General features: G+C 38.7%; 46 protein-coding genes and 7 pseudogenes (2 of these 53 cut by a window edge). 13 read left to right on the top strand and 40 right to left on the bottom strand.

Features of this window, described 5'->3' with window-relative positions; genetic code table 11:
• Window positions 1–336 carry the 3' portion of a PaaI family thioesterase gene (locus tag AC3ISB_RS05260; protein WP_098372592.1) on the top strand. The gene continues 114 nt to the left of window position 1, outside the view, so 336 of the gene's 450 nt are visible here — the last part of the coding sequence; the start codon falls outside the window, past its left edge; the stop codon is at window positions 334–336.
• 164 nt (window positions 337–500) lie between these two features.
• Here AC3ISB_RS05260 and AC3ISB_RS05255 read toward each other — a convergent pair whose 3' ends face one another.
• The 4 genes from AC3ISB_RS05255 to AC3ISB_RS05240 form a co-directional block, all read right to left on the bottom strand.
• Complete coding sequence (locus tag AC3ISB_RS05255; protein WP_141993043.1) at window positions 501–1,880, bottom strand: allantoinase; 1,380 nt, start codon at window positions 1,878–1,880, stop codon at window positions 501–503.
• A gap of 30 nt (window positions 1,881–1,910) precedes the next feature.
• A complete protein-coding gene (locus tag AC3ISB_RS05250; protein ID WP_141993042.1) occupies window positions 1,911–3,173 on the bottom strand; it encodes a pyridoxal-phosphate-dependent aminotransferase family protein in 1,263 nt (420 codons plus the stop codon).
• A 15-nt stretch (window positions 3,174–3,188) separates the two neighbouring features.
• The gene (gene allC / locus AC3ISB_RS05245) at window positions 3,189–4,436 is read right to left on the bottom strand and encodes an allantoate deiminase (protein WP_480339918.1); all 1,248 of its coding nucleotides are present in this window, start codon (window positions 4,434–4,436) and stop codon (window positions 3,189–3,191) included.
• 206 nt (window positions 4,437–4,642) lie between these two features.
• Window positions 4,643–5,698, bottom strand: coding sequence for a Rieske 2Fe-2S domain-containing protein (locus AC3ISB_RS05240; RefSeq protein WP_480339917.1), 1,056 nt, complete (start codon window positions 5,696–5,698; stop codon window positions 4,643–4,645).
• Between the two features lie 288 nt (window positions 5,699–5,986).
• Between AC3ISB_RS05240 and AC3ISB_RS05235 the strand changes: the two genes are divergently transcribed.
• The 4 genes from AC3ISB_RS05235 to uraH all read left to right on the top strand — a co-directional run bounded on the left by AC3ISB_RS05235 (window position 5,987) and on the right by uraH (window position 10,969).
• Window positions 5,987–7,603, top strand: a complete 1,617-nt coding sequence (locus AC3ISB_RS05235) for a PucR family transcriptional regulator (RefSeq protein WP_489275746.1) — start codon at window positions 5,987–5,989, stop codon at window positions 7,601–7,603.
• A gap of 162 nt (window positions 7,604–7,765) precedes the next feature.
• Window positions 7,766–9,091, top strand: a complete 1,326-nt coding sequence (locus AC3ISB_RS05230) for a nucleobase:cation symporter-2 family protein (protein WP_141993038.1) — start codon at window positions 7,766–7,768, stop codon at window positions 9,089–9,091.
• A gap of 15 nt (window positions 9,092–9,106) precedes the next feature.
• Window positions 9,107–10,600, top strand: a complete 1,494-nt coding sequence (gene pucL / locus AC3ISB_RS05225; protein WP_489275745.1) for a factor-independent urate hydroxylase — start codon at window positions 9,107–9,109, stop codon at window positions 10,598–10,600.
• Between the two features lie 9 nt (window positions 10,601–10,609).
• On the top strand, window positions 10,610–10,969 hold the full coding sequence (gene uraH / locus AC3ISB_RS05220; RefSeq protein ID WP_141993036.1) for a hydroxyisourate hydrolase: 360 nt from the start codon (window positions 10,610–10,612) through the stop codon (window positions 10,967–10,969).
• A 170-nt stretch (window positions 10,970–11,139) separates the two neighbouring features.
• Here the strand turns inward: uraH and AC3ISB_RS05215 are convergent, their stop codons facing one another.
• The 17 genes and pseudogenes from AC3ISB_RS05215 to AC3ISB_RS05135 all read right to left on the bottom strand — a co-directional run bounded on the left by AC3ISB_RS05215 (window position 11,140) and on the right by AC3ISB_RS05135 (window position 29,196).
• Window positions 11,140–11,280: a hypothetical protein gene (locus AC3ISB_RS05215; protein WP_157831099.1), complete on the bottom strand. Its 141-nt coding sequence runs from the start codon at window positions 11,278–11,280 to the stop codon at window positions 11,140–11,142.
• Between the two features lie 523 nt (window positions 11,281–11,803).
• Window positions 11,804–12,592 (bottom strand): carbon-nitrogen hydrolase, encoded by a 789-nt coding sequence (locus AC3ISB_RS05210; RefSeq protein WP_489276868.1) that lies wholly within the window; start codon window positions 12,590–12,592, stop codon window positions 11,804–11,806.
• A gap of 141 nt (window positions 12,593–12,733) precedes the next feature.
• Window positions 12,734–14,359 (bottom strand): amidohydrolase, encoded by a 1,626-nt coding sequence (locus AC3ISB_RS05205; RefSeq protein WP_480339912.1) that lies wholly within the window; start codon window positions 14,357–14,359, stop codon window positions 12,734–12,736.
• 27 nt (window positions 14,360–14,386) lie between these two features.
• Complete coding sequence (locus AC3ISB_RS05200; protein WP_489275742.1) at window positions 14,387–15,742, bottom strand: APC family permease; 1,356 nt, start codon at window positions 15,740–15,742, stop codon at window positions 14,387–14,389.
• Window positions 15,743–16,054: 312 nt separating this feature from the next.
• Window positions 16,055–16,456, bottom strand: a complete 402-nt coding sequence (locus tag AC3ISB_RS05195; protein WP_489276866.1) for a nitrilase-related carbon-nitrogen hydrolase — start codon at window positions 16,454–16,456, stop codon at window positions 16,055–16,057.
• A 171-nt stretch (window positions 16,457–16,627) separates the two neighbouring features.
• A complete protein-coding gene (locus AC3ISB_RS05190; protein ID WP_489275739.1) occupies window positions 16,628–17,971 on the bottom strand; it encodes an MFS transporter in 1,344 nt (447 codons plus the stop codon).
• A 365-nt stretch (window positions 17,972–18,336) separates the two neighbouring features.
• Window positions 18,337–19,110 (bottom strand): IclR family transcriptional regulator, encoded by a 774-nt coding sequence (locus tag AC3ISB_RS05185; protein ID WP_480339910.1) that lies wholly within the window; start codon window positions 19,108–19,110, stop codon window positions 18,337–18,339.
• A gap of 179 nt (window positions 19,111–19,289) precedes the next feature.
• On the bottom strand, window positions 19,290–19,751 hold the full coding sequence (locus tag AC3ISB_RS05180) for a flavin reductase family protein (protein WP_489275737.1): 462 nt from the start codon (window positions 19,749–19,751) through the stop codon (window positions 19,290–19,292).
• Window positions 19,751–20,635 carry a hypothetical protein gene (locus AC3ISB_RS05175; RefSeq protein ID WP_480339908.1) on the bottom strand — a complete coding sequence of 295 codons (885 nt, stop codon included), beginning with the start codon at window positions 20,633–20,635 and terminating at the stop codon, window positions 19,751–19,753. The genes AC3ISB_RS05180 and AC3ISB_RS05175 overlap by 1 nt, the downstream gene beginning before the upstream one ends.
• Before the next feature lie 462 nt (window positions 20,636–21,097).
• The gene (locus AC3ISB_RS05170) at window positions 21,098–21,814 is read right to left on the bottom strand and encodes a cupin domain-containing protein (RefSeq protein WP_489275735.1); all 717 of its coding nucleotides are present in this window, start codon (window positions 21,812–21,814) and stop codon (window positions 21,098–21,100) included.
• 1 nt (window position 21,815) lies between these two features.
• Window positions 21,816–22,493, bottom strand: a complete 678-nt coding sequence (locus AC3ISB_RS05165) for a DUF2848 family protein (RefSeq protein ID WP_489275733.1) — start codon at window positions 22,491–22,493, stop codon at window positions 21,816–21,818.
• On the bottom strand, window positions 22,490–23,281 hold the full coding sequence (locus AC3ISB_RS05160; protein ID WP_144550616.1) for a carbon-nitrogen family hydrolase: 792 nt from the start codon (window positions 23,279–23,281) through the stop codon (window positions 22,490–22,492). Before AC3ISB_RS05160 ends, AC3ISB_RS05165 begins: the two co-directional genes overlap by 4 nt.
• Window positions 23,282–23,310: 29 nt before the next feature.
• Window positions 23,311–24,777, bottom strand: coding sequence for a 4-hydroxyphenylacetate 3-hydroxylase family protein (locus AC3ISB_RS05155; protein WP_144550614.1), 1,467 nt, complete (start codon window positions 24,775–24,777; stop codon window positions 23,311–23,313).
• A gap of 631 nt (window positions 24,778–25,408) precedes the next feature.
• Window positions 25,409–26,080 (bottom strand): GntR family transcriptional regulator, encoded by a 672-nt coding sequence (locus AC3ISB_RS05150; RefSeq protein ID WP_489275730.1) that lies wholly within the window; start codon window positions 26,078–26,080, stop codon window positions 25,409–25,411.
• Window positions 26,081–26,383: 303 nt separating this feature from the next.
• Window positions 26,384–27,196, bottom strand: a pseudogene (locus AC3ISB_RS05145) (cation:dicarboxylate symporter family transporter); the annotation flags it as partial.
• 379 nt (window positions 27,197–27,575) lie between these two features.
• A complete protein-coding gene (locus tag AC3ISB_RS05140) occupies window positions 27,576–28,055 on the bottom strand; it encodes a RidA family protein (RefSeq protein ID WP_489275728.1) in 480 nt (159 codons plus the stop codon).
• Between the two features lie 208 nt (window positions 28,056–28,263).
• Window positions 28,264–29,196: a PhzF family phenazine biosynthesis protein gene (locus AC3ISB_RS05135; protein WP_480339904.1), complete on the bottom strand. Its 933-nt coding sequence runs from the start codon at window positions 29,194–29,196 to the stop codon at window positions 28,264–28,266.
• Between the two features lie 134 nt (window positions 29,197–29,330).
• On the opposite strand from AC3ISB_RS05135, the gene AC3ISB_RS05130 reads away from it, so the two are divergent.
• From AC3ISB_RS05130 to AC3ISB_RS05120, 3 genes and pseudogenes are all read left to right on the top strand, one after another.
• Window positions 29,331–30,212, top strand: a complete 882-nt coding sequence (locus tag AC3ISB_RS05130) for a LysR family transcriptional regulator (protein ID WP_185150971.1) — start codon at window positions 29,331–29,333, stop codon at window positions 30,210–30,212.
• A 148-nt stretch (window positions 30,213–30,360) separates the two neighbouring features.
• A pseudogene (locus AC3ISB_RS05125) lies at window positions 30,361–30,624 on the top strand (Tn3 family transposase); the annotation flags it as partial.
• A gap of 407 nt (window positions 30,625–31,031) precedes the next feature.
• Window positions 31,032–31,448 carry a hypothetical protein gene (locus tag AC3ISB_RS05120; RefSeq protein ID WP_480339903.1) on the top strand — a complete coding sequence of 139 codons (417 nt, stop codon included), beginning with the start codon at window positions 31,032–31,034 and terminating at the stop codon, window positions 31,446–31,448.
• Window positions 31,449–31,697: 249 nt separating this feature from the next.
• On the opposite strand, the gene AC3ISB_RS05115 is transcribed toward AC3ISB_RS05120, so the two are convergent.
• The 4 genes and pseudogenes from AC3ISB_RS05115 to AC3ISB_RS05100 form a co-directional block, all read right to left on the bottom strand.
• Complete coding sequence (locus AC3ISB_RS05115) at window positions 31,698–31,967, bottom strand: hypothetical protein (RefSeq protein WP_489275725.1); 270 nt, start codon at window positions 31,965–31,967, stop codon at window positions 31,698–31,700.
• A 289-nt stretch (window positions 31,968–32,256) separates the two neighbouring features.
• Window positions 32,257–32,529 (bottom strand): DinB family protein, encoded by a 273-nt coding sequence (locus AC3ISB_RS05110; protein ID WP_489276864.1) that lies wholly within the window; start codon window positions 32,527–32,529, stop codon window positions 32,257–32,259.
• Between the two features lie 102 nt (window positions 32,530–32,631).
• Window positions 32,632–32,766, bottom strand: coding sequence for a hypothetical protein (locus tag AC3ISB_RS05105; RefSeq protein ID WP_489275724.1), 135 nt, complete (start codon window positions 32,764–32,766; stop codon window positions 32,632–32,634).
• 822 nt (window positions 32,767–33,588) lie between these two features.
• Window positions 33,589–33,997 (bottom strand): annotated as a pseudogene (locus AC3ISB_RS05100) (Lrp/AsnC family transcriptional regulator).
• 134 nt (window positions 33,998–34,131) lie between these two features.
• Between AC3ISB_RS05100 and AC3ISB_RS05095 the strand changes: the two are divergent.
• The 3 genes and pseudogenes from AC3ISB_RS05095 to AC3ISB_RS05085 all read left to right on the top strand — a co-directional run.
• Window positions 34,132–34,896 (top strand): MBL fold metallo-hydrolase, encoded by a 765-nt coding sequence (locus AC3ISB_RS05095; RefSeq protein ID WP_489275722.1) that lies wholly within the window; start codon window positions 34,132–34,134, stop codon window positions 34,894–34,896.
• A 177-nt stretch (window positions 34,897–35,073) separates the two neighbouring features.
• On the top strand, window positions 35,074–36,384 hold the full coding sequence (locus tag AC3ISB_RS05090) for an MFS transporter (RefSeq protein ID WP_489275721.1): 1,311 nt from the start codon (window positions 35,074–35,076) through the stop codon (window positions 36,382–36,384).
• A gap of 709 nt (window positions 36,385–37,093) precedes the next feature.
• Window positions 37,094–37,242 (top strand): annotated as a pseudogene (locus AC3ISB_RS05085) (IS110 family RNA-guided transposase); the annotation flags it as partial.
• A gap of 179 nt (window positions 37,243–37,421) precedes the next feature.
• Here AC3ISB_RS05085 and AC3ISB_RS05080 read toward each other — a convergent pair.
• The 7 genes and pseudogenes from AC3ISB_RS05080 to AC3ISB_RS05050 form a co-directional block, all read right to left on the bottom strand.
• Complete coding sequence (locus AC3ISB_RS05080; RefSeq protein ID WP_489275719.1) at window positions 37,422–38,387, bottom strand: carbohydrate kinase family protein; 966 nt, start codon at window positions 38,385–38,387, stop codon at window positions 37,422–37,424.
• Window positions 38,388–38,503: 116 nt separating this feature from the next.
• On the bottom strand, window positions 38,504–39,517 hold the full coding sequence (locus AC3ISB_RS05075; RefSeq protein ID WP_489276862.1) for a glycoside hydrolase family 32 protein: 1,014 nt from the start codon (window positions 39,515–39,517) through the stop codon (window positions 38,504–38,506).
• Window positions 39,518–40,516: 999 nt separating this feature from the next.
• Window positions 40,517–41,551 (bottom strand): annotated as a pseudogene (locus AC3ISB_RS05070) (glycoside hydrolase family 32 protein); the annotation flags it as partial.
• A gap of 55 nt (window positions 41,552–41,606) precedes the next feature.
• Window positions 41,607–42,509, bottom strand: coding sequence for an ABC transporter permease (locus AC3ISB_RS05065; RefSeq protein WP_225988884.1), 903 nt, complete (start codon window positions 42,507–42,509; stop codon window positions 41,607–41,609).
• Window positions 42,510–42,589: 80 nt separating this feature from the next.
• Window positions 42,590–44,155, bottom strand: a complete 1,566-nt coding sequence (locus AC3ISB_RS05060; protein WP_489275718.1) for a sugar ABC transporter ATP-binding protein — start codon at window positions 44,153–44,155, stop codon at window positions 42,590–42,592.
• 80 nt (window positions 44,156–44,235) lie between these two features.
• Window positions 44,236–45,216 (bottom strand): ABC transporter substrate-binding protein, encoded by a 981-nt coding sequence (locus AC3ISB_RS05055; protein ID WP_480340632.1) that lies wholly within the window; start codon window positions 45,214–45,216, stop codon window positions 44,236–44,238.
• 548 nt (window positions 45,217–45,764) lie between these two features.
• Window positions 45,765–46,517: a DeoR/GlpR family DNA-binding transcription regulator gene (locus tag AC3ISB_RS05050; protein ID WP_489275717.1), complete on the bottom strand. Its 753-nt coding sequence runs from the start codon at window positions 46,515–46,517 to the stop codon at window positions 45,765–45,767.
• A 533-nt stretch (window positions 46,518–47,050) separates the two neighbouring features.
• Here AC3ISB_RS05050 and AC3ISB_RS05045 point away from each other — a divergent pair.
• Window positions 47,051–47,478, top strand: a pseudogene (locus AC3ISB_RS05045) (GerAB/ArcD/ProY family transporter); the annotation flags it as partial.
• Window positions 47,479–47,776: 298 nt separating this feature from the next.
• Here the strand turns inward: AC3ISB_RS05045 and AC3ISB_RS05040 are convergent.
• From AC3ISB_RS05040 to AC3ISB_RS05010, 7 genes and pseudogenes are all read right to left on the bottom strand, one after another.
• Entirely contained in the window at window positions 47,777–47,920 is a 144-nt protein-coding gene (locus AC3ISB_RS05040) for a hypothetical protein (RefSeq protein ID WP_185151474.1), read from the bottom strand.
• Between the two features lie 374 nt (window positions 47,921–48,294).
• The gene (locus AC3ISB_RS05035; protein ID WP_480340641.1) at window positions 48,295–49,833 is read right to left on the bottom strand and encodes a glycoside hydrolase family 32 protein; all 1,539 of its coding nucleotides are present in this window, start codon (window positions 49,831–49,833) and stop codon (window positions 48,295–48,297) included.
• Window positions 49,834–49,937: 104 nt separating this feature from the next.
• Complete coding sequence (locus AC3ISB_RS05030; protein WP_480340634.1) at window positions 49,938–51,401, bottom strand: glycoside hydrolase family 68 protein; 1,464 nt, start codon at window positions 51,399–51,401, stop codon at window positions 49,938–49,940.
• 146 nt (window positions 51,402–51,547) lie between these two features.
• Window positions 51,548–52,825, bottom strand: a complete 1,278-nt coding sequence (locus AC3ISB_RS05025) for an ABC transporter substrate-binding protein (RefSeq protein WP_489275716.1) — start codon at window positions 52,823–52,825, stop codon at window positions 51,548–51,550.
• Window positions 52,822–53,988: a response regulator transcription factor gene (locus AC3ISB_RS05020; RefSeq protein ID WP_489275715.1), complete on the bottom strand. Its 1,167-nt coding sequence runs from the start codon at window positions 53,986–53,988 to the stop codon at window positions 52,822–52,824. The genes AC3ISB_RS05025 and AC3ISB_RS05020 overlap by 4 nt, the downstream gene beginning before the upstream one ends.
• Window positions 53,989–53,993: 5 nt before the next feature.
• The gene (locus tag AC3ISB_RS05015; protein WP_480340637.1) at window positions 53,994–55,796 is read right to left on the bottom strand and encodes a cache domain-containing sensor histidine kinase; all 1,803 of its coding nucleotides are present in this window, start codon (window positions 55,794–55,796) and stop codon (window positions 53,994–53,996) included.
• Between the two features lie 283 nt (window positions 55,797–56,079).
• A pseudogene (locus AC3ISB_RS05010) lies at window positions 56,080–56,792 on the bottom strand (FecCD family ABC transporter permease); the annotation flags it as partial.
• Window positions 56,793–56,846: 54 nt separating this feature from the next.
• Here AC3ISB_RS05010 and AC3ISB_RS05005 point away from each other — a divergent pair.
• Window positions 56,847–57,326 (top strand): hypothetical protein, encoded by a 480-nt coding sequence (locus AC3ISB_RS05005; protein WP_480340638.1) that lies wholly within the window; start codon window positions 56,847–56,849, stop codon window positions 57,324–57,326.
• A gap of 329 nt (window positions 57,327–57,655) precedes the next feature.
• Here AC3ISB_RS05005 and AC3ISB_RS05000 read toward each other — a convergent pair whose 3' ends face one another.
• Window positions 57,656–57,671: the final stretch of a tyrosine-type recombinase/integrase gene (locus tag AC3ISB_RS05000; protein ID WP_480340639.1), read on the bottom strand. 836 nt of this gene lie beyond the right edge of the window; only the last 16 of its 852 coding nucleotides appear in the window; its start codon lies off the right edge, out of view; its stop codon occupies window positions 57,656–57,658.

Genomic DNA, 57,671 nt, shown 5'->3' with positions numbered 1-57,671 from the left:
CCCGGCACAGCGGAAGCAGAATTGACTCCAAGTGACCATATGCTCAATGCACATGGAACGGTTCACGGTGCCATTATCTTTTCACTTGCTGATTATGTGTTCGCAGCAGCCAGCAATTCATATGGCAAAATAGCGGTTGGCGTTTCAAATAACATCAACTTCTTATCAGCTGGCAAACGTGGTGAGACTTTAACCGCTAGAGCGAAAGAGATAAAGAAAAACCATAAACTGGCATGGTATAAAATAGACGTGTTAAATGAAAGGGAATTGATCGCTACCATGGAAGCGATGGTATTCAGGAAAAATCAATATTTCGTCGACAAAGTTGAAAAGTAACGTTTGAAACCGGACAAGCAATCCACTTGTCCGGTTTCTTTTCCCCTTGATTTACATATGATACATACGCAGAGCTGATAAAAAGGGGGGATTCCCGATTCGGAATCCCCCTCCCTTATAATGAATTCAATTGCCCCGAACCTTTTTTTTGCAAAGCCTTCTCCCTAGTTATTGACCGTAATACTGGAATCTATCACTTTTAACCACTCCCCACGCTCCCCTTCACTTATTACATCAGTCTGATAAACTATTTTCCCTTTATTAATGGTACCCGTGATTTGGCAAGGAAAGATATGGCCCATATAAACGCTATGCTTATGTTTCGCAAAAAAATTCGATTCCGAAACTTCATGCGTCCCATTAAGGGAAACGATAGCAAGGTCCGCATCCATCCCCTCCTTAATTTGTCCTTTCCTAGAAGAGAGACCGAACCTTTTTGCCGGGGCTGAAGCTGTCCACTCAGCGACTTTATGAAGCGGGATACCGTGTAAAACTGCCAATTCTATCATCGACAGCAGCGAAAATTGCCCCCCGCTTATTCCGCCCCACGCTTCAAAAATATTATGTATGGCAGGATCTTTCAGCTCATAAGGGCATGGTGAATGGTCGGAAGAAATCATATCGAATTTCCCCTCCATTAAACAGGTAATCAATCTTTCTTGTTCTTCTCTTCCCCTTAGCGGGGGAGCACATTTTGCAACCGCACCTTTTTCTATTAAATCATCCTGATTGAATAATAAATAATGCGGACACGTCTCAACCGTCACATCCAGCCCCTTTTGTTTTGCCGATTGAATTTTTTCGATGGCCAAGGCACTGCTAATATGGACAAAGTGCAGCGGACAGCCTGTTAACTCTGCATATGTAATGGCACGCCCCACAGCCTCCGCTTCCGCTTGCACAGGTCTTGTAGCTGCATAATCATTCGCACTGAATAGTCCATTCTGCTCTTTTTCCTGCTTAAACCACTGAGTGATCGGATCACTTTCCGCATGAAGTGCCAAGACCTTGCCCAATTCTGCAATTTTCTTCATTCCATGTAAAAGGGTGAAATCATCCGCTCGCTCAAACTCTTCATTCCCCGTCGCTGAGAGAAAAGCTTTAAATCCAATGACTCCGGATTTGGCGAGATCCTCTAAATCATTGATATTTCCCGGGACCAATCCTCCCCATAATCCAAAGTCTATAACTGACTTCATCTCACCGATCTTGCCCTTTTCAAGGAGAGCCTTTCGATCTACGGTTGAAGGGATTCCATTCAACGGCATATCGAAATATGTGGTGCAGCCTCCCGCTGCCATCATTTGCGATCCTGTTTCAAAGCCTTCCCAATGTGCGCGGCCAGGTTCGCTAAAATGCACATGGACATCAATCATACCAGGAAAGATATGCTGGCCACCCGCCTCATATTCTACATCCGCTTTATCATCCAGACGATCCCCGACCTTAACAATCACCCCATCTTGGATGGCAAGATCAGCTTTCTTCACTTCATCAGGAAAAACTACATATCCATTGCGGATAATAAAATCATATATAGACACACGGACCACTCCTCCAATATATTTTTATAATCAAAGAGATTCCCTTGATGCAAGCACTTTCTCCGTCTTTCCCACATACACATCAAGTGCAGCCTGCAAAGCCTCTCCCCGGTTAACTTGGAACCCCTGGCGCAAAAGGACAGCTTCCAAGGAGGCCAATACAAAGAGGATGTTTTCTTTCCTACAACTGAATCCCATGGTCCCAATTCTCCAAATTTTTCCGTGAAGCGGACCAAATGAGGACGCGATCTCGATACTGAATTCATTCAACAGCATGGCTCTTACAGCTTCACCGTCGATTCCTTTTGGAATTTCGATGCAGGTTACACATGGAAGTTTGTTTTTCCCATCCCCAAATAACGTTAGCCCCATCGCCTTGATCCCTTCAACAAGAGCAGCTTCGTGAAGTTCATGGCGGGCAAAGCGCGTTTCCAGACCTTCTTCAAGCACAAGACGCAATCCTTCACGTAACGCATAAATCATGGAAGTCGCTTCTGTATGGTGATTCAAACGGCGCGGCCCCCAATAATCCTGCAGCATGCTTAAATCGAAATAATTACTGGTGATCGGACGGCGGACCGAAACCTTTTGGTTGTCTTCATCCGTCGCAATGCCACGTTCCACCTTTTTGCGGGACTGGATGATTTCTTCTATTCGCTCGTTATACGTAATCGGTGCCATACCCGAAGGAACGGACAAGCACTTTTGTGTCCCGCCTATCAATCCATCAATACACCATTCATCCACCTTTACATCGGTGCCCCCGATGGAGGCAACCGCATCCACCACAAGCAGGACACCCAATTCACGGCAGGCCAACCCGATTTCCTTCAAAGGCTGCATACAACCAGTGGAAGTTTCCCCATGGACGATCGCTGTAATTTTAGGGGAGACCTTCTTGATTTCCGCGATGACAGCTTGCGGTTCGAACACCTCTCCCCAAGGACATTCCATCGTATGGACTTCAGCTCCGTATCGCTCACAAATTTCCACCAACAAGTGACCGAATCTTCCGAATATAGGAACCAGAACCTTATCCCCTGGCTCAATGATGCTGCATAGAATCGCTTCATTACCCGATCTTGAGGTGCCATCTATCGGGAACGCCCATTTATTTTTCGTTTGAAAAACCAAACGAAGCATTTCCATCACTTCATTCATGATAGTAGTGAATGCAGGATCGAATTGCCCTAATATCGGTGTGCTCATCGCCCTTAAGACACGCGGGTCCACTTCGACCGGGCCTGGTGTCATGATCGTTCTCATCGGTGCATTCAATTCTGAATATGCCATTTTAACCAACTCCTTTTAATAGGCTAATTTATATAGTATTTCACTTAAAACGTCGATTCCCTTTTCCATATCCGCAACACTCGTAAACTCCTTAGGCGAATGGCTGATCCCCCCCTTACTTGGAACGAACAGCAAGCAAGTCGGACAATATGAACCAAACACCTGTGCATCATGCCCGGCTCCGCTGACCATATCTTGGTAAGGTATATTTTTATCTTCAGCTATCTTTCGGACAAGGCGATTCATTTCCCGATCCATTGCGACAGGTTTGACATCCATCCATTGTGAAACCTCCAGCTTCATTTCACCTTCTTTTGCCAAGGAATCGAAAGTCGAAAAGATTTCCTGACAAAACCTTTCAAGAACCACTTCCTCGTAGTGCCTGATATCGAGACTGAACTCCACCTCACCAGCAATGACATTCGGGACATTAGGTTTAACATCCATTCTGCCAACCGTCGCAACTAAACCCGGGTCCATGTCCCTCGCTTTTTTCGTTAAAAAAGAAATGAATTCAGAAGCAAAACCGACTGCATCCTTCCTGTATGACATGGGAGTGGTGCCCGCATGATCACTCTCACCAATGATTTTCACCGTATAACGGCGCTGCCCGACAATATGGCTGACGACCCCAATCGTATTCCCGTTCTTTTCAAGCACCATCCCCTGTTCTATATGAATTTCGACAAACCGTTCAATGTCATCGCGGACCGGGGTTATATAGGCTTCAGGTTCAAACCCTGATTTTTTCATGGCTTCCAAAAAAGGAATTCCTTCAGTATCCTTTAAATCCCTGACATGCTCAAGACCATAGACTCCTTTAATATTCCTCGATCCCCAAAACGTTAAAGGAAATCTGCTTCCTTCCTCCTCACAAAAGGAAACGACTTCAATCGTCTTCCGCGGCTGCCCATAGGCTTTATACAACCTCTTAACTGCCAGGAAACTAGCGACGACCCCATATGCACCGTCATATTTCCCTCCATCCTTGACCGTGTCTATATGAGAGCCGGTCAGAATGGTTTCACCGGAGGGGCCCGTTCCCTCAAGCCTGCCAAACAAGTTGCCTACACTATCAAAATATGTAATAAGGTTTTCTTTTTCCATTTCAGCTTTCATTGCCTGCTGAGCGCTCATCCATTCCTTGGAATATAATAACCGGGTCACCCCATCACTCTCCGTTGCCCCGAAAGATGCTAACCATTCAATCATCGAAGCAACTTCGTCCTTTTCGTTTATGGACTTTTCGATTTGAATGCCCATCCCATAGCCTCCCTTCCAATATCCATTCATGTTATGAATATTCACAAATTTATGTTATCTATTATTTTACTTGCTTTCACCTATAACTTCATTGACATTTTTGTTAGTATTTTGGTGTTATTTTGTGCAAAATAACCAAAGAAAACCTAACCAATTATGCATGCAAAAAAAGAGGGTGCCCTTTTAACAGGGGCACCCTCTTTTCCTCAACTTGTATAATTCGCACCTAAGCCCAATTCCCTCAAAAGCTGACGATAAGCGATCGACGTCTTATCTGCCGCGATATGCGCTTCCGCTTGCAAATCGAGTGGCAGCTCCTCTGGCTTTTGATTTTCCACCATTTCCTTATCTTCATTGAAAATCTGCAAATTGAATGCATAGGTATCTTCAATCGGGACATCTAAATCAAAGTTACGGGCCATCGGCGAAAACATTCTTGTCTTTCGTGCCGAAACCGGACTGGCACAGTTCAGGATATGAAGTTTTCCATCCCGCGGGAAATGGACGGTAAGCCTGGCCGCCAGCGGTGGATAGATATCAAAAACTCGCAGCCATTCAAAGTCGGCAGGTTCTAAATGCTGCATGCCTTTTCCGTAATTACTGACGGAACTTAAGTATTCCACATGCAGGCCATATTCCGTTTTTTCCACCTTATAGCTAGGAACGATAGGATTATTGCGATCAGCGAAGCTTTCCGAATGAACCCAAGCAAAGTGGGACACATCCAAAAATCCTTCCATCTGCCGGCCGGCTGACCCTGCAATGTCTATGGATGGCGGCAGGATGTTCAAATATTCCTCATCATCCCAGGCAGGCAACTTCGGAATATCCTCTTTATCGCTCGCAATCGATGTCCAAACCAAACCGTAGCGTTCTGCCGTGGGATAAATATTAATGCAAAGACGCGGGGATATTTTAGCATTGGGATGCGCAGGTATCCCCGTACAATTTCCTTCCGGGCCATATCTGAATCCGTGGTAAGGGCATACGATTTCATCACCTTCCACCCACCCCATGCTTAATGGCACACCGCGATGCAGACAAAGGTCCCTTGCAACGATAATCTTCCCATTGGCCCGATAAAGGACGAGGTGCACATCCAGAAGTTTAATGCCTATCGGTTTTTCCGACACCTCTTCCACTGCAGCTACAGGAAACCAAAATTGCGATAATACATCCCAGTCCTCTTTGCTGAATGTGCATTCTTTCGGAAACGGCGTCACTCTTTTTTTCTTACTGGAAGTAACTGTGCCTTCACTCATTTTATCGTCTCCCTTATCCTCACGTTAATTTTTATAAACATTAACAAAATTCAGATAACTTGTCACTAATCATGTAATGAAATCTAACACACAAATACTTTTTATTTTTCCTAACAACACAAACAAAGTAATTTGTAGGATATGCCAAAGGATTTGTATGATATGATAATGAAAATCCGCAAAGCATGGTAGTAACATCAGTAACCGCACTAAATAATTCCCTGGATTCATACACAGCTTTATAAAATCACACTCAATACTCTAATTTTCCAAAATGAGGTGTTTCAGATGAAAGTTACTGAACTTTTAACATTGCCCGCATTAACCGGCATGCATTTAATAGCCGGAGGAACAGGAATCGAACGGGAAGTCCAAACAGTCAATATGATGGACGCTCCGGATATCATCAACTTTTTAAAACCAAATGAATTCCTTGTAACAACGGCTTATCACGTAAAGGACAAGCCACACCACTTGTCATCACTCGTCGAAGCGATGGCAAACCAAGGCTGCGCCGCCCTAGGGATAAAGACAAGAAGATACCTAAAAGAAATACCCGAGGACGTACTGGTTCTAGCCAATGATTTATCCTTTCCAATCATTGAACTCCCTGCAGAATTGTCACTCGGGGAAATCATCAACCATACATTACGGGGGATTTTGGATCAACGTGCAGCGGAATTGACATTTGCCATGGAAACACATAAACAATTCACAAACTTAATCATGCGGGGAAAAGGGATTCAAAAGCTGCTTGATCATTTATCGGATATGATCGGATACCCCATCTTATTAGTTGATCAGTACCTAAAACCGATTTTCCATCCAATCTCACAATCCGGAATTATTCCAATAATCAAAAAAATGAGTGAAGAGGGATTCCGATTCCATAAAACCAAAACTTCATTCTTTTCATTTTCATCCCTTTCAAATAAACAACCCTATACCGTATTCCCCATTTATATGAATGAAGAAAAATTTGGTTATTTGACGATATCAGGAGAAATCAAGACTAGCGATAACCTCATAACATTGACGATAGAACAGGCAACTAATGTCATTTCTTTTGCCTTGTTGAAAGAACATGCCCTTAAACAGCATGATCGGAATATCCGAAATGATTTCTTCCTTCATTTTCTGGATGGCAGTTTCACCTCCCAAGAGGAAATCATAAATCGAGCAAAAGAGTTTTCCTTACACAATGAACAAACCTATATATGTGCAGTCGGAAGGATCGATGAACCCGAATCGGACATAAGTTACACACAGCTGCAACGAAGGGCTGATTCGATATACGAGTTTTTGGACGATGAACTTTACCTATCACCTAATCCCATTCACCTTTTTACAAAAGGCAAGAAATGCATTCTTTTATATGAAGTGAATGAAGTCTCTTCTGATGTTCTCCAAACTGTCGAAACCTCGCTAAAATCATTGCAAAGGATAACAACCAGCCAGTTCGGCTGCACGATTTCTTTCGGAGTGAGCCATATGAGCCAGAGTTTTTTACAGACCAAGAACGCTTACAAAGAAGCGAACGACTCCCTTCTCGAAGGAGGTCTTTCGAAAAGGACCGAATACATCCAAATATTCCGGACGAAGGATATTATGGAATTATTGAGAATCATTCCAGAAGAAGACCTCATGAATTTTTACCATTTTGCACTACAGGGATTTTCAAAGATTTTCACCGAGGAGGAGCAATCCTTATTACAGACATTATCTGTCTATCTCGAAACACATTGCCAAATATCCGAAACTGCCAAAAGACTATTCGTACATCGGAACACCGTTGTATACAGACTCGAGAAATGCGAAGAGCTACTAGGCAAGAGCCTAAAAGATTCAGAGGCCACACTCCAGATTCGACTTGCCCTTCGCATTAAATCCTTACTTAATTTATAAAACCACAAACCTCCCTTCACTTTATGCAAGTTGTCTATATCCACATCCTAAAATTGTCTAATCTAACTAATGACAATTTTCTGATTTTTCATTATGATGATATTAATCATAACAAAGTTACGTGATATAAAATGACATTATATTAGAGAAGGGAGTTTTTTTATGAATGACAGAATTAACAAGTCCAAAGTCTTCTCGTTAGGTCTTCAGCACGTTCTAGCCATGTATGCCGGTGCCATCTTGGTGCCGATCATCGTCGGAGGGGCATTGGGATTCAATTCCCAACAGCTCGCCTACCTTATTGCCATTGATCTATTGACCTGCGGGATCGCTACATTATTGCAATCTTGGAAAAATAAATACTTTGGCATTGGCCTCCCGATAGTTTTGGGAACTTCTTTCGTTGCAGTCACCCCCATGATATCCATCGGCAGCAATTATGGCATTTCCGCTATCTATGGATCAATCATCGCCGCTGGATTATTCATCATTTTTTTCTCCAACATATTTGGTAAACTGCTTAAATTATTCCCGCCTGTCGTGACCGGTACCGTCGTCATCATCATTGGATTATCCTTAGTGCCCACCGGCATAAAGAATATGGCTGGCGGTTCCGGCAGCAAAGACTTTGGCTCAGCCGAGAACTTGATGCTTTCTTTAGGTGTCCTCGCCGTTATTCTGTTAATCAATCGCTGCTTCACTGGATTCATTCGCTCCATTTCCGTTCTGATTGGCATCATAGCAGGAACGATCGCTTCAACGTTTTTTGGGAAGATGGACTTTTCCACTGTTGCCGAGGCTTCTTGGTTCCATATCCCTGCTCCCTTGTACTTTGGTACACCCACATTTGAAATAGCCCCCATACTTACGATGATGTTGGTTGGCACAGTCATCCTTGTCGAATCCACTGGCGCATTCCTTGCTCTCGGAAAAATAACCGGCAGGGAATTGAGTGAAAAAGATATTGTCAAGGGCTATCGGGCAGAAGGCCTGGCATTCACTTTAGGCGGGATCTTCAATGCCTTTCCTTATAGTACATTCGCCCAGAATGTAGGCCTCGTTCAATTATCCGGTGTGAAAAAAAGAACAATCACCATTGCAGCCGGCTTTATTTTAATCGGGCTTGGACTTGTACCGAAAATTGCGGCACTCGCTACACTCATTCCTACTGCCGTCCTCGGGGGTGCTACAGTCGTCATGTTCGGAATGGTCGTTTCATCAGGAATTAAAATGCTGAATGACGTTGATTTCTCGGATAATGCTAATTTATTGGTCATAGCTTGTTCAGTCTCACTCGGACTTGGAGCCACCGTCGTTCCCGAGTTATTCTCAAGCCTGCCGGAAGCAATCCGTATCGTTGTCGGCGATGGAATCATCACCGGAAGCCTGACAGCCATCATCCTGAATGTGATCTTGACTCCGAGAAGGAAAAAGGCGGCAGATAGTACCATCCCTGATACAGATCAGTTCATGGCAAAAAGTATATAAGAAGGAGCCTTTAAAATGATTACTCTTAAGTCACTAAATGCACTAAGCGAAAAGGAGTTCACGAAGTTCCTTGGTGATACTTTCGAACATTCACCTTGGATTGCAGAAAAGTCGGCAGCCAATAGGCCCTTTTCATCCATAATCAACCTGCATCGATGCATGGTTGAGATTGTAAGCAATTCGTCAAAGGAAGAAAAGTTAACGTTGATCAGGAAGCATCCGAACCTTGGGGACAAAGTTGAAATGAGTGAAGATTCGATTAAGGAACAGCATGGCGCCGGTTTAAAAGACCTTACTGCCGATGAATATGAAAGTTTCATATCATTGAACCGGCAATATCTGAATAAATTCGGCTTTCCATTTATTCTAGCTGTACGCGGCAAAGATAAAAATGACATATATCAATCGATGAAAACAAGGATTCACCATTCTGAAACGGCCGAGTTCGATAAGGCTCTATCTGAAATTCATCAAATTGCCCTATTTCGTTTACAGGATAAAATCAAAATTGGAGGAGAGAATTCAATGGAAAATAAATCAGCCGCACAAACACTTAGCTATGGAAAAGGGAATGTTTTTGCCTATAGAACCTATTCAACTCCTTTAACCGGAATCAAACAAATACCAGAATCCACTTTTTTAGGCAGGGATCATATCATTTTCGGCACCAATGTAAAAGTTTCCGTTGGCGGCTCCTCTTTTCTTCCCTCCTTCACGGAAGGGGACAATTCCATGGTCGTCGCGACAGATTCGATGAAAAACTTCATCCAAAGGCATTTAGCGACATTCGAAGGGGCAACATTAGAAGGATTTGCTTCATATGTGTCAGAGGCCTTCCTGAACAAATATCCACAAATCGATACTGTTAAATTGATTGCCGAAGATATCCCTTTCGAAGCTGTGACTGAAGCAACGAACCCCGTTTTGAAACCGAGTGACCTGGTATTCAAAAAGTCCCGCAACGAACGGGCCAAGGCTGCCGTCGAAATCATCCGCGGGGAAAATGGCAACGAAATCGTTCAGCAAAGCAGTTCCATCCTCGACCTCCAATTAATCAAAGTAAGCGGGAACTCTTTTGTCGGTTTTGTCCGTGATGAATATACGACGCTTCCCGAAGATGGAAATCGTCCGCTTTTCATCTATTTGAATCTCCATTGGGTCTATGAGGATCAAAAGGATGCATTCGGCTTGAATCCTTCTAAATACGTAGCTGCTGAACAGGTAATCGATATTGCTACATCCGTTTTCCATGAAATGGAAACTCCTTCCATCCAAAATCTGATTTATGAAATCGGCTGCCGTATTTTAACTAGATTCCCTCAGCTTCTTGAAGTTACATTCGAATCCCAAAACCACACATGGGATACAGTCGTTTCCGAAATCCCGGAATCCTATGGAAAAGTATATACAGAGCCGCGCCCACCATACGGTTTTCAGGTCTTCACCGTTAATAAAGAAAATCTCGAAAATAACAAAATCCTGGCTGTTGCTGAAGAAAACATCGGTTAAGGAGTATTTATGCCTGGTATAACAACACATATATTGGATTTAATGCATGGCCAGCCGGCCGAAAACGTGACGATTGAATTATACTTTTCCGAATCATCCACAGCTGACTGGCAGCTGCTCAAGACAGCTGTCACAAATACAGACGGGAGGCTCGATGCCCCGCTGCTGAATGCAGAAAACACTAAAATGGGAAACTACGAAATCGTTTTTCATATCGGGGATTACTTCCGGAATAAGTCCATCGAACTTACTGATCCGCCCTTCTTGGACCAGGTACCCGTCCGTTTCGGATTATCTTCCCCATCCTCTCATTATCATGTGCCACTGCTCGTTTCCCCATGGGGCTATCAAGTATATCGGGGAAGTTAAAGAAACTGCCGGAGAAGACCTTCTCCGGCAGTTTCTTGTTTGATTGATTACAGGCTCTTAAACCACATGACAAAACCCCACCTGTTCCCATAGCAACTGGTGGGGTTTCTAACTTGCTTCTACATCTACATCAACCGGGAGGTCCATCTTGTGCAATCACGTCCTTTCTTTCAAACGGCTAATTTACTGTATTCATCCAACTGATCTTTAGTTAAATTTTTGATGAAGCGGTCGAAGTTTATCGACTCGATTTCATACCTTTCACAAATCTTTAAATAACTTTCATAGGCTTTATCCTGAATGTTCATCATCTTGACTCCCCCTTCTGTTATATAACAATAAATTTAACTTATTAATAATATATAACAACCGTATTTTCCCGTCAATGTATTTTTCTGAAAATTCGGTAACATTTTCATTTTCTTAGTATTTCCCACATTGTTCTTCTCTAACCGTCTCACTTAACAAAAAGTAGTACGTTAGGTGTTAAATACCTCCACTTTTTAATTAATGCTTTTTTTTGCTCAAAAAAAGAAGCTGCCTTAAAGACAGCTCCAATCTAAAATCATCCTTATGGAAGTCAAAACTATGCACCGTTGTAAAAGTGGAAAAACAAGCTGAAAAATCCCAAACAGTAAATGTTTTTTGGGGATAGTGCCAGGGAAGAAGTTTCAGGCCAAGTATACCCGATTTTGAGAAGAAGGATTGCGTACAGCCTTATTTACGATGTGGTAAGCGTAAAATAAGATAGCAATCCCTACTTTAAAAACAAATTAGCTTGATGGATATGTGATCTACCTGATAAGAGAAAACACCTGCTTTATTTTTTAATGATTAACTGAACAGCGCTTTGTTCGCTCCCTTTTTTGAAGGAGATGGGGTTGGAAGTATTTCTTTTTGTAAAATAGGGCCGTAAGTATCGACACGACGGTCTCTAAAGAATTGCAGAATTTTTCTAGTCTCTTCTATTTCTTTTAAATCAATTTCTTGCACAATAATTCCTTCTTCATCATCAAGTGAAGCTAAAATATTCCCGAATGTATCGCTAATGAATGAACCACCGTAAAAATTCATGTCCTTTTCCTGGCCCACTCGATTTGTCGCAGCAACAAATACACCATTCGAAATGCCATGAGCGGAAATTGCCTTTTCCCAGGATGATCTTGTCGATATCTCGGGATGATCTGGCTCTGAACCAATAGCGGAAGGATAGAATAATATCTCTGCACCTTGTAAGCTCAAAATTCGGGCAACTTCTGGATACCACTCGTCCCAACAAATCCCCACTCCTATTTTTCCATAAGCCGTTTCATAGACAGGATACCCAGTATTGCCTGGAACGAAATAATATTTTTCATGATACTGGGGACCATCCGGAATATGATTTTTTCTTGTAATCCCTAAACATTCTCCATCAGCATCAAATACAGCTGCACTATTAAAATAAATACCAGCACCTGCTCTTTCGTAAAAAGGTACAATCAAGACAATTGCTAATTCCTTTGCTAATTCACCCATTTCGGCTAATGTACCGCTATCTACATCTTCAGCTAAATCATAATTTTTCACACTGACCGTTTGCGGAAAATATTGCGAAGAAAATAATTCCTGTAAGCAAACGATTTGTGCACCTTTATTTACTGTTACTTTTATTTTCTCTATCGTTTTTGAATATTTTGCTCAATGAATTCTCCACAATGAATTTGGATAAGACCAACTTTTACTTTTGACATCTTCTCACTACCTCACTTTTATTTTTTTATCTTATACAGTTTGGACGACCGGGTTTTCATATACGATCTTTCCATCCATGATCGTCATCTTCACTTCTGTTTCAAGAATTTCCTCTGTTGATATGCTAAATAAATTTTTATTTAATACAGCGATATCCGCTATCTTCCCTGCTTCCAATGTACCTAATTCATTTTCTCTAAATGACCCGTATGCCGGTATGGCCGTGTAGTATTTTAACGCTTGTGCCAATGTTACTCCTTCCGACTCTTGCCACGCCTTCCCGATTAAATCTTTTCTGGTGATTGCCTGATAAATACCCATCATAGGATTTAGGGGCACTACAGGAAAATCTGTACCAAAGGCAATTTTAGCACCAGTATCCACTAGTGTTTTGATAGGATAATAGAGAGGTTGTTGTTTTTCACTGATTCTGGCTGTATACGCCTCACTTTCCATTAATTCAATGTGTTTAGGTTGAAAGGAAGCGATCACATCCAATTCCCTAAAGCGATGAACATCATCAGGATGCAATACCTCCACATGTTCAATGACATGTCTAGCGTCTCTTTCTCCATTTACGTTTCTCGCTTCTTCAAATGCATCCAATGCTAAGCGGACTGCACCGTTTCCAATAGCATGGAAACGAATTTGAAAATTTTCCTTATCTGCCTTTTTTACTAATTGTTTAATTGTTTCAGCTGGATAAGTCGTTCCGCCTTTTGTATCTGGACGGTCTTTGTAATGATCCAATAAAAAAGCAGTATGACTTGTCACAACACCATCTATAAATTGTTTTAATCCAGAAAAGGTGAGCTTGTCTGACTGATAATTTGTTTGTAATTCCTTTGCGATAGCTAAATCCATTTTTAACTCCGGCGAAAAGTGAATTCTGGTTGTAAGTAACCCTTCTCTCTCAAATTCCTTAAAAATTTCAAGGTCGTCTAATGGATTTGGCGCAATTTTAGCTCCGTATAAGTCATTAACGGATGTGATTCCCAATCTTTTTGTTTCATTAAGAAAACCTTGGAATAGGCTTACACGTTTATCTTTCGGTAATTTGTATGCATGTTCCGATGCATACCCAATTGCCTGTTCAAATAGAAGGCCTGTCAGTTCCCCATTTTCATCTTTTCCAATTTCTCCATATTCCGGATCTGGGGTGTCCTTCGTTAAGTGAATCATTTCCATTGCTTTACTATTGATCCATGCGTAATGCACTTCTGCATTGAATAATAAAACAGGGCGATCACTAATATATTTATCTAGTGTTGTTCTATGTGGCAACACTTTGTTCTTCCAATTGGTATGATCCCAACCGACACCAAATATCCACTCATCATTTGGTCTCGTTTCTGCAAATTCACCTACTATTTTGGCTGCATCCTCTTCTGAATCTGCATCAAATAATTTGGCACTGTCCTTCTGTAAAATGCTTCCCATCATAATGTGCATATGAAAATCATGAAATCCCGGAATAATTAGTCCGTCTTCCATGTCATACACTTTTGTTTGATTTCCAAGGAATGACATTATATCTTCTTTAGAACCGATTTTAATAATTTTATTATCTTTAATAGCGATAGCTGCTTTTATTGGCTCATCTTGTAACCCAGTGAATACATGTTGACCAGAAAGAATGATGTCTGCACTTACCATTTTTATCCTCCTTAATGAATATAGCTTTTATGCTTGAATTTCTTTTTCAATCGCACTATCAATAGAAAGCTCTGGTGGCCGTTCACTAAACATTTTCGTATTAGAAAGGAGCATGATGAAACCAACTCCAAACCATCCCAGTCCAAGTAAAAGTGCCTTTGAATCAAGACTGGTCCATAACCAAATTGTGAAACCAGTACCAATCAGCGGCAATATTAGGTACTTTAGTGTGTTAATTCCGTTTCGCTGTTTTTCTTTAATAAAATAATGGGAAATAACCGAAAGATTAACAAATGTAAATGCAACGAGCGCCCCAAAGTTAATAAAGGATGATGCTGTCACTAAATCAATAAATAACGCAGATAAAGCAAAAATGCCCACTAAGATGATGTTGTGTGTTGGAGTTTGAAATTTTGGATGAATATGACCAAAAATTCTCTTTGGAAGAACCCCATCTCTCCCCATCGCATACAAAAGTCGCGAAACACTTGCATGAGCTGATAAACCAGACGCCAGCCCCCCGGTAATATAACCTGCTAGAAAAATAGATTGAAATAAATTACCCCCGATGAACATAGCAATTTCCAAGGAAGCGGAATCTGGATCTTTAAAAGCTTGGAAATTTGGGTAAACAAGGTAACTGATGTATGAGATGGTGACAAACAGACCTCCCCCTATTAACGCAACGAGGAAAATAGCCTTTGGAATTATTTTTTTCGGATTAATGGTTTCCTCCGAAAATGTAGTAACAGCATCAAATCCTAAAAATGATAAACATAAAATGGAAGATCCTGCTAATACTAAAGATAGCGGTATCTCTCCATTCACAAATGGAGAACTCATGAATAATGTTCCTGAACCCATTCCGTTAAGTAACCCTTTAATTGAGAGGAATGTAAATATAACTATTATTAAGAATTGACAGGCAACTAATAAAAGATTTATTTTTGTTGCTATTTTCACTCCAATTATATTTACAATGGTGATTAAAATTACAAAGGCGATTAACCAGACGGAAAAAGGAACGGATGGAAAATATGCGTTTAAGTAAATAGCGATTAGTAATCCATTGATCATTGGCAAAAATAAATAGTCCAATAGTATAACCCAGCCTACTAAGAATCCAAGGTGAGGATTAAAAGCCTTTTGAGTAAATGTATACGCAGAACCAGCAACAGGGTAGGCCTTAACCATTTGACCATAACTATAGGCTGTAAATAACATACCAACCAAAGCTATAATATAAGCAGCTGGCACCATCCCTTTCGTTATTTCCGCAACCACCCCATAAGTAGAAAAAACTGTTGTAGGTGCCATATAAGCCACCCCAAATAGCACTAAAGGAAATACTGTTAACGTACGTCTTAATTTTGCATTCTCCATGTATCACTCCACCCTTATTCGTGATTAATTAACTAATATGCAACTACCATACCAAGCGGAGATTGATTATTTCGCGATTTAATTATTGATATATTCCCAATAATTACAATATACAGATTATTTAATAGATTAATAGTTTTATGCAATCTTACATCAATTATTTAAGATTGCATAATTAATCGTTAGAGACGAAGATGTCTCACCGCGTATTCTGGTTGATCCGAATCTCAAGATTGTTTAGGATTGCCATTAATACTCATTGCGACACGTTTCCATTGGAATTCATGCCTCTAAGAAATGCGGTTCAAACTATTAGATTTTAATTTGCCGAATTCCCTTTCCAATCTCCTTTGAAGATGTATTAAATGGAACCCTGCGCTCTTTCAAATAGTGATATTGTTGTCTACTCTCATGAACAAGCGACAAGTCTATCGATGCTGATAACACCTCTTCTTCACGTCCCGCTTCAGCAATTACCCTTCCATATGGATCAACAACAACGCTCTCTCCACAAAACGCAGTTTCCTCTTGCTGTCCAACTCGATTTGCCATAGCGACAAACATTTGATTCTCTTGTTCTCTGGCTTTAATGGCAAGGCGGTGTACCGGACCATCCCAATTTCCATCTGTCAACACCAATAGCTCTGTTCCCATACTGGCAACTGCACGTGCTGATTCTGGAAATTCTATATCGTAGCAAATGAGCAGTCCGATGTTTGTTCCTTGCCAGCTGCAGCTCCCTAGCCGCTACCAACGTAAAGAAATTCGTCTTCCCAACCCAAACCATTCCGCCCAACTTCGGCCTTCACCAACTGTGTAAACGCTACCATTTTTAAAGATAAATCGGCCATTTGAATCGAGTCCCTCTTAGAAAAAGACAATCCATTACCCGATTATTTGGTTTTCTTTATCCTTTCCGTCCATCGTCCCATTTTCAGAGAAAGGAATGCTTGTACTTTGACTATTTCGGACAAATAATACGGAGATAAGAGATGCGATACAAAGAAATACTAAAAATAATGCTAGTGGAATCCAAGAATTATTGTAAGCGCCGACTAATATTGTCGCAATCATTGGAGCAGTTCCACCAAATAATGCAGAGCCTGTTTGATAACCAAGTGTTATTCCTGTATAGCCAACATTCGTACTAAACATTTCAGTAAACATTGTACCAATAGTCGCCGCAATTGGAGGCCATAGAATTCCTAAGCCTACTATTGAAATAACGTATAACCAAGGAGTAGATTGTAAGGAAAATAAATAAAAGTATGGAAAGGCAAAAAGAGTTATTCCGATTGTGCCAATAAGAAAAACACGTTTACGGCCAATTTTATCAGATAACCTTCCCATAAATGGCATGCAAATTGCTGTAACAATTGTTGCTGCAGTAACTACATTTAAAGCTGTAGTCCTCGAAAAGCCTTGTGTTTCCGTAGCATATGATATGAAAAATGTGGAAAATAAGTAGAATGGGCCCACTTCAACACATTTTGCACCTAAAGAAATTAATACCGCTTTCCAATGATATCGCAATGTATCAATGAGTGGGATTTTTACGACATTTCCTTTTTCTTTCTCTTCCTTGAATGCCGAAGTTTCCTCAATCCCTTTTCGTATCCAAATACCGATAACAACCAAAATGGCACTTAGGATAAACGGCACTCTCCATCCCCATGATAGAAATTGGGATTCAGGAAGTAAACTCATTAATGAAATCGAGAATGTCCCAAGTAACATCCCAAGAGGGATTCCCATTGCGGGAAAACTTCCAAAAAAGCCACGTCTTTCTTTAGGTGCAGATTCAACCGCTAAGAGGATTGCCCCTCCCCATTCTCCACCAAGTCCAATACCTTGAACGAGACGAAAAAAAACAAGAAGGATTGGTGCCCAAAGCCCTATCATGTTATATGTTGGAAGGAGTCCAATACATACTGTAGAAACTCCCATTAATAAAAGTGAAAGCACGAGAGTATTTTTCCTGCCAAACTTGTCTCCCAAATGACTAAAAACAAGACCGCCAAGAGGTCGTATAAAAAAAGTAATCCCAAATGATGCATAAGCAAGCAATAAACTTACAAACGGATCGTCACTAGGAAAATACAATTTATTAAATACAAGTGCAGCAACGGTTCCATAAAGAAAGAAATCATAAAATTCAATAGTACTACCAAGTAAACTCGCAAATAATATCTCTTTTGATTTCTTGTCCAGTTTCTTTTTCCCACTCAATTGACACACCTCCGAATTAGTTACATTTCTGGATGTGATTTCTTAGATGTTGAAGAATTATCAAGATGGCCTGCTGATAATTCTTCCCATTTTCCTTAATAGAAGGTAAAAGGTGCAACATCATTAATAACGAAATAGGTTATTCCCCCGATAAAGAGAGTCTGATCCTTACCTATAGTATTGCTTCTCATCCGTAATCATCTTGAACATGCAATTAATGAGCTTTTAATTCCATAGGTATTATGTATAATGTATTGTGTATACACAATACATTATAGAAATACCTTCAAAAAGACAATAATCGTTCTGCTGCAAAAGCTTAAAGACAATCGCAATTTGTTCTCAACCGAGGACATATTGATATATCAGCCTAAGCAAAGATGTTTATCGGTATATCCAAATTTCTGTGAAATCTCGAGTGCTGCACTCTTAACCTTTTCAACTAATGGAAGCAACAACTCCTCTTGGTAATTCACCTCAAGACCTGCAACACTAATGCCCGCTATGATATAACCTTTGTAATCAAAAATAGGAGCGGCTACCGCAGATATATAATTTTCAAGTTCTGAGTGACTGACCGTAAATCCCGTTTTTTGAGATTCTTCTAGAAGAATACGAAGTCCCTCTTTAACTGTAATCGTTCCAGATGCGATCGACTTCAGTTCGGTTTGCTCTAAATATCGTTCCTGCTCATCATGTGGCTGAAAAGCGAGAATAACACGTGAACACGCACCGGCATAAAGCGGCATTCTCCGGCCGATTGTCGTATAATGCCTTACTTGCTGTTTTTCATCCAGCTTTTCGATGCAGATTGCCTCTTTGCCATCTTGAACGATGAGATTAACAGCTTCCCCTACCTTATCATGAAGTTTTTGCATAATCGGCAGAGCTACTTTTCGAATATCGAACCGTTCAGCTACTAAATGGCCAAACTGAAGAAATAACAGCCCAAGTGAATATTTGCCATCTCTATCTTTATCGAGAAGACCCATTTCTTCAAGTGACATTACCATTCGAAAAACAGATGTTTTCGGTATCCCTGAAAAATGTACGATTTCATTAAGACTTAGCTTTGAATGAGTTAAGAAAAGAGTAAGGATATCCATTGATCTGACGACTGTCTTATTTTTGCTCTGCATGAGTTTCCCCTCCTTAACAAAACAAAAGCGCTTTTTCAAGAAAGCTATACGGTCTTTTAAAATAATATGGAAAAGGATCATCCTGATAATAAGAGACCAGTACGTTCAACATTGGAATTCAAATCTTTTCAATACAACTTTAACTATCAAACTTAAACAAAAATCCTGCCATAAACAGTTTAGTTGAGTATTTTACCATATTTCCCATCATAGAAGGCTAGTGATGCTCCTTCGCTAATGACGATATCAGTTACTTCTCCAATAAAGAGTATATGGTCTCCAGCTATTTGTTTACTATGGACCTTACATACGATGTTTGCTAAAGCATTTTTTATTACTGGCAGTTCATTTACCCAGCCAAATTTAATCTGGCGGTTTTCTTTAATCTGCCCCGCAAAATGCATGGATAACTCTTTTTGAGCATCAGACAATATATTTACAGCAAATTTTCCAGACTCATTAATTTTATCTAGCATTTTAGCTTTTTCGCCTATAGATATTAAGACCAATCTTGGATTAAGGGAAACTGACATAAATGCATTCGCCGTCATACCGTGTGCTTCATCTTCTATAAGTGATGTAATGACTGTTACTCCTGTAGCAAATTTCCCCATCGCATTTCTAAAATTTCTATCATCCATCAGTTTGTAACCTCCTTAAAATTTGAACTATACTGAGACATTGACTCAAAAGGTATCTGTTTTAAGAATTTAACTGTCAATTCTTCCACAACACCCCCCTTCAGCCCTTCTGTAATTTGACCGCTTATTTCATCATTTCTATTGCTGGACCCATATCTTATAAATAACCCATGACAAGTTTTGTTCTCGCTTTTGATTTCTACACTGTATACACCTGGTTTTGGCAGGATATACTTATTTTCAATATAGATCTCCATATTTTTCTCATTCTCATGTTTATGTCTATTTGAACTATAAACGACCCCTTTAATTTCAAAATGATGTCCCAAATAGTACGGAACAAGGTGGACATCTCCATCCCTTACTATTTTTCTAATTAAAGTTGAACTTATTTTTTCGTCATTATGTACCTGTTTTGAAATGACGCTTACATCAAAGGGGTTATTTTTGCTCACATTTTGCAAATAATCAACCGTACCCTGGGCTTTATTACCAAAGGTAAAATCAAATCCTACCACTAAGTGTTTAGCTTGAAGACCTAAAACATATTGTTTAATAAAATCAGATGGCTGAAGGGAAGCAAATGATAAATTAAACTTTATGACAAAGAGTTTATCCACTCCAATAGCAGCCATTCTTTCAATCTTTAAAGCTAGAGGAGTTAAATATCTCAAATCTTTCTCCAATTTGATTACTTCATTTGGATGTGGATCGAAGGTCATCGCCGTGAATTTAAGATTGTTCTTTTCGGCTATTTTCTTGGTTTGCATTAAAAGTGATTGATGACCTAAATGAACACCGTCAAAAAAACCTAATGCCATTACGTGAGGCTCCCTTGGATTTATGGATCCCTTTAGTGGATGTGTTAAATGGAAAACTTCCAACTTGCTTCACCTTCTCCGTCATCAAGATAATAATTTTTGTCAAAGGGGAAAAAATTGTGTTGTCGATTTAATTAATGTAATACTGGACTTCAAAAACCTTGCATCCGTTTGGTAAACAAGGACCAAGTTTCGTACCCGGTGGACGGGTATCACCCATTCATGTGGTACATTTTCCAAGTCAACTATTTAACTTTCCAATAATCTTGAATGTGCACTCATTGTTTGACGATTATAGGTTTCTGTGTAATGAATTGTGTATACATAATTCATTACACAGAAAATTCAGATACTTTCTTCCTGAGATAATCCAATTATCAATTTTAGCAATCAGAACTTGGTTCCTGAGTAAGAATGTATCGGGGATAAAAGGCTCCTCGTTGTTTGATGTCACGAGAAGCCATTTGATAGATAACCATATTCGTATAGAAATGCAGGAGCTTATTCGTTTCAAAACATATCTGTTTATTGTTCCTTGGAGTAGTAACGGACCTCGAAAATCTTACAGCCATCTGGCGATTTCCATGGTCCATGCTCCATCCCAGGAGGACGGCAAGCAACCATTCCTGCTGTAAATTCCTCATTTAGACGTAAATCGATCAAGGATCCTTCAATAATATATAATTCTTCCCAAAAATCATGGACTTGTACTCCATTAGGAGAAGTATCTGTCCCTGGACCGTTATGAAGAATTCTTGTAGCGACTCCTGTAGTAGGGTCAGAAGCAATGATTCTTTCAGTAAGGCTCTTAACCTTACTAAAAGGCTGCGCTTCAAAAGTGTTATGATCGACAAATTCATGTTCTTCTTTTTTCTGATCTGCATAATAGCGAACTTCAAAAATCCTGCAACCATTAGGTGATTTCCATGGTCCATGCTCCATCCCAGGAGGACGGCAAGCAACCATTCCTGCTGTAAATTCCTCATTTAGACGTAAATCAATCAAGGATCCTTCAATAATATATAATTCTTCCCAAAAATCATGGACTTGTACTCCATCTGGGGATGTATCAGTACCTGCCTCTAGTTCAAGAATGCGAGTTGCTACATTAGTATCTGGAATCTGCGCAATAATTCGTTGGGATGCACCTTCTACAGTTTTTGAAGGAACAGCCTCAAAGGTTTTATACTCAATAAATTCAATTTCTGGTTTTCTAACAATTTTCATTTCTGATTTTTCCATGTCATACTACCTCCGCATCCATTAAAATATGAACCTGATAATTTAATTGAATTTTGTTATCTGTTAAACGATCATATAATTCTGCTGAAAATGCTTCCCCAAAAATAAATTCACCATTTTTAATCGGTAATGTTCCGCAAAACACAATCATATCCTCACTATCATATCCACGCTCCTCTATGATTTTGAGCAATTCTTTAGGTTGCAGGAATTCTCCCAGTTTGCCTGTTTGGTACTCTTTTTTCACCCCTTCTACAACCATCCAGCTTCTCATTTCAATGTCATCCCATCGATCTTTTACATCATCCAAGGACCAAAATTGTGTTGAAATGGGCTTGCTGCATACTTGTTTGGATTTCTGAATAGACACTTTTTCAAGCCCGCGGTCGGTGTGATCACTACCTAGTCCTAAATACCATTTCCCTTCAATTTTCATGATGACCACTTCCGCTTCTCCGCTGCTGCTTTCTTGTATAACTGAAATTGACTTATTTGTCGTAATAAGATTTGTTGAAAGATCGTAAATCATCGGGACTTGTGGAGGAGCTGGAACGCCGATCTCCTTCAATTCATCAATATGTTTTTTTACAGATTCCTGGTCTTTCCCCGTATAGCCAGCAATAAGTAATCGTTTAGGGTCTGCGACAATATTTCTTCCACAAACATTAATATTTATCAACTGAATTCCTCCTGTCCATCTAAGACTCGGTGCTTCAAATTAGGGAATACATCACGAATTTTAGTAACCTGAGATGGATCAATCTCTGTTTTTACAATCGTTTCTTCATCTCCTCCAGCAGCCACAACAATCCCCCATGGATCAACAACTTGACTATGACCAGCTAAAAGGACGTCATTAGTATTCCCAACACAATTACTCGAAATCAAGAAACACTGGTTTTCCAATGCTCGAACTGAATTGAATAATTTCCAATGCTCCAGCCTTCTATGTGGCCAAGCGGATGTAACAAGAAGTAATTCTGCTCCTAAATCCACTTCTGCACGGTACAATTCAGGAAATCGCAAATCATAGCAAGTTGATAAGCCTACTTTCCCGAATTCTGTATCCACTACAGTTGTTTCATTTCCTCTCGTCAATATTTGCCCTTCTTTTGAACCATAACGAAATAAATGCATTTTTCGATAGGTTCCTATAAGGGTCCCATCTGGAGAAAATAGAACACTTGTGTTGTAGTATTTTCCATTATTTTTTTCTATAAAACTACCTGCAAATATATATGAATGAACTTCTTTGGCCTTTGAGGAGAAACGTTGTACAAAGTTCCCATTCAACTCTTCCGATTCGTCAATATAACGATCAAAAGAAAAGTACCCCGTTGCCCACGTTTCTGGTAAAACTATTAAATCTTGTCCTTTTAATCCGTCAATCATTGACTCCACACGATCTATGCGAGCATTTTTAGATTCACTATCTTTAATCTCCAATTGTATTGATGCAATTTTCATTTTTTCAACCATCCTTTTATTTATATTTCTTATATTAGTTCCTTCACCTGAGTGGGAAGAGAATAGCTTTCTAAAAATTTATCCACCATTTGAACCGGCTCATCATAGCCGTAATTTCTAAATGAAAAGCCTTTCGTGACGAAAGGTGCACCATTATAGAACAATTCATACTGTTGATGTCTACCACCGAATTCTGAACCGATGATATCCCATACTAACTTAAATAATTTAACTTTCTCCTCAGCTCCAACTCCCGTAGAACGTATATATTGATACATATCATCTTTCGTTTCAGGATTGATGAGTTCTTTATATGAAGATGGTAATTGTAAAACACCTCCACCGCATAACTCCCTTAAAATTTTTATAGTGGAAGCATAAATAGTTTCCTGTTGACCTACTACACCATAAAGAAAACGTGGATTCGGTCGTGCCACACCGTTTTTGTCGATGATACAATTATATTCAGAAGCTAAAAGATTACCTTCCACAGAAGCCGCAATAGAAGCAAGTTCCCCTAACTTCTCTTGGACTGAAGGGATTTTATCAATTCCATTCATCGCAGAAACTTTTCGAGCAGCACCAATCAAAAATTTCAATTTATTGCTAAATCTTATTTGCGCTTGATTATTGCCTAATATGTGAGCTGGTGTTTCATGGAACTGAGCTCTCACGATGTCAATATTTTTGTAAACAAAAATATCTTTCCAAGGAATAAATACATCGTCAAAAACAACTAATGAATCACTTTCATCAAAACGAGAGGATAGTGGGTAATCAAATGTGCTTGGTGATTTTTCAGCATAACCAGGCCTTGCATAAAATTTTAAGCCTTTTGCATGAATCGGTAGTACAAAAGACAAAGCATAATCTTCATCCCCAGGTCTGAGTGGTGTAAGGCAACTTACAAATAAGTAATCTGATACTGCTGATGCAGTACCGAGCATCTGGGAACCTCGAACAATAATTCCATCCTCTCTTTCTTCGTACACTCCAACTGGGAGAAATTTATCTTCCTGCTCATGAGCTGCTTTACTTCGATCAATTTGTGGTGGAATAATAACGTATGTTACATATAGATCCCCATCTCGCACATGTTTATAAAAATTCAAAACATTATTCCCATAACCTTCTCCTCCACGATCAAACACTTCGGGTGAACTGGCAAAGGCAGCCAAAAAGCTGGCGACATGATCAGGGCTTCTTCCGACAAAACCACAAGTTGTTTCAGACCATTTAGAAATCGCCAATCTTCTCTCTTTAAGTTCTTCCCGACTCCTTGGAATCATATAAATTTTATTTGCCAGTGTACCGTCCTCAGTTTTGTATGTCATATTCTGAGATTCATCTGATGCTAAATCGTATAATCCTGCAATGGTATCTGTAATTCCTGTAAAAGCTGGGTGGGTCGTCACATCCTGTACTCGTTCCCCATTTATGTAGATCGCTCTATCATCTTTCAATGTCTGTAAATATTCTTTACCTGTTCTAACCATACCTGATTCCTCCCATATGTTTGAATAAGTACATGTTTTAAAAACAAGAAACAATTTAACAGCTTATCAGCGAACCTTAATTGTATTATGTGTTGTGTATTATGTGTTGTGTATACATTAAAGGTTTTGTATTTCCAATCATGTAATTAAGGTAATGTCATTACATATTAAATTTCATGTTCATATCCTTTACTCTTTTACCTTAGAACATTAACAACTTGTTCTATTTCTTCTTGATGGTGCTAACTTAAGCGTTTTAATGAATTGTGATTTACGCTCCATAAAACAAAAAGTCATGAATCTTTTCCACTACTACTTCAATAACATAGAAATTTCCAACGAGACATCAGGTAAACGCTTTCAATTCCAATAAACTATAGACTTACCTCTGACAGATCTCTCATTGTTTCAACAATAAGACTATTTATAGCAAAAACTCAGGAAAAGGCCTTCGAAAGAATTTTCCCAAGGCTTTTGCTATAAACGTGACAAAAGACTTGGTTTGATCTTGCAGTATATCTTCTATTTCATAGGCTGAAGTTGATTCTAAACCCTTATTTTTTGTCCCTAGAGATGTAGTAACCTACCTTTTACCAGGAGCAATCCCCCCCTTCAAGCATTTGATAGAAAATCAGGAATTATCAACAATAATTAATGTTTCTTTTGTTTTTTCTAAATGATTTAAAATCGCCTGTGAAGCTAGTTCGGGATTTTTTTCTTCTAAAGCCTGGATAATCTGATTATGTTCCATCAAAACTTTCTTCATTCTCCCATGTTTACTGACTGCTTTTAGACCCATAAGCTGAGTAAGGTTATGCAGATTGTTCAAGACTTGCTCTATTATGGTGAAGTTCGCTAGTCTTGTCAGCGAGAGATGAAACTCATGGTCTAGACTTATAAAACTAATGGCATCATCATTTTGCAATGCTTCTTCTTGTTGCTTCAGAATTAATTTAAGTAACCTCAGTTGTTCAGGTGATGTAATTTCTTTTGTTAGCTTTTTCACCGATTCAACTTCAATAGCACTTCTTAGTAAAAAGATTTCATCCTGTTCCTCTGGTGTAATCTTTCTTACCGTTAATCCCTTCCTTGGAATAGAAACAAGTAATCCTTCCTTCACCAAATCTTGAATAGCTGCCCTAACCGGCGTTCTTGAAGTATTTAACCTTTCCGCTAATTGAACTTCTGTAAATATTTCATCACCGGTAATACCACCAAATAAAATCGCTTTTTTAATTTGCTTATAAACTTTATCTTGTGTTGTTCTTTCCTTTTCGATTGGTTTTAAATGGATTCCTGCCATGTTAATCCGTCCTTTTTGATGAGTCTTTTCAATATGAATAATTGGAATCAATATGATTGGTTAAAACTCAATATTTGTTATGTATACATAATACATAACACTCAAAACATAAGTCAATAATATTTTTTATATTTTTCTGAATTTTACAAACCATCCTATATCAAGAATCATACTTTAAAAGGCCGCCAATTGACGGCCATCAATTAATACAAATAACCTTGATAAATAAATAGAAAGAGCATGCTTTGAAAAAGATTGATCAAAACATGCTCTTAACATATTCAATTGAATGATACTTTTATATTCAGAACTAGCAGTAGAGAACACAAGGATTAATTCGTCCTTAAGAAATTTTAGCATCTTAATAAAATCAACTTTAAATAGCTTTGCTACTAAACCCAAACAAACTATAACAAAGAAGAACATGGCTCCATAAGTAACAAGAATCAATTTCCCCAAGGGGATAAGTGAACTGATACCAAATTTAGAAACAGTTACACCTATTAATCCAAAAACTCCAAATGGGGCTACTTTCATGACAAGACCCACTACATGAAACATTGCATGCGAAACACTTGTAAAGAAATGTAATACTGGTTCTCCTTTTTCACCGATAGCTGCGACTCCTAATCCAAATAATAAAGAAAAGAAGATAATAGATAATAACTGTCCGTTTGCCATAGCATCAAAAATATTGGTAGGAACTATATTAATTATAAAGTCTAAATGTCCACCTTGTTCAATTGTCTTTTCGGTTTCTACATAGCTTGAAATATCGCCTTTTGTAAGTTCGCTTAAATTGATGCCCGTCCCAGGCTGAAAGATGTTTGCAAAAAGGATTCCGAAAACTATGGACAAAGTGGTAATGATTTCAAAGTAGAGTATGGTTTTAAAACCAAGGCTTCCAAGCTTTTTCGCATCACCAAATCCAGCAACCCCAACAATAATACTAGAAATAACAATGGGAACAACAACCATTTTAATTAAGTGGAGAAAGATATCACCTAAAGGTTTTAAATACGTTTCAACTCCAGGATTTTTATAGAAAACAGCACCTACAATAATACCCGAAAGAAGACCAGTTAAGATCTGGAGTGGCAATCCGAATTTTTTCATTTTATTTTTTCCTCCCATTCCTACTCACTCGTATAGGGAACACTGAAACGACTGAACGAGAAATACAGATCCCGCCCAAACTCCTGCACTGATTTTTTTATGAAAATTTGCTATCCGCCCTTTCTTACCACAATATAAATAGGGGGTGTATGCCCCTATTTATATTCCATCCCCGTTAATCCTCTATTTGCTTAGCCGAACCAATCTTCTTCATAACTACTTTTCCATAGTAATTAAACACTTTTTCATCATTTCTCTAGTGAGTTGGTAAGCTCCGCTAGCTTTCTTCTTAAATTTAACCGGACCGGAATCTGTTAATTCCGTTCCTAATATGTTGAGTTTTCAATTAAATGATTTCTCGAACTCATCGTGTAGAACGTCACGAATCTCTTAATGCAATCAACAACTCAGTCTCAATAGTTGCATTTCCAGGTAACGACTGGACTCCAATCGCACTTCTTGTATGCTGTCCTTTTTCACCAAAAACATCAATCAAGAGACTTGAGGCAGCATCAAGGATTTTTGGCATGTCCGGAAAGCTACCGACACAATTTACATAACCTACCAATTTAATGATCTGATCTACCTGATCTAGATTCACAATATGATTTCGTACAATACTAAGATGATTTATAGTACATAATTGAGCTGCTTGTTGGGCATCCTCAATCGTTACTTGTTCTCCCAATTTTCCAGTCAGCATAAGTTGACCATTCATCTTACAAGTAACTCCACTCAGATACAATAAATTCCCATATTTTTTTGCAAGGACATAATTACCTGCACTTTTCACCTGTTGAGGAAGGGTAAAACCTAACTCTTCTAATCTTTGCTCTATCTGACCTTTAGCCAAATTCATCTTCCCACCTCATTCAATACTTTTTCGCGCTTTTCCCTTATAGGGTTAGCGTCAGGATTTTGACACTTTACACCGTTAAGGTGAAACTCTTGTATCAATATTGTCTAATCTATTGATTTAGAATCAATTTCGTAAAATAAGGCTAGTCAGTGTTCCATCTGATGTCCCAAAATTCTTATCGTTATTAAGTCAGTAACAAAAATAGGCATTAATTTTGAACGGTCTTGTCGATCATTATCGTTTTATCTGATTCTATTACTGCTTGACCCATAATTTGAGTTTTTATTATTTCACTACCTTGTACGAAACTTTCCGCATAAATCACACTTGGCTTTTTCATTGAAAAACCTTGATTGATTTGCACTTTATGCCAACCAGATTCTTTTTCTTTGAAAACATGGTGCTCGACTAAATAAGATCCTAGTGCACAGGCAGCTACACCCGTTGCAGAATCTTCATTGTACCCGGCTCGCTTAGGAAATTGTCTTGCAGAAACTATTGGACTTTCTTCCCGGTGTTCAATGGAAAAAGGATAAAAACCAGTCGTATCATATTGGTCACAGATTTCCCAAAGATATTCAAAATCAGGATTTAGACTGTTCAATACTTCCGAATCTTTTAGAGGTACCATAAGCTTAGCTCTGGATGTTGAGACTGACTGGACTGGTCCAACAGTAATATCTATATCGGAAACATTAATACCCAACGCTTTTGCCACTTGAGAAATGCTCGGATTATCCTGGGAAAACCGAGGAGGAAACTGCTCAACTATAATATTAAGAAGATTATCGGAAGAGGTTTCAGAATTGGCAGAGATAATTCCCAGTGGTGTTTCTATTTGGACTGTAGTCTTGTTAAGAAACCCCTTCTGAATTAAAACCGTTGTACAACCTACTGTTGCATGAACACACATCTCCATTTCATGGTTTGGTACAAAATAACGTAATCGCACATCAGAACCATCGTTTTGAGGGCTACATACAAACACAGTTTCCTGCATGAACTGGGCTGCAATTGTGCACATTTCCTGCGAAGTGAGCTGGTCTGCATTAAATACAACCGGGCATGGATTTCCTCCGTAGGGAGAAGCAGAAAATACTCTTGTGTGAGTAACGGGTAAAATGATTTTTTTCATATTCATCTTGTTAATCCTCCTCTTTGGAATACTCAAATACATTTTTAATATACGTTCTTTTTGGTATTTAGTATAATGAACATAAAAGATACCAGATATCGATTTTACCAATACCAAAACACCAACAGGAGGTACTTTCTTTGGATATTCAGGATTTGAGAATTTTCCGTACCGTTGCTCATCAAGGAAGTATATCTAAAGCTGCATCTTTATTGAGCTATGTACAATCTAGCGTAACTACCCGGATTCAGCATCTGGAAAAAGAACTTCATACACCATTGCTTCACCGTCACAATAGAGGTATTTCTCTAACTTCAGCAGGACGAACTTTGCTTTCGTACGCCGATAAAATTCTTCCTTTATTTGACGAAGCTCAAAGGGCTTTCGAATATACTTCAACCCCTAGTGGTTCTTTAATAATTGGTGCAATTGAATCCACCGCAACCGTTCGACTTCCTCTCCTTTTTTCTACTTATCATGAGGAATACCCAGATGTAGACATAACCTTAGTAACAGACACAAGCGAAGAACTAATGCGAGCTTTGTTAAAATGCGAAATTGATTGCGCTTTTGTAGCCGGTAATGTAGATCATCCGGAAATTGTTCAAGAAACAGTTTTTCATGAACAACTTGTTTTTGTCACCCATCCACTTCACCCCCCGATAAAAGAGTTGAAGGATTTGTATGATTCGAAGTTGTATTTGTATCGGCCAGGCTGTTATTATCGATTAAAGTTTGAGTCCTGGTTACAAGATGAAGGAATTATTCCTACAAAAATTAATGAACTTGGAAACTTAGATATTATACTGAATTGTGTAAGAGCAGGGTTAGGTATTGCTTTAATGGTCAAAACCTATGCTGAACCATATGAGGCAAATGGATTGGTTCGTTGTCACCCTATTCCGAAAAAAGACGCTACTGTAACTACTTCATTCATCTATAGAAGAGATAACATTATGGAACCCATGCTAAAATTACTTGAGGATACAATAAAACATGAAGGTATAGAAAGTCAGCATTAATTTATTATATGAACTGAGGAAAAGCATAGCAGAATTTAGAGAAACACAAAGAATAAATCATGAAATTGAAACAGAGAAAGTCTCTTCACTACTTGAAAATCTATTGGTTAATTAGCAACCTGTTGGCCTGATGACAGGGTAGCTGTTTCTGGCTCGAGCCATCTTCTTTGGAAAACATGGAGAACTAAGAGAACGTGCTCTACAGGAACAATTGCAACGTGCGAGTGCTTTGAACATTTTGATTAATGCAATTAGTGTATGGAATACCGTTTATCTAAGCAAAGCTACCGAATTACTACAGAGTAATGGAATGTTACGAGTGGATTTATTAAAACATATATCACCATTAGGATGGGAACATATCAACTTCCTTGGAGAATATCGCTTTGATCAAAAAGAAGTTACCGACTAAGAAACATTGAGGTCCTTAAATCAAGAATAGTTCTAAAGCCGATTACATCCTTAACGTGGTGAAAATCGGCTTTTTTTGTATCCAGATCCCCTTAACGTTGAAAATCCGCGTTTTGATGGCGGTACCCCTTATAGAACTAACCTGTCCCGTTAGTTCATTAAGAAATCCACAGGATCTATCCCCCATATAGGCAGTATATGCTCGTTTTCTCTCCATGAAACCCTCCCCTAATTTATGCAATAAAAACGGGAAATGCTTAAAATGATTTTCCGACAAAAGGCCCTTTATGTAAACTAGCTCTGCATATCATATTCATATTTTATTTTTATAAAAAAAGATAGTTTGCTTTAATAACTTCTGGTAAATTAAAGAAACATAGTTATAAAAAGTTATATAAGGGGAATTTCATGAAAAAGAAAAGTTATTTAAAATTATTAATTATTTTTGTACTTTTGGGTGGAGTAGTATATTGGTATTACAACAGTATTGCAATCTGGGGTACATCTGAAAACGGAATGTGGAAAGCAACTTATAAAAAGAATCAAGATCAATATGTTGAAAAGGGTTGGACTGGCACCCTTAAGCAAAAGTCTGGAGATAAAGTTACTGTTGAAGATATAACTTTTACAGATGATAATAAAACTCTAATGTCTGTTGGAGATTTTGAAGAAGGAATAGCCGAAGACGGTGAAGAAACGGTATTATACCCATTTTCTGCAGAATTTTATGGTGGAGATGGGCCTAAGAAAGGGCATATTTATAAAGTTCATGTTACTTGGAAGGATAAAGGAAAATCCCATACTGATAGCTTTCGTCTTAAATAATTGAACTTACAAAGTTTAAACGTAGCAAAAAAGCCTTTAATCTCAGTATAAAGGCTTTTTTGCTACCTAGAATTCACATTATGTATACTAAAAGTGAATAGAATATACAAAGTAAAGAGGAACCATACTTGGCTCCTCTTTTTTAATTGGTCAATTTTTTTTATGGTAGGTGTTTTTCAAGCACTTCAAAAGTTGCTTTAATACTTCTTAAAAGACCAATCATTACCTTTTTGATTTCATTTGAAGTTGTTATTTACCCACACCAAAAGCTACTAATCCTTCTGACTTTGAGATTCCAGAATCTATGCGGTATGGTGGGTGGAAAAGGACATGTTTCTCCTTGGTAAGTTCGGTTATACCTAACTCATTTTTTGATTGTATTTTAAAATAAAGTTTGATCAAATTGATATTAAAAACCTTGGTAAACGAAAAGAAAGAGCGTGTTTTGAAAAAAGATTGGCCAAAACACGCTCTTAATATATTCAATTGAATGATTCTTTTATAAAATTGTTTGATCATTTTCCATACTCCTTAATGAACTAACGCACCCGTTAGTTTAAGTAGATTTCTTCACAAACTTTTTAGTATTTCAGTTAATACAGGAATGCTGCCCCGTTAGTGACATAAGGATTTTTAAACAACATTATTATTTTTTAATGACTTTATTGTAAATTAAACAACTTTATTATCTCTGTACAGTAGCGTCAGGAAAATGCGGATTTACAACGTTAAGGAAGTTTCAATATTAAAAAACCTAATTTCTCAGCATTAAATGAGAAATTAGGTTTTTTCATTAATAGAAAAAGACTTATAAGTATTTATCACTAATCACTTTCATATGGTGTAACTCGTGCCCGACAATGCCATATGCAAAGGTACCTATCGAAACTGGGCTGTTCATTACAGTTCCATTACGATCCCATGCTGCATCATCAATGGTTGAAATAAGACTTAACGTGTTGGAGCGTACCGTGTCTAAACCAGCTAGTAGCTGCTCCCAGGATAATTTGTTGAAGTTTGCCGCAGAAACGTATTGATCCTGATCCATTGCTGGGAATGGTGCACTTTCATTTCGTGCAATGGATCAGGATCAATACGACATCACACGTTCCACGTCGGCCAAATGCCCAATCACTTCTTTTAAAGTCCATTTCCCTGGTGCGTACGCCTTCCTTGCTGACTCCTATGATATGCTGCTCAAGAAGGTAATGGTCTTAGTTCGTTGCTTACTAAGTATTTCTTCAATATCTCCATCTGGCACAAGACTAACATACCTATCATACTCTGGATTTTCAATAGATAATGGGCGTGGACGCAAAAGAATCCTCCTCATCGGAATAGTTAATTATGGTTCTAGGCTAATATTCGACTGTCAAGAAGATATTTCCTTTATTTGATATTTAATTTCATTACCGCAAAATAATTGCAAATTAAACAACTTTATTATCTCTGTACAACTGATTTATGCAGTTAACATAATACACATAATAATGGATTAATTCACTTTTTATTCCACTAACCTGCCCCGTTAGTTCCATAAGAAAGAGAGCTGCCAAAAGCAACTCCCTTATTGAAGTAAAGCACTCGTTAGTTCCAAAAGACTTATTGAAGAGTTGACACAAACTGTGACGCAAATGAGACGGTATGAAAATTAATTATATGAGTTCGATCTGCTTTGTTTCTTATGATGGGATAAACGATAAAGGCCACTAATGAGGTAGTACAGAAAGAAGTAACCAAAAAGAATAATGGTAGGTACTATATTGGTAAAGATATTTATAAAAATAAAACCTAAAATGAGAAAAGTTAAAGAAACTATAAAATTAAATTTAAAACTTTTATTACTATTCAACAAAATCACCTCTAACTAATTTTACCATTAAAAAACCTTTTTGGAAATAATCCTCACAGTCCAAAACACTATGCTTGTTGAACTATCCTGCCCCGATAGTTCCATAAGAAAAAACTGCCTTAAAGACAGCTCTGATTTTCATCTAACTCACCCGTTCGTTTAAGTACAGTCCTTCACAAACTAACTTTTGAATAAGAAAAAGAGGTGCCGCAGCTACCTTCGTTGTTCTATTCAAGCCCCCTATAGTTTAAATGCGATTATTCACAAATATCCATTTTTATTCATGCCCTATTTACTAATAACGATCGATAATTTATAGTTTGCATACTTGTTTAACTCTAATAAAAATTGATTTAACGCTTCATTACTTGGAAACCTGCACTCCAAAAGATAACAGCTATCTCCACTGATTTTATAATTATTGATGACATACCCCTCCTTTGTTTGGATAAATGAGAGATAAGGTTGATGGTGTGTACCTTCTATATAGATATTGATAAAGGCATACGTAAAGCACCCTAATTTCGCTTGATTTACTTTAATGCTATATCCCTCAATAAACCCCATTGTCCTCTAATTTCTCCACTCTAGCTGCGGCTGCTGGTCCTGTTAAGTGAACTCTCTCCCCTAATTCTTTCATCGTAATCCGGCTATTGCTACATAACTCCTCTATAATTCGCTTATCTGTTTGATCCATCTGAACGTCAACTCCTTTCAATAATAAAGTCAAACGCCTAAAACACTTTATTTTATCTGTGTATTTGAATGCTGCTCATATTATACACTTAACACTGTTAGGAAACACACATGAAAAGAAAGGGAGTTGTAAAGATGAAGATTACACAAATTCGAAATGCAACGATAGTTGTAGAATATGCAAATAAAAAGTTTTTAATTGATCCTATGTTAGCAGAGAAAGGTACGTACCCATCTTTCCCTGGTACGATTAGGCAAGAACAAAACAATCCTTCAGTGAGTTTACCAACCTCTGTTGACGATATTATTAGTGGAGTTGAAGCAGTCATTGTGACTCACTTACACTTAGACCATTTTGACGAGGCAGCGCAAAGACTATTACCAAAAGATATTAAAATGTTCGTTCAAAATGAAGAAGATGCAAAGGAAGTCCAAAATACCGGGTTCCAAAATGTAGAGGTATTAACAAAGGACACTGTCTTTGAAGGCATCCAATTAGTTAAAACAAGAGGCGAGCATGGAAGAGGAGAAGAACTATTAAAGCGTATGGGGGAAGTATGTGGCGTTGTCTTTAAACATCCAAGTGAAAAAACATTGTACGTAGCTGGTGATACAGTCTGGTATGAAGGTGTACAGGAAGAATTAGATACCCATAAACCAGATATTATTGTCGTCAATGGTGGAGATAATCAATTTATAGAATATGGTTCTCTCATTATGGGAAAAGAAGACATCTATGAAGTACACAAGGCGGCTCCTAATGCTAAGGTTATTTCTGTTCATATGGAAGCTGTTAACCATTGGACACTATCTAGAGAAGAATTAAAAAACTTTAGTAAAGAAAAAGGATTCTCAAGTAATATTTTAGTACCAGAAGATGGTGAATCCTACAAATTTTAATATGAACACCGACAAATAGCGTCACGTTCCTATTTAAAAATAAGAAATAGAAGAAGCTCATAATTATCGAAAATTTAATTATGAGCTTCTTCTAATGACGATATAAATGAAATGTTCCAAGGATGACAAAACAAACATGAAAAGCTACAAGGATATTTCGTTAGGAGGGTAAGGTTCATGACAATGTCAGCAAAAGATACAAATTCCTCAACACAGCAGCTTATATGGTTGCAAGAATATATTGATTCACCAGAAAGACAAATACAGCTTTATAAAAAAACATTAAGAATTTTGATTCTTACACAAATCTTTGGGGGAGCAGGACTTGGAGCCGGTATAACAGTAGGAGCGCTTCTTGCACAAGACATGCTAGGGACTGAAAATGCGGCAGGAATTCCAACTGCCCTATTTACTTTAGGTTCTGCAGGAGCTGCCCTACTTATAGGCCGGTCTTCACAACGTTTTGGCCGTAGAGCAGGACTTGCAGGTGGTTTCCTTGCAGGTGGGTTAGGTGCTATTGGTGTTATAATTGCAGTTTTAACCAACAGCATCCCACTTTTATTTATTTCTCTTTTTATTTATGGAGCTGGTACGGCGTCTAATCTACAAGCGCGATATGCAGGGACAGACCTTGCAACAGATAAACAAAGGGCAACTGCTGCAAGCATGGCCATGGTTTCCACTACCTTGGGTGCTGTAGTTGGTCCTAACTTGGTCAATAGAATGGGAGAATTTGCGGATTCAATTGGTGTTCCAACCTTGGCTGGCCCCTTTATCTTGTCAGCAGCTGCTTTTATTATTGCTGGATTATTCATCTTAATTTTTCTTCGTCCAGACCCTTTGGTTGTGTCTACAGCTATTGCGAATGCTAAGAAAAAAGACGATACCGCACAGACAGGGACAAATTTAAAGAATGCTACCATAAACAAAAAGGGTGTTGTTGTAGGGGCTGTAATTATGATTTTGACTCAATTTGTCATGGCAGCCATTATGACAATGACACCAATTCATATGGGACATCATGGTCATGGTTTGGGAGAAGTAGGATTAGTTATAGGTTTCCATATAGCAGCTATGTACCTTCCTTCACCATTGACAGGTATACTGGTAGATAAGCTTGGCCGTATTACTATGGCTGTTGCTTCTGGTGCTACACTCCTAGCCTCTGGATTGGTGGCAGCTTTTGCACCGGTAGGTTCAATGCCACTGCTTACCCTGGCGTTAGTACTACTAGGTTTGGGCTGGAACTTTGGTTTAATAAGTGGGACTGCTCTCATTATAGATTCAACACACCCATCTGTGCGTGCAAAAACACAAGGATCAGTCGATGTCCTATTTGCACTGTCAGGAGCAGCTGGTGGGGGGGTATCAGGAATGGTAGTCGCTCATTCTAGTTTTGCAGCATTATCACTTTCTGGAGCCATTCTGTCACTAGTGCTTATTCCTGTAGTTGTTTGGTCTCGGAAAAGTCCGAGCAAAGAGCTATGATAGAAAAGTTTTTATTAGTACTTTATTTCTTGAATAGTTAGACTAATGTAGATATATCCCTATATAGTAAATTACTAATTAACAAGGCAGCTTTCAGCAAGAAATTGAAAGCTGCCTTTATTCATATAGGAAGGTAACTTATATAAAACAAAACAACTTATGGATAGAAAAAATCTTTATATTAATTTATAAGGGTTTCCAGAATGTTAGTTTACTTTAACCTAACTCAAGTTACGTAAAGTATTATGCCTAACTTTAATGTCTTGTTACGTAACAGAAAAACTACTGTACGGGAGCAGTAGTTTTTTCTATTTTTAAGCTTTATACGTTATTCAATTTTAGTTAACATAATCACTCCTATTAGAACCTGACCACAACAAAACCCCTTGGCTTCCAAGGGGTTTCACATCGTCCATTTTTATTGTTCATACAGGATTTTATACATACTTGATGAATCAACGTTTTCGGCTTATAAAGAGGCCTAGCAGCTAAATATGAAAATGAGGTTTTATCGAATCTCTTGTTGAACTAACCTGCCCCGATAGTTACATAAAGAAACTGCATTAAAGACAGCTCCGGTCTTCAGCGAACGCACCCGTTAGCATTCCTGTAGATCGTTAAATTTCAGGTTTAAAAAAAATAGATCCCCTCAGTAAGATACAAGTATAGAGTCCAGTCTAACTCAAAGTCTTAAGGAGGAAGCCCTACTATGAATATTAAAATGCAAAACAAACAAAATCAACTAATTGAGAGAATTACGGATCACCATCTAATTGTTGGTGTTGATATTGCCCAACACGTACACGTGGCCCGAGCTGTAAACTTTCGGGGCATTGGGTCGGGAAACCTTTGTCTTTTACTCATCTCTAAGTGACAAACGTTTAATTGGTTGAATTGTATTCTTTTTCATAAAACTAATATATCGCATATCGGTTTTATGGGAAAGGTTTTTTTATACCATTGTGACTGAACTTCCACCGCTTTTTTTTTGAACAACCGCTTATATAAACTAAAAATCCGAAACAATACGATGAAGACTAAATCTTATATATATCCTCTTCATTTGGTAGAGAAGAAATCGCTCCTACCTTCGTACACACGACGGCACCTACTTTATTTGCAAAAAGAATGATCTCTTTAAGTTTACTAAAATCACTAAGAATTGTGTCATAGGACTCAAGATTTGCAAATTGAAATAAAGCAGCACCGACAAATGCATCACCAGCACCAGTTGAGTCAATTGAATTTACTTCGACACTGTTTATTACACCCATTCCACTTCCATTTGAAAGAAGAGTGCCTTCCCATCCAAGGGTAACAGCCACTATTTTTGCCCCTAAATGATGGAGCATTGCTATTCCATCATATTTATCCATTTTTCCCGTGATTAGTTCAAGCTCTACTTCGCTTACTTTTACAAAGTCAGCCATTGATATACCCTTTCTGGCTAAACTAATAAATTCAGCCACTCTATTTTTCCATAAATCATGTCGGAAGTTAGGGTCAAACGATAGAAATATCCCCCTTTTTTTTGCAAATTCCATTGCCTTTAAATAAGTTGTTTTAAAAGGGTCTTCCAGAAATGCAGTTGCAGATCCAAAGTGAATGATCTTTGCACCACTTAATCTATCTAGGTATAAGTTATCCTCTGTTAAATTTCCATCCGCTCCTCTATTGAATACAAAATCCCTTTCACCATTTGCTTGTAAAGAAACAAATGCTAAAGTAGTTGGTGCCAAATCATCAGTAACAATCATCGATGTATCAACCCCCACCTCTTTCATCGTTTCTATTAAAAATAATCCAAATGGGTCATTTCCTACTTTTCCAATAAGACTCGCTTCCCCACCTAGCCTTGAAATAGCAGCTGCGACATTCGCTGGTGCACCCCCGGCTTTCTTTAGAAAATGATTACCTTCCATTAAATTAACATCAATATCTGTACAATAAAAATCGATCAAAAGCTCCCCAACGCATATGACTGCGCGGTTTGTTTTATTCATTTACATTACATCTCCATTCTTGTGATTTAGGTAAAATGAAAGGCTATCGATCATTTTCGACAGCCTTCATAAACCCTTACTATCAACCCATCTTTAATAGGATTGAAATTTAGTCTTTATCTTTTCCATATACTCTTTAAAGGGTATATTTTCAAAGACTTTAATGTAACTTCTCCACCCTTGCTATAAATTTGTAATCCTTTACTTGAGGGATCCGGGAAAATTTGATCAGAAATAACCGTTTCACCTTTGTTTCCAAACACTTCTACAGCAGATCGGTCAATGAAAATATGCATTTTCACAGTCCCATTTAATGCATTTAACGGTCCGTCATGCTTACCGACTACATTGTTCCCATAATCAAAGCTTCCTGAATTTGAACGGTCTACGAATAATTGTTTGGTGGCAACATCATAGCCAATAGTCGTATATTCAGTTGCTCCTTTACGAACTTGAAAGCCGAATTCAGTTGCTTTTATATCATCTACATTAAACTCAGCTATCATTTCAAATGTATCTTCTGATAGTTTAGATAGGAGATTACTTTCACCAGATATGACTTTATTTTTATATGAAATTTTTTCACTCTTTTCTCGAATGGTTTTTAAAGAAACTGGTGTTTGTTTTAAACGTAAACCTTCTTCTGTCTGAGTTAGCTCCATCTTTCTTGGCAATGTCGTTGAACTTCTCCAAGTCGAAGTTGGTGTATGATTTGCATATAGCCAATTACTCATCCAGCCAATCCAATATTTTTCGCCATTCTTCCCTTCAATTCCGCTCCAATCAACTGCGGCATAATAATCTGCACCGTAGTCAGTCCATAACACTTGATTGGAAGGGTTTTCATTTTTAAACGTTTTCCCGTCAAAGGTACCTACAAAATATTGCATACCTGACCCGCCTGCAGGAGCGCCATCATTAATGCTTACCTGCAGTACCCATTTTGTTTTTGAAGGGTCACCATCAATTGGTAATTCGATGAGAGTAGGACATTCCCAAATCCCTCCGTTACTACCATGAGTAGAAGGTATCCACTCTCCAGAAACAGCAGACCAGTCTGTAAGGATGCCGCTTTCTTTCGAATCGCCTTTCTCAGGCTCTTTGGCAACTTGGTCTACTTCATTTGGCATGGCCCCTTCATTATAAACATTAACATCATCCATGTTTATATGACCCCAACCACCTGTAGCTTGGTCTACAGCTTTAATATATAACACTTCCCCAATGTATTTAGACGCATCCCAGACGTATTTTTGATATTTTTCTTCTTTAAATTTGGTATTGGCTTGTCGAATTAATTCTTGATCATCAGAGGCTCTCACTAACGAAACATAGCGGGTGTTGATATCATTACCACCGCCCAACAGAAAGTTGATTTCTCCAGAGCCACCTAGTTTAAAATATGAGGAGTGCAGTTCACCTGTTGCGTCATCTCCCTTTTGTAGATCAGTAAACCCCCATAAGTGGTAGTTTCCTTGGTGGCCGAAATCCCCTCCCCAGTATGATGGTACATTTGTCACATGATCTTTTGTGAAAGCATTACCTTCGATTGTACTCCACCCAGTTAGATCACCTGTCTCAAAATCATGATTAATAATTTCCTTCTCATCTGTCATGATGTTCTTACCAACATGAACATCTTGGAATAACGTGGATGAATTCCAAACATTTAAGCCAAAATGCCCTGATGAAAAAGTTGAATCATTTACATCATGAATGAGATTTCCATCTAAATAAATTTTAATATTTTTTCCATGGGTGCTTGCTTTTAAATGGTACCTTTTATCTGTATCTAGATTTATTGTTTTTTCAGCTAGAATGGATATGTCTCCATTTTCGATTTTCATGATTTTTATTGTATCGTTTAAAGCATCGATATTCGCCATATAACCGTTTGTTGCATGAGGATCTGCACGAAAAACGAGCGAGCCAGCTCCATTGCCACCTTTTCCCCCAGATATCTCAATGTTTGCTTCATAAAGAAAGTTATCCCCTGTTTGACCGCTCATTACAAAAGCATCCTCCGTAGAGGTTCCACTTTTTCCATCCATCGTGTTCTCCCAGCTACCGTTTACATCTGTCCATTTTGATAAATTGGTTTCAAAGTTAGATGTATTCTTGAACTCCACATTTCGAAAGGCTGCCGTTGAATTCCACGCTGACAATCCATAGTATCCATAATCGAATTCTATATCTGTTTTTTTTATAACGGATTGATCGTTTACAGAGACTTGAATTTGATCCCCATCTGTTTCCACCTTCACATGGTAGGTAGTTGAGGTTTTGAGGGTAAAAGGTTTTCTCGCAATTTCCTCGTTTGTTCCATCTACATTCTTACTTAATGTTATGACATCGTTTTTGGCATCTAAGCTCGCAACATAGCCGTTCTTTGCACGCCTATCTGACCGAAAAACTAAACCGCCTGTCCCTTCTCTCCCATTCTTTTCATTAAGGGTAATATCTCCCTCATAGCTAAATGATTCACCTGTCTGGGATGACATGCTATAAGAAGTTCTGTCTAAGCTATTTGCTTGTATTCCACCATCTTCGCCGAATTCACTTGCATACTCCCACTCTTTTAAATTAGGTGAGGTATAAAACATAATCTTATCCTTAGCCGCTAACGACATAACCCATTGGTTTGATTCTTCATGCCAAAATACTTTAGGATCGCGCCAATCTTGTATAGGAGGGTCTGGCATTACGGGATTCCCTTTATACTTTTCCCAAGTTCTTCCTTTATCTAGGCTATACGCTATACTTTGGACTTGCTTATCCCCTGCATGCGTAAAGATGGCAACCATTGCTTCTTTTCCAAAGCCAGCTGTATTGTTCCAATCAATAACAGCACTCCCCGAGAAAATCTGACCGTTTTCATCCGGCGATAAAGCAATCGGCAAATGCTCCCAATTAACAAGATCTTTACTGACAGCATGCCCCCAATGCATCGGTCCCCATGTCGTTCCATACGGATGATATTGATAAAACAAATGATATTCACCTTTATAAAAAACCATACCATTCGGATCATTCATCCAGTTAGCTTCAGGAGAAAAATGAAATTGATTACGGTATGGTTCATTATAATACCCAGGGTCTTCTGCATATGCACGATTAAATGGTAAACAAGTGACAGTTGAACATATTAGTAGAATACTAATAATCCTCTTCACTTTTATTTCACATCCCTTTTTTAAAATCTAAAATGACATATGATCGTTATGCTGGACTATTTCCGCGCAATCGATCTAATAAAACGGCTGCTACAATAACTCCACCTTTTACAACTAACTGCCAATAATAGTTGACATCCATTAGAGTTAACCCATTACTGATTACCCCCATAATTAAAACCCCAATAATTGTTCCTATTATTTTCCCTTTTCCACCTGTTAAACTTGTTCCTCCTAGAATAACAGCAGCAATTGCGTCTAATTCATACATTTGACCAGCAGTTGGCTGTCCAGAAAACAACCTTCCCGCTAAAACGACTCCTCCTAAACCAGCTAGTAAACCACTAATCGAATACACATTGATTAAAGACTTTTCAACCTTAATTCCAGTTAACCGAGCTGCCTCTTCATTGCCACCAATCGCATAAATATGACGACCGAACATCGTATATTTAAGAACAAAAAACATCACAACATATACTAAAGACATGATATAAATAGGAGTGGGGATTCCGAAAATACTTCCACCACCGATGAATTTAAATGTTTCGTTTTGTAAAACAATTGGATAACCGCCACTAATGACATAAGCGAGTCCACGAACATATGTGAAGCTGCCTAGTGTAACAATAAATGCTGGTAACTTTGCTTTGGCTGTAAGAAACCCATTAATCAGTCCTACTGCATACCCTACTAGTACGCCTGATAACATCGCAATTATAGGATTAACTCCTGCAGAAGAGACCATGACTGAGATAACGCCAGATAGAGCAACTGTTGCACCAACTGATAAATCAATACCACCAGTTAAAATAACGATTGTCATCCCAGCAGCTAAAATAGCAATAATGGAAACTTGTTTTAATACATTCAATAAATTGGCTGTATCTAAAAAATTTGGTGCTGTAAATGAAAGTACTACACACAATAATAATAAAATCATGATCATGCCAAGCCTATTCCATAAAGAATAAAGGACATTTCCTATATTTAGGCGTTGTGAATGTGTAATAGTTTGCGTATTCCCTCTCATTTCTCTCTCCCCCCTATGGTAGCTAAACGCATAATAGTTTCCTGTGTAGCTTCTTCCTTCGAAAGCTCGCCTGTTAACCTTCCTTCACTCATGACAAGTATTCGATCACTTACCCCCAATACTTCAGGAAGTTCAGATGATATCATTAAAACGGCCAATCCTTCATCTGCAAGCTTTGAAACAATCTTGTGGATTTCAGTCTTGGCACCTATATCAACCCCTCGTGTTGGCTCATCAAGTAGTAATACCTTTGGTGCAATTGATAGCCATCTAGCGATCACTACCTTTTGTTGATTCCCACCACTTAAGTTTGATACTTGCTGTTCTGGGGAAGCTATTTTTATATTTAAGTCTTCAATATATTGGTTAGCGCTTTCATTTGCTTGCTTCCAACTAACAATTCCAGCTTTAGCGTGTTTTTTCAATTCAGCCATTATGATGTTCTCTTTTACGGACATTGATAAAAATAACCCTTGTTCTTTCCTGCTTTCAGGTACATGTGCAATCCTATTAGCAATAGCATCTATTGAGGATTTGATTTTAACAGATTGACCATCAACCAATATTTCGCCACTTTTCAACTCGGACAAACCGAAAATGGCCCTAACCAATTCTGTTCTGCCAGCACCAACAAGCCCCGCTAAACCAACAATTTCACCTGGGTAAATTTTTAAAGATACATTCTTTACAATTGTGTTATCAGAAACATTTTTCAATTCAAGTACAGGTGAAACTTCCTTTGGATTTTTTGTGCCAAAGGCTTTTGACCGATTAAACAAGTCCTTTAAATCCCGTCCTACCATCAGCTTTACGAGATGATCAGGATTTGTCTCTTCAATCGGCCCACTTGCAATCCATTCGCCGTCACGTAATACAGTGAACCTATTAGAAATTTTAAAGATTTCTTCCATTCTGTGAGAGATATATACAATAGCAACTCCCTGCTTTTTCAAATCATCAATAATTTCAAACAGCTTTTTAATTTCTTTATCTGTTAAAGAGGCGGTTGGTTCATCCATTATGAGTACCTCTGCATTAAAGGATAATGCTCGGGCGATCTCGACCATTTGTTGTTGAGCAACACTTAAGGTCGAAACCAATTGGCGTGGATTTAGATTCGACCCCATTGAATCTAACACCTCTTGGGCACGTTCATGGACCTTATCCCATTTCACCATTCCTAAACCATTTCTAGGAAAGGTGGAACCCATTAAGATATTTTCACTTATTGTTAAATTAGGAGAAAGGTTTAACTCCTGATGAATAACACTAATTCCTTTGTTCCTTGCATCAGTAGGGTCCTTCCATAAAATTGGTTGACCTTTCAAGTAGATTTTCCCACCATTGTCATCAGGTGCATGAATGCCTGCGAGGATTTTCATGAAAGTTGACTTTCCAGCGCCATTCTCTCCCATTAATGCATGTACTTCACCTGGATAAAGTTCAATTCTCACATTGTTCAATACGGTTACACTCGAGAACGTCTTACCAATCCCTTCCATATTCAACACTGGCTTTTTTAGACTTTGTTGGCCTTTAAGGGACATTTCATTCACAGCCATACCTTTATCTCACCCCTTATATTGATTTGAATAGGCTGATTAAAGGAGGAATCCTTATCAGCCTATTTATTGAAAGATTCTTACCAACCTTGGTAAGAATCTAATGTATCTTGAGTTACAATCTCAACTGGAACTTTAATAAGCTCCTCAACTTCTTCACCAGTTTTCACTTTCATTCCGATTTCAACAGCTTTTTTGATCATGTTACTAGGTGACTGAGCTGAAGTTGCGGCAATTGTACTTCCTTCCTTTGCCATTGCTTCTGTGGCTTCAGGAGCACCGTCCACTCCGACAATGAAAAATTCATCTTTACGATTCGCTTGCTCTTGAGCAATTTCAACACCAATTGCTTCTGGATCATTAATCGCAAATACAGCGTCAATAGAGCCTGATGAATTAGCTTGTAAAATACTTTCCATCACCGTTAATGCCTTTTCGCGATTCCCTTCTCCATTTTGCTTCGCAATAACTTTAATTTCGGAATCCTTTATTGCATCTTCAAATCCTTGAATACGATCAGATACAGCCGAAACAGGAGGTCCATCAATAATGACTATTTTTCCTTTTCCATCTAATTGTTCAATCACATATTCTCCGGCCAGTTTACCAGCTTGATAGTTGTCTGAAGTAACAGTGGCATCGACACCACCTTCAGCATTGGTATCTACAGCAACTACTGGAATATCAGCCGCTTTGGCCTGTTGAACAGCTGCCGCAATTCCTTTTGTATCAACAGCATTTAAAAGAATGATATCTACTTTTTTCGTAATAAAGTTTTCAATTTGAGCTGCTTGTTTGGCTAAATCATATTCAGCGCTTTCAACTAGAACTTCAGCACCTAATTCTTTTCCTGCTTCTTCAGCACCTTTAGCCATGGAGACGAAGAAAGGGTTTGCTAAACTACCCACCGCTACACCGATCGTTAATTGTTTGTTACCTTTTTGTCCTTCGTTACCATCTGTTGATCCATTTGATGATTCACTAGCCCCACTACATGCCGTCATCGTGGCAATTACAAACGCCAAAACTAGCATTCCTATTACTTTTAAATATTTCACCATATTAGTCCCCCCAAGTTTTTGAAGATGAAAATAATTAGCTACTGAACGAGAAATTGTTACCGCTCTCAATCTCTTAAACTAGATCACCTCCTTAAATGAATATTTTTGGTTGAAACAATGGAAGTATGGTTGATTTTGATAGTTTTTTCACATTGACTATTTATTGATAACGCTTTCATCCCTTGTAAAACAATATAATTACCCTTTACACATTAGAATTATAATTGATTGATTTTGGTTGTTTTTGATTGATTTTGATTATATTAGAGCTGTTTGTAATTGTCAACGGTTCCAATTATTACAAAAAATATATTGATAACATAAAATATTAAACGTTTCAAATGGAATATTTAATACATGGAGCAGATTTTCCCTCATTGTTAATTGGCCACATTACAATAAATCAAGCATTCTTTATTATATTGATAAAACAAAGGGGAAAATTTTCAATAAAATAATTTCAGAATCTTCAAAAAAGCTGGTATTCAAAATGTCTGAATCAGACAGTTTGAATACCAGCTTTCCTTCAACGATAGCAAATTTAGTTTTTAGTCCCTCACAATAATTATCTCCGTTTTCTCCTTATATTTTCCTAGCGTTATTGTACCTTCTTCATTCGTAATAACTTTCGTCTGGTTTAAATCTGCAAACTTAGAAAATGATACTTCTCCAAATTTTGTATGATCTGCTAATACAAAAGCCTCACGTGACAAAAAGATGGCTCTTTCTTTTATTTGCGCCTCTTCTGGATCTGGGGTAGTCAATCCAAAATTATAATGAATAGCGTTCGCACCCATGAAACACTTATCAAATCTGTATTTTTTTATACTTTCGTAGGCATAACGTCCAACTGTTGCTTTGGTAATCTTTTTAACAAACCCACCAATAAAATATGTACATATTTCATTTTCAAGTAATGCATCTAAATGATCAATTCCGTTTGTAATGACAACGATATCTTTTTGTCTTAAATGTTTGATCATCTGATACGTTGTTGTTCCAGCATCAAGATAAACACAGTCGCCGTCCAAAATTAGTTCTGCCGCATATTTTGCTATCTTAGCTTTTTCCTCAAGGTTCTGCGTTATTTTCTCAAACACACTTGGTTCGTCTCGTTTATTATGTAAAAGTGAAGCTCCACCATGTACACGTTTTAAGTAGTTCTGCTTTTCTAATTGATCTAGATCACGACGCAAAGTAGATTCTGAAGTATTTGTTAATTCTACTAGCTCATGAATCTTAACATTCCCCTTTTCTTTTAATAGCTTTAATATTAATTGATGCCGTTCCGTAATAAGCATGATATGATCCTCCTCGTATTACACTTCTATTTAAAGGTTCTTCGTGTATTCTAGTTTAATTAATTTTAGTATATAGAATTTTGCAGTGACATGTGAGAACAATAGGGTACCCCCATAAGAAAAAGGAGCTGTTGATCAGCTCCTGGTAATGAAGTAAGCACCTGTTTGTTGAATAAACAATTTAAAATCATTACCCTGGAATATTATTCTCATTAATTCAACAGCCATAAAGTAAACGAAACCAACAAATATACTAAGACCTAAAGCTAATTTTCTCCAAAGTCCTTTCTCACTAAGAAAAAGATATAATGATTCCACATATCAGCAATACACGAAAAGTTGTTATTCAAGGGTTAATCACATGTTCTATATTTCCAGAAAAGAAACAAATAACCAAGATAATTAAAGCAAACAAAATAACCCCTAAATATTTTTTCATGATTAACCACCCTTCTCCTCTGATTAATTTTACCAAATTTCGGTAAATATGTATTTTTTATTATCGGATTATCTTCCCCCTTTAATTGCATAAAAAATCCGTTCTAGTCGGAACGGCCATACCTTTGATCTTTTATGTACTAACGGTCATTATGGTCCTCGGAGCGTTTTCCGTCGATGGAGTAGTTACAAGAACATGGCCGACCCTTGATCTCATGCTTGAAATCACCGGTTTGATCTTTGAACGGTTTGAGTCTTTGTTGCTCGTGATATGGATGATGCAAATGTTTTCCAGCTTTACGATAGCCTACTATGCAACTGTTTTAGGGCTGGCTCAATTCTTCAAAGAACATTCATCCATTTATGTATGGATTGCCTCCAGTTATTTACACCATTTCCATGATTACAAAAAATATCAATGACCAATTTAAATTTGGGGATATGATTGGTAATTCCGCGCTTTACTTAGTTGGTTTACTTCTCTCTTCTCATTGTCTCGAGATGGAGGGGTAAAAAGGCATGAAACAAAATCGTAACAATGTACGGCCCCTGCAGGATGCTGAAGCAGAAAAATGATGCCTTCTAGGGTTTTGATCTGAAGAACTTACTCGATAACACACCTTTTTTTATACTTTTTCTTTAAGTTACATAATCAAAATTATTTCCAAAAAAAGCAAAAAAGAGTGGCGATATGAAGGTGGTTCTTCAAGCAATTATAGGTTCGATTTCATGTAATCTATGTAGTCGTTATGATGTTAGTCGGTTATATAGATACGTTTTTGAATTTTCAGTTCTTAATTCATCCAACTCTTTTAATTCTTTTACATTTTTGATAGATTCTTTTTCTCTGTAACAGCAATGCTTCCTTTTCCTTGCAAAGGTGGAATAATAGATACAAGCAGTGCAAAAATCATTGACCATAATACAAATTTATATCGATTCTGCTTTCTTTTACCAACTGTCATCTTATTTCCCCCGAATTAATTGATGGGGTCTAACCAGCAAAATGCGGAAAACATACGCTAAGGTTCTGTTCAGATAACCTAAGTTTCTTAACACCTTATAGCTAAAGGATTTATGAGGATTTTCCTCATCTGTTGATGTTCAATAACTCATTCATTTATCTATGTTCAGTTAATATGACAAAGATAAGTTTCAGTACATATAAGACAAGTCTTAGCGTATATAAAACGTGCTTTTTCTATGTCGAAATTTGCTTAACGTATGTTTTGCGCGAAATGTTGGTGGTACGCCTTTTAGTAAATGTTCATATTGAAGAGTCATTTCTTATAAAAGAATGTATGTGTACACATATGAAATGTATCTGCCAAGATAAGGTTCAATTAATCGAATCAAAATGTGTAACCTTCACATTCTTAAAGATCGCTTTGCCGCCCTCGGAAAAGAGAGTAATTCCTTTATCTTCAGCATGAGGGAATATTAAGTTTGAATAAGCAACCTTTCCATCATCCACAAAAACTTCAATACTCGTTTTATCGACGAGAATATTTAGTTGAACCTTCTTCTTACTGGCATCAAATGGTGCAGTACTTTCAACGAACTGATTCGTTTCGTCAGGTTGATCTGTGAATGCTCGATTGACATAAGAGTAATTTTCTTCTGCAGAAATGCCTACGTCAACGTGGCGTTTTTGATCATCTGACTCCCTGAGCCTAAATCCTGCATTCTTAAAATCCGACCATGAGAGATCTGCCTCTATTTGATAGGCATCTCCTTTAACATCAAGTGTTTCCGAGCCATCCACTTCGATTTTATCAAAAGAATTCGTTGAGCTTGTCAATTCTTTTAATGCTTCCGAAGGCTGTGAAGAAAGATAATACTTGTTCTCGCCTTCATGCTTTAGTTCAATTTGACGGACGATTGAATCCATTCCGTTAAACCCTTCTTTTAATGTCGGCGTATTGTCGGCGTAGGCCCAGTTATTCATCCAAGCGAGGGCATAGCGTTTGTCTAATTTGTCACTTGACTTGCCATCTTCAAACGTTACTCCGCCATACCAATCGAAACCGTAGTCTAGCCATTGCGGTTCATTGTTATCTGGAAGAAATTCTGTTCCATTAAACGTTCCTGTCCAGTATGCATAGGTGTTTGGTTTCCCTGCTGCTTTTCCGTTTGCACTGACGCCCATCACCCACTTTACTGTCCCGTCATCAGCGCGGATCTGGTAAAGGTCAGGGCACTCTAAAACTCCAATGTTCTCAGTGGAAAAGCTGCTCGAATAGCGCCAATCTTTCAGGTTATCAGACTCATAAAAACCTATTTTTGGTCCTTCGGCCATGGTCATGATCCATTTTTGATTCGTGTTATCCCAGATGATTTTTGGATCTCTAAAATCCCTCGTTCCTGGATTTTTCATAATAGGCTCGTCACTGTAAGAGGTAAACGTATTTCCTTTGTCCGTACTGTACCATAGAAATTGTTCTTGTTTCTGGCCATCCTTAGAGGGTTGTGTTGTGATCGCCACAAAAGCGTCTTTCCCAAACCCAGCTGTATTTTCCTTGTCTACAACGACTGAACCTGTCCATGGATCCCCATTTTGATTCGTATATTTTGGAATGGCAATTCCTTCATCCTTCCAGTGAACCAAATCTTTAGAGGTGGCATGTCGCCATTCTGTGCCGTTGCCATCCGGGTAATCTCCATTATAGAGGTAAAAATAATGATAATTTCCTTCATAGTAAACGGGCTTCTGTGGATCGTTTTTCCAATGGTCAGGAGAAGTAAAATGATAGGCAGCCCGGTATGAGTGCTTTTCTACCTTATCTGGCGGATTAGCTTCTTTTGTTTTATAAAATGAATGAATCAAAATTCCTGTGCTAATAACCATCCATAATCCAAGAACGAATAATCCAACCATCTTATATTCCTTTTTGTTCACTTAAACTCACCACTTTTCTCTTTTAAAATAGAAAAAAGAAAATGCCAAGTTTCCTGACATTTTCTTTTTCTTTTCACTGGTAACTACTTAACCGTAATCTGGCCTTGTTCAAGAATACTGTCTTTTACTACCGATGTTTTTTTCCCTTTAATGTTAAGCTGGAAGCTTGGGGCAAAGGTAGATTTATTGTCTTCAAAATAACCTCTGTTTGTCATGTAGCTAGTCACTACAACATTATCACTGCCAGCCTGCGGGATCGCATAGTGAGCATAGTTCCAAGTGATGTCATATGGATCTAGATCCTGATGCAGGACGATGCCCGTTTTATTTAATGGTTTATATGGGCCAGTTAATGAATTAGACGTGTAGCCTAACATGTAAATATCTTGATTATCGATTCCATCAATGGTCATTTTTGATCCTCTTGAACTTGTGAATAAATACCACTTGCCGTCCTTTTTAAAGATGTTTGGACGTTCGATTTCATCTGTGACCGTATTTGAAACAATCAATGGCTTCATTTCTTTTTTCAATGTATAATCGTCGTTTATTTCAATAATTCCAATTGCACCGTTTGCAAGTTCAGCTAACTCTTTTTTAGGGCTTTGCATAAGTTTACTTTTTTCATCCTGGAAGAATTTATTGCTGTTGCCATAGTAAGCTCTATTGTATAGCGATTCTTCGCCTTGGTAGCCATATTCTGTACCCGTATTTGCTTCAAATACAAGGTATTTGCGGCCGTTGTCTGCTACATAGTGAGGGTCTCTGAAGGTATGGTTATCAGCGGAATTTCCACCCTCTACAAATTTATCTACAGTTTGATAGTACTTGCTGTCTTTGCCTTCATAGATGGATTTGTAATCCTCAACACCATCCACTTTTAATGTTTCAGAATCTGGCTCTGAAAGGTTTACTTGAGCGGTCGTTAAGGTTTGTTTCCCATAGTTTCCTGACCCAGGTGTATACGGTTCACGGTTTGTATAGAATAAACGAACTTCCCCGTCCTCAGTGAAGGTTGCAGAACCTGACCACTCTTCGGCTTGCTCTTTTAGGTAGGGATCATTTGGAACGTTTTTATCATTGTCATCAAATACTCTTCCAGCATTCTTCCAAGCATCAAGGGAATCGTCGCCCACTTTTTTGTAGAACATGTAGATGAACGTATCACTCGCGTTTTTAGGATCGCCTGCTAACCCAAAAACGATATGATATCCTTTGTATTCTGCAACAGTTCCATCAGCGTTTTGCAATGGCCATGTATCCCACACATCTAAATCAATGGTTTCGCCTGATTCCGTTACTTTTTTGGCGGAAGGGATGTTTTTAATTGTGGATTCGTCAAATTTAGGAACGGTATATCTAGTATCACCGTGCTGATTAATCATATCTTTCATAGCTGAACGAGTGATTTGTGAAGTATCGTACGTTTCTTTGTAATCTGCCGGATCCTTTGGAGCTGCAAATGATTGGGTAACAGTACCGCTTAATAGAATGCCAGTACTGAGTATTACTGCTGTTGCCTGTTTGGCAAGCCTGCTAAAGTTCATAAGTCTTCCTCCTCGTTTTATGTATTCGCTAGTACAATAGAATTATAGGCGATTCCTGAAAAGAGAGGTATGCCACATATTGATTGGAATTTAGTCGTATATTGATATCGCAATTGTGGAAGGCAAAAAAAAGCCCCGGCAAGAGGCTATTCCTTCGAAAACCTCTCCCAGGACTTCTGATATTCATTGAGCAGCTGATTGCGGTTCAGCTGTTTCCCGACATAGAGCTGAGTCGCGGCTCCAAATTCTTCTCTAATTCCAACAGGGAAGTGAAACCAGTTAGATGGGACGGTGTTCCCATCTTTGTAATTTCGAAGAGTTTCTTCTGCGAGCGGCCCTATATCATCAGTTTTAATGTTCTTAAACGCAGGAATGAATTTGAATTCTTCCGTCATGAACCGTTTTCCTTGTTCTGACGACACCATCCAATTTAAAAACTTCTTGGCTTCTTTTTTCTTTTCAGGAATGGACTGTTTATTTACGGCCCAATAATTTGGAACGCTGACGACAAGGGCTTCCTTTATAGGTCGGTCATTAATCGGAATCGGCATAAAACCGATATTCATGTCAGGCGCAGCTTGATCGATCATCGGCTGAATCCAGTTGCCTTGCTGAATGATGGCTGCTTTTTCGGAGGTAAACAGATTCACTTCCATTGTATAGTCCGTTGTCAGCGGATTATCGTTTCCGTACTTTATGGTGAGATCCAGCAGGGCAAGGAGATCCTTAAATGTTTGATTGGTACTGATTTTTTCCGTTCCGTTATTTAAATTTCTTATAAAAGCATCAGTATCCTTCTGCTGGGCAAAAGCAACATTCATCAGATGGTCGCCCAATTTCCAGTCTTCATAGTAGCCTGTTGCAAAGGGAGTAATGCCTGCATTCTGCAGCTTTTCGGTAACTGCTGTCAGTTCAGAAAGAGTGGCGGGCTGTTCAGTAATGCCGGCTTGTTTAAATAGATCCTTATTATAGATAAAGCCATACCCTTCAAGGTTAACCGGCATTCCGTAAATTTTCCCGTCCAATGTGACCGGCGTCAGGGCTTCTTTGTATGCTTGATTAATCCAGGGCTCCCCTGAGAGATCCTCCAGATAGTTCCGCCACAGCTTGGCATTTTCATAGCCGCTGTTTGTAAAGATATCCGGACCAGTGCCGGTCGCCATTTCGGCTTTTAGGTCGGCGAGGTCATCCATTGCGCCTCCAACAGTATGTACCCTGATATTGACGTGGGGATTTTCCCGTTCATAAGCACGCGTCATTTCTTCAAATTGAGTGGAGATTTCTACTTTCGGATTCCTTAAATCCAGCGTGATTTTCCGCTCTGTCTTTTCCGTTTTTTCTGGTGGGGCTTCGTCCTGACATGCAGAAAGAGGCAGGCTGACGGCTCCGATTAACAAAAGGGATAAAAACCTGTTTTTCATCATGTCACCCCTTTAGATTCATGTTGATCGTTCCTGTTCCTGAACTCAAAAGGCGTCATGCCGACGACCTTTTTAAATAGCTTTGAAAAGTAAATTTCATCCTGATAGCCAAGCATGGTCGAGATGGAGTAAATGCTTTTGTCTGTTTCTTTCAGCCACGATTTTGCCTGGCTGATTCTAAGCTCCGTGATGTATTTGGACAGGGTCATTCCGGTTTCTTGCTTATACTTTCTTGAGATATGCTCGCGACTTAAAAAGAAGACATTCGACAGCTTTTCCAGACTCAAATCCTCCATATAATACATGTCAACATAGGAAACCATGTCTTCCATGCGGCGGGCGGCATCTATTTCATCCAGACGGTGGATGGATCGGAAGTTTTGTTCCTCGAGCTTTTTCTGCAGAGCCTGAAACGAGGTCCTGATATCCGATAAAGTTTCGACCTGCTCTTCAGTTACAAGCCTTACAGGGATATCGAACTCCTGGCTGATCCATTCCTCAACGGAGAGCCATTGATCGCGAATGGTGATAACAAGGCAGAGGTTAAGATCCGTCTGCAGGGAAAACGCATTTCCTAATTTGCGGTCCGTAAGCTCATCTGAAAGCTTTTGGATATAGAGATCCGGATTGTGCATCTGGTAAAAGGAGAGCAGTGTCAGCTTATAGCCCTCCGATTCAGGAAGAAACTCAGCAAGGCTGATTGAGTCTGAACGGTCCCCCAGACATATCGCAGTGGCTAACTGGTTTCTCCGCAGTTTTTTCACATCTTCCAGCACTTCTGCATGTTCAAAGTCATCCTTCCAGGCTTGTACCGATTTTTCCAATGTATGATTGAACGCTTCATACTCAATCGGCTTCAGCAGGTAATCAAAGCTGCTGTGCTGAATGGCTTTGCGCATATAGGAATAATCGTTATATCCAGTAATGAAAATAACTTTCCCCGGATAGGAAATCGAATCCAGCCACTCAATCAGTTCGATTCCGCCCATACCGGGCATTTTCACGTCTGTAAAGATAATCTCCGGGCGTTCTTTCTCAATCAGTGATTTTGCCTCATGGCCATTTTTGGCTTCCAATAGCTTGGTGACACCGTATGTTTCCCACTGGCCTAAATGGCGTATAACGTCCCGCACATTGAATTCATCATCGACAATCAGTGCTTTCACCGTGTTCATCTCCTTTCCTGAAGTAAGTCTTTATCATTCCCAAGGGCGGTCTTTATCGGGATCCTCATGCTGACGGAAAACCCCTGTCCGTCATTCGAATCTACTTTCATTTCTGCACTTGGTCCATACCCCAGAAGCAGCCTGTCACGAATATTCTTCAGGCCTATATGTTCATGGGAATAAGTCCCTTCGTAAGGGGGTGTATAGATATGTTCCCGCAGAGTCTGAAGCTCTTCTACCGTCAGACCCGGACCATCATTCTCTACAGTAAAGCATAGATCGTTTCCTTGTTTTTCCCCGTTAATGGACAAATGAGCGTTGCTGTAACCTTCCTCATACGTGTGTTTAAAGAAATTCTCTGCTAGGGGCTGCAGAATCATACTTGGAATAGTCATGTCCAAAATGGACTCATCGATATTGACCGAGTAACTTACATTTTCACCAAAACGCTCTGTTTGAAGGGAGAGGTACGCTTTTGTATACTCAGCTTCATCCCGAACCCGTACCCATTGATCTGCCTGCATTGAGTAGCGCATCATTTTGGACAGCGAAGTCAGCAATTGATAAACCTTTGGTGCATTTGACCTGAGGGCAACAGCGCCGATGGATTGTAAAGCGTTAAACAGAAAATGAGGATTGACCTGTGATTTTAACGCCCTGAACTGGTTCTTCCTGTTTTCAATTTCAAGCTTATATTCACGGTCAATGTGGGAATTGATCCGGTTCATCATGTCCTTCATGTGTGACTCTAAATGGCCAATTTCATCGCTTTTGGTATCATCAAAAGGAACATTCATATTTCCGCCTTCAATGGAGCGGACTTTGCTGCTCAGCCTCGTAATGGGACGGGTAATCCTATTTGAGATAATGCCTATCATCAGCAAACCCAGTATTCCTACGCCGATGCCGACAAGGATATTGGTATAGGCGGTTTTCCTGACATCTTCATATAAAGCCTGACTCGACATGATCTTAATCAATTTCCAGCCGTGCAGTGACCCTGATAACTCCTTTGATAAGAGAATATCATCATCATGTCTGCTCCTATTCCCGTTAAGACGCTGCTTTTCATCGGCAGGAAGAGGTTTTCCAATCAGGGAACGATCATTTGCATACATGACGCGATCTATTGAATCAATAAGCAAAACAGAAGATGCGTCTCCCTGGACAAGGTTATTGCAAATGCGGGCATACTCGCCCAAATCAATGTCGATTGTAATCATCCCAAGAAACTTTTTAGAAAGAACGTCTGTAATTTTGTGATGAAAAGTCATCACCATCGTTTTGTCCGATTTTGGAACAATGGCTGCATTATTGTAATTCTCAAGAGGGTGGGGCGGCTCAATCAAATATTGTGAGTCAGATGTATACAGCTGTTTGATCGGGTCCTGTTTCAGAAAATTCGGCTGATACCTGTGTGTGCTGACCACTGCATTATAGATTGTAAATGACTCATTGTTTTTAGCAATATAGAAACGGATTTGCCGGAATTCGTTTCTCATTAGATAAAAGGTTTCGAGACTCTTTTCCATGGTCATGGGGCTGAAATAAATGGAGTCTTCAAAGCCGTTATTAAAAATCCGAAACAGATCAGGGTTGCGGTACAGAATATATGGATAATCAATCATGTCGTCAAAATACTGCTCCAGTTCATCCGCATTCTTCTGAAGCTGCTCCTGGCTGTTTTCAAGTTCATACCTCTCCACACTGTTTTTTGTATAAGTGTAGATGAAAAAAACGGACAGGAAATAGGGCAGAACGATGAAAATCAGCAGCATGATCAATAAGCGGCTTTGTATGCTTTTCACACGAGGCACCCCCTTTCGCAGAGGCTCTTTTTTTAGTCTGATCTTATCTTCTCACTTTAGCATCCTAAAACTATATCAAATCAAAAAACCAAGTCAATCATGCTTAAGTAGGATTCGTGTAAGGGCATGTATCCTTATATTTCGCAGTTCGGGCTTATATTATGTTCCAATCTGCGCTGCGCCAGAGATTTGAAGATGATAAGGCAAACAAAAAAGCTGAAAACATCTTCAGCTTTTACAATAATATGTGCTTTTTCTCCTTCTTCTTCATCAACAAATACATTTAATAAGGAGCCCCTATTAAAGCAATTATAATCCCCGCAGGTATCCCTTCGGGTTCAATGATGTTTCTCCCGATGGTATCTCCCAGAAGCAGCAGCCAGGCGCCGATCAGAATTCGAGGTCAAACCAGAGCTCTTGCAATGTGAGGAGCCATGAGCCCGACGAAGGCGATGCCTCCTGTGACGGAGACAGCTGCTGCTGCAAGCGCAACCGCTGTCAGGACCGCCCTTTCTTTTTCAACTGAGACACCTAAGCCTATCGGCACAGGTTCACTCATCCCAAGAAGATTCAGCCGATTCGCTTTGTACAGTGTAAAGGGGATGAGAATGGCAGCCCATGGAAGGATGGCCCAAATGAAAATCCAGTCCGCACCCCATATGTTCCCTGACAGCCATTTTGCAATAAAATTCACCTTTTGGCGATCAGCAGATGAAATAAGGACAATCATCAGACCTGAGAGGGCCATAGAAAATCCCACCCCGGTCAATACGAGTTTGACGGCTGCATTCTCGCAGTCCGGCTGTACGAAAAAGCATAGATGAGAACGGCATTGAGCAGGGCACCGGCAAATGTAACTAAAGGCAGCATATAAATGAATGAACCTGCGTCAATAGGAAAGAACAAAAAGAATACAACTATAGCTGCTCCTGTTCCAGAGTTAATACCGATAATACCGGGATTGGCTAAATCATTTCTTGTGATGCCCTGCAAAATGCGGAATCAACAGCAACCAAAGATACACAAAATGAAGAAGAGAATAATCAATTTGTGGGAAATCCAGGAAATGAAGTGAAAGAATTGGATACAAACGAGGCAACCAGTGCAGAATTAAACCAACAACTAGAAGATTTAAAGGGGCAAGTCGAAGTGCTAACTAAAGAACACGAAGCATTCCCTACAATTAGTAATTTAACAAAGGATTTTGTTCAGGCACAAGTAAGAGGCGATAAAGAAAGATTAAATCAATTGATAACGGACGATGTAGTGATTGAAGAAAAGGGTACTGAATTATACGTATCAACAGATGGAACACCAGATTATCTTTTATTTTCTAAGGAACTTAAAGAACAATTTGAAGGTTGGGAGATTCGAAGTGCTGGATACAGCGAGGAAAGGGGTAGCTTTGATGTTTTTTTAAGTGAATCTTACGCAACTCCTGACGATAAATCTCCAATATCCTTCGTTAATCTTTATTTTAAAGAGGTAGATAATCAATGGAAAATAGCTGGAGTAGATTCTGATATATAAATAAAACACTTGCTTCAGTATTTCCGAACGTTTTCCTAATTTTCTGTCATTATTTAGATGTATTAAAATTGTTTCAACTTATAAAGGCTATCGACATAGTTAAAAGGATAGCCTTTATAAAGGGGGCATTCACCATCTAGAGAGATCATCACCTTAAAACCGCCTAGTCTTTTTAATCTATCCTTTACACGGCCTTCACTTTATAAGAGAAAGGCTTTTTTATTATTCAGTAGTAGAAATCCTCCGTGCCATTTGGAACTTTACAATGAAGTCTCAGTAGCTTTACCAAGGATTAGGATACTTCCCGATATATAAGAAGGTTTCCTCTCTTATAAATTTTCAAAA

Source organism: Peribacillus sp. GL_122 (assembly GCF_057835005.1).
The sequence above is the reverse complement of the archived record's forward strand: the minus strand, read 5'-3'. Positions and strand labels throughout refer to the sequence as shown.

Bases quoted from the DNA above. Each gene is read 5' to 3' on its own strand.
- AC3ISB_RS05250 (WP_141993042.1), bottom strand. From the start codon at position 3,173: ATGGCATATTCAGAATTGAATGCACCGATGAGAACGATCATGACACCA.
- allC (WP_480339918.1), bottom strand. From the start codon at position 4,436: ATGGGCATTCAAATCGAAAAGTCCATAAACGAAAAGGACGAAGTTGCT.
- AC3ISB_RS05240 (WP_480339917.1), bottom strand. From the start codon at position 5,698: ATGAGTGAAGGCACAGTTACTTCCAGTAAGAAAAAAAGAGTGACGCCG.
- AC3ISB_RS05235 (WP_489275746.1), top strand. From the start codon at position 5,987: ATGAAAGTTACTGAACTTTTAACATTGCCCGCATTAACCGGCATGCAT.
- AC3ISB_RS05230 (WP_141993038.1), top strand. From the start codon at position 7,766: ATGAATGACAGAATTAACAAGTCCAAAGTCTTCTCGTTAGGTCTTCAG.
- pucL (WP_489275745.1), top strand. From the start codon at position 9,107: ATGATTACTCTTAAGTCACTAAATGCACTAAGCGAAAAGGAGTTCACG.
- uraH (WP_141993036.1), top strand. From the start codon at position 10,610: ATGCCTGGTATAACAACACATATATTGGATTTAATGCATGGCCAGCCG.
- AC3ISB_RS05215 (WP_157831099.1), bottom strand. From the start codon at position 11,280: ATGATGAACATTCAGGATAAAGCCTATGAAAGTTATTTAAAGATTTGT.
- AC3ISB_RS05205 (WP_480339912.1), bottom strand. From the start codon at position 14,359: ATGGTAAGTGCAGACATCATTCTTTCTGGTCAACATGTATTCACTGGG.
- AC3ISB_RS05200 (WP_489275742.1), bottom strand. From the start codon at position 15,742: ATGGAGAATGCAAAATTAAGACGTACGTTAACAGTATTTCCTTTAGTG.
- AC3ISB_RS05185 (WP_480339910.1), bottom strand. From the start codon at position 19,110: ATGCAGAGCAAAAATAAGACAGTCGTCAGATCAATGGATATCCTTACT.
- AC3ISB_RS05180 (WP_489275737.1), bottom strand. From the start codon at position 19,751: ATGGATGATAGAAATTTTAGAAATGCGATGGGGAAATTTGCTACAGGA.
- AC3ISB_RS05170 (WP_489275735.1), bottom strand. From the start codon at position 21,814: ATGGAAAAATCAGAAATGAAAATTGTTAGAAAACCAGAAATTGAATTT.
- AC3ISB_RS05160 (WP_144550616.1), bottom strand. From the start codon at position 23,281: ATGAAAATTGCATCAATACAATTGGAGATTAAAGATAGTGAATCTAAA.
- AC3ISB_RS05155 (WP_144550614.1), bottom strand. From the start codon at position 24,777: ATGGTTAGAACAGGTAAAGAATATTTACAGACATTGAAAGATGATAGA.
- AC3ISB_RS05150 (WP_489275730.1), bottom strand. From the start codon at position 26,080: ATGGCAGGAATCCATTTAAAACCAATCGAAAAGGAAAGAACAACACAA.
- AC3ISB_RS05140 (WP_489275728.1), bottom strand. From the start codon at position 28,055: ATGAATTTGGCTAAAGGTCAGATAGAGCAAAGATTAGAAGAGTTAGGT.
- AC3ISB_RS05135 (WP_480339904.1), bottom strand. From the start codon at position 29,196: ATGAATATGAAAAAAATCATTTTACCCGTTACTCACACAAGAGTATTT.
- AC3ISB_RS05120 (WP_480339903.1), top strand. From the start codon at position 31,032: ATGAAAAAGAAAAGTTATTTAAAATTATTAATTATTTTTGTACTTTTG.
- AC3ISB_RS05115 (WP_489275725.1), bottom strand. From the start codon at position 31,967: ATGATCAAACAATTTTATAAAAGAATCATTCAATTGAATATATTAAGA.
- AC3ISB_RS05095 (WP_489275722.1), top strand. From the start codon at position 34,132: ATGAAGATTACACAAATTCGAAATGCAACGATAGTTGTAGAATATGCA.
- AC3ISB_RS05090 (WP_489275721.1), top strand. From the start codon at position 35,074: ATGACAATGTCAGCAAAAGATACAAATTCCTCAACACAGCAGCTTATA.
- AC3ISB_RS05080 (WP_489275719.1), bottom strand. From the start codon at position 38,387: ATGAATAAAACAAACCGCGCAGTCATATGCGTTGGGGAGCTTTTGATC.
- AC3ISB_RS05075 (WP_489276862.1), bottom strand. From the start codon at position 39,517: ATGCCAAATGAAGTAGACCAAGTTGCCAAAGAGCCTGAGAAAGGCGAT.
- AC3ISB_RS05065 (WP_225988884.1), bottom strand. From the start codon at position 42,509: ATGATCATGATTTTATTATTATTGTGTGTAGTACTTTCATTTACAGCA.
- AC3ISB_RS05060 (WP_489275718.1), bottom strand. From the start codon at position 44,155: ATGGCTGTGAATGAAATGTCCCTTAAAGGCCAACAAAGTCTAAAAAAG.
- AC3ISB_RS05055 (WP_480340632.1), bottom strand. From the start codon at position 45,216: ATGGTGAAATATTTAAAAGTAATAGGAATGCTAGTTTTGGCGTTTGTA.
- AC3ISB_RS05050 (WP_489275717.1), bottom strand. From the start codon at position 46,517: ATGCTTATTACGGAACGGCATCAATTAATATTAAAGCTATTAAAAGAA.
- AC3ISB_RS05040 (WP_185151474.1), bottom strand. From the start codon at position 47,920: ATGACAGTTGGTAAAAGAAAGCAGAATCGATATAAATTTGTATTATGG.
- AC3ISB_RS05035 (WP_480340641.1), bottom strand. From the start codon at position 49,833: ATGGTTGGATTATTCGTTCTTGGATTATGGATGGTTATTAGCACAGGA.
- AC3ISB_RS05030 (WP_480340634.1), bottom strand. From the start codon at position 51,401: ATGAACTTTAGCAGGCTTGCCAAACAGGCAACAGCAGTAATACTCAGT.
- AC3ISB_RS05025 (WP_489275716.1), bottom strand. From the start codon at position 52,825: ATGATGAAAAACAGGTTTTTATCCCTTTTGTTAATCGGAGCCGTCAGC.